Source organism: Spirosoma soli, assembly GCF_042684525.1.
Classification (GTDB): domain Bacteria; phylum Bacteroidota; class Bacteroidia; order Cytophagales; family Spirosomataceae; genus Spirosoma; species Spirosoma soli.
Genome location: NZ_JBHULN010000004.1, coordinates 1 through 57671 on the forward strand (window position 1 = coordinate 1; position 57671 = coordinate 57671).

Genomic DNA, 57671 nt, shown 5'->3' on the forward strand with positions numbered 1-57671 from the left:
CGGACTGGCCTCTGAATCGGCCCATGGGTCTGCAGCCCAGCCGAGCGATAGGATGTGCCAGTCCGTTTTACTTGCTGGCAAGCTACTCCATTCTTGGAATAATCTCACCCCACAAACCTAAAGGCCGGAGCGGGGATCTTAGGGTGGGGGTGAAAAACTTCCGGCTACCGAAGATCCCCGCTCCGGCGGCCCAGTCCTACGTTGGGATGACAAAAATCGCCTAGCTCTTACCACTTTTTCTAAATTCTAAACAGCTTAGCAGTAAGTGGATGAATGTATAATCCACTTACTGCTAAGCTGTAAAGTGCGGTTCCTGAGTATACGCCAATTCGATTATGAGGTTATTCGTTTGCCTTTTCTTTCTAGTCCAATCGTTGGCTGGCTTTTCGCAGGAAAAATCAGCTTTAACGCTTTGGTACAACAAACCTTCCGGTCAAACCTGGGAGAATGCGCTGCCCATTGGTAATGGTCGACTGGGAGCGATGGTGTATGGAAATGTACCTAAGGAAACGATCCAGCTTAATGAGCATACCGTTTGGAGCGGTGGCCCGAACCGAAATGATAATCCGGATGCGTTAGCCGCTCTGCCCGAAGTCCGAAAATTGATCTTCGACGGAAAGCAGAAAGAAGCCGAACAACTGGCCAACAAAGCGATCATCACCAAGAAGTCGCACGGGCAGATGTTTCAACCCGTCGGTAACCTGAACCTCACCTTCGACGGGCACGACACCTATACCAACTATTATCGTGATCTGGATATTGAACGAGCCGTAACTAAAACCTCGTACACGGTCGGCGACGTAACCTACACGCGGGAAATACTGGCCTCGTTTCCTGATAACGTCATTGCGATACAATTAACCGCCAGCAAACCGGGGAAACTATCGTTTTCTGCTTCTTTTTCCACCCAGCACAAGACGTCAGATACTAAGACGACACCTGCCAACGAGCTTACGCTTTCCGGCATTACATCGGACCACGAAGGGGTGAAAGGCATGGTGAAGTTCAAAAGCGTTGCCCGGATCAAAACAGAAGGGGGTACGCTTGCTGCCAGTGACACATCGCTTATCGTAAACAGGGCTAATGCGGCCACCATTTACATCGCTATTGCTACTAACTTCAACAACTATAAAGACATCAGCGGAGACGAGAACGCACGGGTGGCGGCTTACCTGAATAAAGCCTATCCCAAATCGTTTGCGGCTATGTTGAATACGCACGTTGCTGCCTATCAGAAATACTTCAACCGCGTCCGGTTTGACTTGGGTGTTACTGGGCCGCGTTCGGTAGAAGCCGCCCGACTACCTACTGATGAACGACTGAGTAACTTTCGGTCAGCCAATGACCCACAGCTGGTTACACTCTACTACCAATACGGCCGCTATTTGCTGATTTCTTCGTCGCAGCCCAGCCGCGACGGCGTACTGGGACAACCCGCCAACCTGCAGGGGATTTGGAACAATAAAATGCGCCCGCCCTGGGATAGCAAGTACACGATTAACATCAATGCCCAGATGAACTACTGGCCTGCCGAAAAAACGAATCTGGCCGAACTGCACGAGCCGTTTCTGAGAATGGTCAAAGAACTGTCGGAAACGGGCCAGGAGACCGCCAGAGTTATGTACGGAGCTGGTGGCTGGATGGCTCATCACAATACCGATATCTGGCGGATCAACGGGCCAGTGGATGGAGCTTTCTGGGGTATGTGGACGGCAGGAGGTGGGTGGACCAGTCAACATCTTTGGGAGCATTATCTCTATGGTGGCGATAAGGCGTATCTGGCGTCGGTCTATCCGATTTTGAAAGGAGCCGCCCAGTTTTACGCTGATTTCCTGGTCGAACATCCCACCAATCACTGGCTGGTGGTAAACCCTGGTACATCGCCCGAAAACGCGCCAAAGGCACACGGGGGCTCTTCGCTGGATGCTGGAACAACGATGGATAATCAGATTGTGTTCGACGTGTTCAGTACAGCAATACGCGCTGCCGAGATTCTGAAAAAAGATGCTGATTTCGTGGCTGTGCTGAAGCAGAAACGTCGCCAACTCCCGCCCATGCACATCGGACAGTACGGTCAGTTGCAGGAATGGCTCGACGATGTAGATGATCCCAACGATAAACATCGACACATTTCGCACCTGTACGGGTTGTTTCCGTCCAATCAAATTTCGGCGTACCGCACCCCTGACTTGTTTAATGCCGCCCACACCAGTCTGCTTCAACGGGGCGACGTATCGACGGGCTGGAGCATGGGCTGGAAAGTGAACTGGTGGGCCAAACTTCAGGATGGCAACCACGCTTATACGCTGATTCAGAACCAGCTTACTCCCTTAGGTGTCAACAAAGATGGGGGCGGAACGTATAACAACTTGTTCGACGCGCACCCGCCGTTCCAGATCGACGGAAATTTCGGCTGTACATCGGGAATTACTGAAATGCTCATGCAAAGCAGTGATGGGAGTCTTCATCTACTGCCTGCCCTGCCCGATGTCTGGCCGGTCGGCAGCATCAGCGGACTTCGGGCACGGGGTGGCTTTGAAGTTGTCAGCATGGAATGGAAAGACGGTAAGCTGACCAAAGTAGCCGTCAAGTCGAACCTGGGCGGTAACCTGCGACTGCGGGTGCCGAATGCGATGAGCATAAATGGTAAAACCTTGACCAAGGCATCAGGCCCGAACACGAACTCTTTTTACGCTGTCGAAGAAACGCCGTCAGCCATTGTCTCGCCGAAAGCCAACGTAACGGTCTCATCACTGAAAGAAACGCTACTGTACGACCTGCCGACGCAAGCTGGCAAATTATACACACTTATCGCTCAATAAAAATAAAATTGGCTACTAGCTAACGACGGATATTACCCTTACTACAGACATGATCAGGAACATTTTCAGCGTTGTGTTAATCGCATTGGGCTTTTCGATAAGCCATCTACTTTCTGCCCAAACGACCACTTTAGTTAATCCCATTCTGACCGGCTTTTATCCCGATCCAAGCATCGTGCGGGTGGGGGCTGATTATTATTCCGTGCATTCTACTTTTTCGTATTTCCCGGGTTTGCCGATCATGCACAGCCGTGACCTCAAAAATTGGAAGCAAATCGGTAATGTAATCAACCGTCCTTCGCAAATGGAGTTCATGGGCGAGCGGATGACACGCGGGCTGTTTGCCCCGGCCATCACTTATTACAAGGGGACGTACTACGTGACGTGTACGGACATTGACCATGATGGAAATTTTGTCGTGACGGCCAAAAATCCGGCGGGGCCTTACAGCAATCCGGTGAAAATTCCGCAGGTAAAAGGAATTGACCCCTCCATTTATTTCGATGAAGAGACCGACAAAGCCTACATCATTTACAACAGCGATGCACCTGACCGCAAACCGCTGTATCCGGGGCACCGCACCATCCGGATGTACGAGTTCGATTATAAGAATTTGACCGTGCTGGGCGAAGAAAAGCAACTGGTGAACGGTGGTGTAGATCTGTCTAAAAAACCTGTTTGGATTGAAGGGCCCCATATTTTGAAGCGTAACGGTTGGTACATCCTGTATGCGGCCGAAGGCGGAACCTCCGTCAATCACTCGCAGGTGGCACTTCGTAGCCGGGATGTTTGGGGCCCTTATGTACCGTTTGAAGGAAATCCGGTGCTGACGCAACGAGGCTTACCGGCTGACCGACCCAACCCGATCACATCGGCGGGACACGCTCAATTTATCGAGGGGCCCGATGGCAACTGGTATTCGATTTTTCTGGCGGTACGTCCCTACGAAGGCGATTTTTATAATACTGGCCGCGAAATGTTCATTGCTCCGCTGACGTGGGTAAACGATTGGCCGATGATCGAACACGGCGAAAAAGCCATTGAATACCAATACAAAACCAATATCAAAGAAGTAAAACAGAAAGGGGCTTTGCCCCAAAACGGCAACTTCGCGTATACGATGACCTTCGACAAAGAGCTTGACCTTTCGATGCTTTTTTTGAGAACGGTGGATAGCAGTTCGTTTAAAACATCAAAATCAAACGGGCTTACGCTTACCCTTAAACCGGAAACAATTTCAGAAGCCGGAAATCCTTCGTTTGTGGGTAAGCGTCAACAACATTTAACGAGTACCGCCGAAACCGAAGTGATCTTTTCGCCAAAAACGGACAATGAAAAGGCGGGTTTGGTGATTTTTCAGGACGAACGCCATTTTTACTTCGCAGCCAAATCAAAAAAGGATGGCAAAGACGTAATTCAGTTGTTCAAGAGCAAAGACAAAACCCTGGAATTGGTGACCGAAGTCCCTTTAAATTCATCTGCTGCCAGGGTGAATTTCAAAATACAGTCAGAAGGTGCTTTGTACAGCTTCTATTACTCGACCGATGGAAAAAACTGGAACTTGCTAAAAGACCAGATCGACGGCAAGTTTTTGAGCACAAAAGTGGCCAATAGCTTCATTGGCTGCGTGTATGGCCTGTATGCTACTTCATCAGGCGAGAAGTCCGAGAATTCAGCTTCGTTCAAGTACCTGAAATACAAAGGTGACGACCCGATGTATAAGAAATGATTTTGCCATCCCGACGACAGGAGGGATCTCAGCTAGTCGGCGGTTTTCCCTCTCACCCGGAGATCCCTCCTGTCGTCGGGATGACAAAAAAACAGCAATTTGCCTTGAAAACGACCCTTTCATATATCACGTTCGCCTGTCTGCTCAGCTTTTCAACCCTGGCGCAGATGCAGCCGTTCGCCTTGCAGGAAGTAAGGCTGACAAGTGGGCCGTTTAAAAATGCGCAGGACGTTGACCTGAAGTATATCCTGGCCCTTGATCCGGATAGACTCTTGGCTCCGTACTTGATCGATGCTGGTTTGCCCCTGAAAGCGCAACGCTACGGCAATTGGGAAAGCTCGGGGCTGGATGGCCATATTGGTGGGCATTACCTCTCGGCGTTGGCGATGATGTATGCGTCCACCGGCGAAGCTGAACTCAAAAAGCGGCTGGATTACATGGTGGCTGAACTGGCCCGTTGTCAGGCTAAAAACGGGAATGGTTATGTTGGTGGAATTCCGCAGGGGAAAGTATTCTGGGAGCGAATCCTTAAAGGTGATATCGACGGTAGTAGTTTCGGCTTAAATAATACCTGGGTGCCGCTTTACAACATCCACAAGCTTTTCGCGGGATTACGGGATGCCTACGAATACGCCGGAAACAAGCAAGCGAAAACTGTATTTGTTGGCTTGGGAGACTGGTTTATCGACCTAATTAAACCTCTTTCCGACGATCAGATTCAGCAGGTATTACGCACCGAACACGGGGGGATTAACGAAACCTTTGCCGATCTGTACATCCTGACCAAGAATAAAAAATACCTCGAAACGGCGCAGAAACTATCTCATCGTTCGCTGCTGTATCCGCTGCTGGAACAACAGGATAAACTAACGGGGCTTCATGCTAACACGCAAATTCCAAAAGTGATTGGTTATGAAAAGATAGCCATGCTTACGGATAAGGCCGACTGGTCGGATGCCGCTCAGTATTTCTGGCAAAACGTTTCTCAGACCCGTAGCGTCGCCTTTGGTGGGAATAGTGTTCGGGAGCATTTTAACCCGACAACGGATTTTCATCAGGTGATTCAGTCGAATCAGGGCCCCGAAACCTGTAATTCATTTAATATGCTGCGCCTGAGCAAAGCCCTGTTTTTGGATAAGAACGAGGTGAGCTATCTCGATTTCTACGAGCGAACGCTGTACAACCACATCCTGTCGAGTCAACACCCCGAAAAAGGCGGGTTTGTCTATTTTACGCCCATTCGGCCGAATCACTACCGGGTGTATTCGCAACCCGAAACCAGCATGTGGTGTTGCGTAGGGTCGGGCCTGGAAAACCATACCAAGTACGGCGAAGTAATTTACAGTCATTCGGTAAACGATCTGTTTGTCAATCTGTTCATCCCGTCTACAGTGAACTGGCAAGAAAAGGGCATCAAGCTTATTCAAAACACAGCATTTCCTTATAAAAATGAATCGGAGCTGGCGTTGCAACTGGCGAAGCCCCAGGTTTTCTCGGTCAATATTCGTTATCCGAAATGGGCCGAAAATCTAGAGATTCTAATTAATGGCAAGGCGCAAAAAATTGACGCCAAACCTGCTCAATATGTAGCCATAAACCGAAAATGGCAGAAAGGCGATAAGGTAACCGTTCGTTTTAAGACGTCGACACGCCTGGAGTACTTACCGGATGGATCTAACTGGGCTGCTTTTGTGCATGGCCCTATCGTCTTAGCCGCTAAAACCTCTGCAGACGACCTGGTGGGACTTTTCGCCGACGATAGCCGGATGGGGCACGAAACAAAAGGTAAACTATACCCGCTCACTAATGCCTATGCGCTCGTGGGCGACCCGGCAACGTACCTGTCTCAACTTAAACCTGTTGATAAGCTGCGATTCAGTCTGGACTCGCTGACGTTGCAACCGTTCTATGAGGTTCACGACGCCCGCTATCAGATGTACTTCCAGACGTTCACCAAAGCAGCTTTTACTGAGCAACAAGCCCGATTGAAGCAGCAGGAAGCCGAGACCCTTGCGCTTGAAGCCATGACCGTCGATAAGGTAAATTGTGGGGAACAACAGCCGGAAGTCGATCACGCATACAAAGGCGAAAAGAGTGATTCGGGGTATGATGACGAGCGCTTCTGGAGACGTACCCGTTCGTTTGTGTCGTATCAATTACAGAACAAAAATCGAGCAGGTAAACACATACAAATTAGGGCTTTGGATGCGATCACGGCTGATAATGTGCATGTCCTGCTCAATGAGCAACCCGCCGAGATAGTTTCAATAGAAGACAATATCGTCGTTTTGAAAGGTGATGCCAGCGAGGTGATTACGTTGAAACTTATGGCAAAAGATGGTAAGCCGACACCTCGGTTCCATCAAATCAGACTTCTAAAAAATTAAAACCATGTTGATTAAAGCGCTGAAGATGAAGACTAAATTGAATTGTGTTAAACTCATGCATGTGAGGTTAAGTGTTTTATTGATTGGTCTTGGTTTGTCAATGAACGGATATGCCCAATCTAACTTTAACAGTAAAGTAATTGGCATAGGAGTCGTGGTTGCTGACCTTGAACGCTCGCTGGATTTCTACGTCAACGGCATTGGCATGGTCAAAACGGGCAGCTTCACCATTAATGAAGAATTCTCAAAACGCTCTGGCCTGGCAAACGGGGCATCTGCCGCTGTAACGATACTGAAGCTGGAAAACAGCCCCGAGGCCACCGACTGGAAGCTAATGAGCTTTGGCAATAAAGCGTTGCATCCGAAGCCTAAGTTCATTCAGGACGATACCGGGATGCAGTACATCACCATTCAGGTGAAAGCCCTACAACCCATCATTGACCGACTCAAGCAGATGAAGGTACCGTTTCTAGGCAGCACGCCAACGCCCTTGAACGATAAAGCTCACTTTGTTCTGGTTCAGGACCCCGACGGGACGTTCATCGAACTGATTGGGCCGCTATAATAATTGGAAAAACCTAGTGCTTTCGTATACCCGCTCAACAGTATGTTATCCCGTGTTTTTGTCATCCCGACGTAGGAGGGATCTTCGATATAGAACATTATTTACAAGCATCCGAAGATCCCCCCTACGTCGGGATGACAAAATGTACAGCGAGAAAAAGCCTTCGTAAAATGCTTATAATTAAATTATTACGTAAAATGTCGCTTTCTCTATCTGGCTTGGCGATTGTATTGTTGCTGACGCAAATCCTGGCAACCGCCCAAATGGCTCGAAATCCCGTCATTTTTGCGGACGTTCCCGACATGGCTATGATTCGGGTTGGCGACACCTACTACATGAGCAGCACCACTATGCACATGAGTCCGGGGTTACCAATTATGAAGTCGAAAGATCTGGTGAACTGGCAGTTGGTTGGTTACGCCTACGATACGCTGGCTAATGTCGATGCCCTAAATCTAAACAACGGCAAAAGCACGTACGGGCGCGGTTCGTGGGCCAGTAGCCTACGTTTCCACAACGGCACCTACTACGTAACCACCTTCGCCCAGACGACCGGAAAGACGTATATCTATACGACGAAGAATATTGAGAAAGGCCCCTGGAAAGAGGTGTCTTTCAAGCCTTCGTACCATGACCATAGCTTATTTTTTGATGACGATGGCCGGGTTTATCTAATCTACGGTGCGGGTAAGCTCCGACTTGTGGAACTGACCGCCGATGCCGCAGGTGTGAAACCCGGCACCACTGAGCAGGTCCTGATTGAGAACGCCAGCACGCCATCGGGTACCGGTGGAGGACTACCCGCCGAAGGATCGCAACTGTTTAAAGTGAACGGTAAGTATTACCTGTTCAACATTACCTGGCCGAAAGGAGGTATGCGCACGGTGATCATTCATCGAGCCGACAAGCTAACCGGTCCCTGGGAAGGCCGGGTGGCGCTACAGGATTTGGGCGTCGCGCAGGGGGGGCTGATTGATACGCCCGACGGTCGATGGTTCGCCTACCTGTTCCGCGATTTTGGTGGAGTTGGTCGGATTCCGTATCTGGTGCCGGTGAAGTGGGAAGATGGCTGGCCCGTGCTGGGTGTTAATGGTAAAGTACCCGAAACCCTCGACCTTCCCGCCAACAAAGGTCTGATTCCGGGTATCGTCGCTTCGGATGAGTTTACCCGCAAAAAAGGGGGGCCTGCTTTGCCGCTGGTCTGGCAGTGGAACCACAACCCCGATAACAGCCTCTGGTCGGTGAGCGAGCGAAAAGGTTACCTGCGGCTGAAAACCGGCCGTACCGACACCTCGTTTGTCATGGCCAGAAACACGCTGACCCAGCGAACCATTGGTCCTGAAAGTACAGGCGCTACGTTGCTCGATGCATCGAACCTGAAGGACGGTGATTTTGCGGGGTTGAGCCTGCTGCAAAAGAACTACGGCCTGGTGGGCGTAAAAATGGAGAACGGTACCCGCTCAATTGTGATGGTCAGCGCGGCTACTGGGAAGCCGGTTGAGGTTCAGCGGGTGCCACTGAACCAGAAAACGGTCTATCTGAAAGCGGAATGTGATTTCCGCGACCGCAAAGACATCGCTCACTTCTTTTACAGCCTCGATGGTAAATCATGGCTCCCCATTGGCGAACCGTTGAAAATGCCGTATACCATCCCGCATTTTATGGGCTACCGCTTTGGCCTGTTCAACTACGCCACCGCTTCGGCGGTCCGACCAGAAACGGGTGGATTTGCTGATTTCGATTACTTCCGGATTGCCGACACGATTTCGCATGCAGTAACCAATTGACGTCCCGCTCAAGCTTTTCGATAACCTAGATTTTACCTACTCATGAAAAAGCGATTCTCTACCGGTACCCTTCTACTTAGCTTGCTGTTTTGGGGTCTGAGCGCTTCGGCCCAGGACAAAAATTTTTACATCTTCCTGTGTTTTGGGCAATCTAACATGGAGGGAAACGCTAAGATAGAGCCTCAGGATACGGTCAATGTCACTAGCCGGTTTCAAGTGATGGAAGCCGTTGATTGCCCGAATCTGAATCGAAAAATGGGCCAATGGTATACCGCTGTGCCGGTGTCGTACGGGTCTTACTCCCGCCGATTACTTTGGCCGCGAGTTGGTCGCCAATCTACCCGAAAAGGTAAGAGTAGGCGTCATTAATGTAGCCGTAGGTGGTTGTAAAATCGAGCTGTTCGACAAAGACCATTATGAGATCTACACCGCCAATGTGCCAGGCTGGATGAAAAATTTCATCAACGAATACGGCGGAAATCCATACGCCCGACTGGTCGAGATGGCGAAACTGGCGCAGAAAGATGGGGTCATAAAGGGTATTCTGCTGCATCAGGGTGAGTCGAATACCAACGACACGCTTTGGACGAAAAAGGTCAAGGTAGTTTACGACAATCTGATGAACGACCTGAATCTGAAACCCAAAAAAGTGCCTTTGCTGGCTGGCGAAACCGTGAATGCTGACCAGGGTGGCATTTGTGCCAGCATGAACAAGATCATTGCCACCCTTCCGCAAACGATCAAAAATGCGCACGTGATTTCGTCGGCTGGCTGTACCGACTCGGCCGACAACCTGCACTTCAATGCCGCTGGATATCGGGAACTGGGGAAACGCTATGCCGCTCAGATGCTGGCGTTGCTGGGGTATAAACCAACCATGACGAATTAGGAATGCCGTGAGCGGGAAGACGTTTACCGGCGGATAGAATGCTGGTAAATCCTTACTACTTACTCAGGCTAATTGACGTCGTAGCATTTCTAACTAAGTTTTTGTCATGCTGACGAAGGAAGCATCTTAAAGTAGCCTACCGAAGATGCTTCCTTCGTCAGCATGACAAAAACGCTGAATTACACTGACCTTTAACCCAGTACTCCTAACTCAATACCATGAAACGCTTTAATTTACGAACACAGACCGCCTGGAAGCGAAACATGGGCAGAAAAGTAACGGCCATGACCGCGTTGGTTGGCTGGCTACTAACTTCTCCGTTGGCCGCAATCGCGCAGGAAATCATGCCATTGTACCCAGCTGCGGTGCCAAATTCAAAAGCATCAGACGTACAGGAGTCGGGGGCGGAATCGGGTGTCCTGAAGGGAATCACCAAACCCACGCTGCAGTATTTCAAACCTGCGCCCGACAAGGCATCCGGGGCAGCTGTTGTTATCATTCCCGGTGGTGGCTACGGCGTAGTCGTGTACCAGGGCGAAGGCATCAGTACCGCTAAAGCCCTGGCCGAACAGGGTGTGGCGGCTTTCGTGCTTAAGTATCGTTTGCCCAGCGATGCCATTATGCCTGACAAGAAAATCGGACCACTGCAGGACGCCCAGCAAGCCTTTAAACTGGTTCGCGAGAATGCCGACAAGTGGGGTGTCGATAAAAATAAAGTCGGCATCATGGGCTTTTCGGCGGGTGGGCATTTGGCATCCACAGCCGCTACGCACTTCGAAAAATCGTATATCGATAACCCAGAAAATACCAGCCTGCGGCCCGATTTTCAAATTCTTATATATCCGGTCATCAGCATGCAGGATAGCCTGACGCATGGTGGATCTCATGATAATCTGCTCGGCAAGAATCCGTCGCTGAATGACATCGAGCTTTTTTCCAACGAGCTACAGGTGCGTGCCAACACGCCACCCACCTACCTGACCCATGCGGCTGACGATAAACTGGTCGATGTAGACAACAGCATCGTCTATTTCGAAAAATTAAGACATCTAAAAGTGCCCGTAGAAATGCACATCTACCCCAAAGGTGATCACGGGTTCATCTTCCGTCACCCCGGTTGGATGGACCCTTTGTTTGCCTGGATGAAACAAAATAACTGGCTCAAGAAATAAGGCGTCCTTACTCTACTGACTTTATTATTCCTAAACAACGATGACAATGACTAACCCTTTAACCGTCCGATTCTGGCTTGCCTGGCTACTAGTTGGCTTGAGCAATTTGGTGCTGGCTCAGCCGCCCCGTGGCCCGCTGGTGGTATCTCCACAGGTGAACGCCGATAAGTCTGTTACGTTTCGGTATCTGGCTCCCCAGGCCAATGAGGTGAAGCTGAGTGCGCAGTTTGAAAAAGCGCCAGTGGCCATGACCAAAGATGCGCAGGGCATCTGGAGCGTAACGGTGGGGCCGGTCAAGCCTGATATTTACCCATACAGCTTCCAGGCCGACGGCGTTACCGTGATGGACCCTGCCAACGTAGCGTTCTTTCCTAACGAACGCTTCAAAGCCAGCCTGGTCGACGTGCCCGGTGATACGCCCCTGATTCACGCCTTGCGCGATGTGCCCCACGGCTCGATCAACTACGAGTATTACCCATCAATAGAAGGAACAACGGGTTCGCTGGTGGTGTATACGCCACCGGGTTATGATCAGTCGCCGTCAAAAAAGTACCCTGTCTATTACCTCATCAGCGGCACGACCGATACCGAAGAAACCTTTTTCAAGGTTGGCAAGACAAACCTGATACTGGATAATCTGATCGCCGAAGGGAAAGCCAAGCCTATGATCATCGTGATGCCGTATGGCAACATGGCTGCACGGGTAGCTGAGCAAAAAGGAGGAGCTAAACCCGCTGATCCAACTGTTCGCGATGGGGCCGACGCGGTAAAACGGGCCAACGATTTCACGACCGATTTGGTCAGTAACGTCATTCCGTATGTCGAGAAAAATTACCGGGCTATTCCCGGCCGGGAGAACCGGGCCATCGGTGGCTTCTCGCGAGGGGGCGGGCAAACCCTTCGAACGGCGTTTAGCAACATGGACAAGTTTGCGTGGGTGTGTGCCTATAGTTCATACCTGTCGCCGGACGAGATGAACCGCAGCTATCCGTCCATTGTCAGTAATCCTCAACAGACCAATAAGCAGCTTAAACTGCTGTGGGTGAGCGTAGGTAGCGACGATTTTCTGTACAAGGGTACGGTGGAGTTTATGGACTACCTCAAGGCCAAAAACGTACAGTTTAAAAGCCTGGTTACTGACGGGGGGCACACCTGGATGAATGTAAAAACGTACGTTGCCGCCACTACGCCACTGCTGTTCCAACAATAAACGCCTTTTTCCATGAACCGCATTGTATATTTCCTAACCATCCTGACCGTAGCGTCGTTATCGGCTCGTGCGCAGCAGCGGCCACCCGCCATCAGCTCGCCCGAAGTGCATGCTGACCACAGCATTACGTTCCGGTATTTTTCAAAGAAAGCGAACCGGGTTATCGTGAGCGGTGAATTTCTTAAAGCGCCCGTTGCCATGACCAAAGACACGTCGGGTATCTGGAGTGTGACGGTACCACCTGTCAAACCCGACATCTACCCGTACAGCTTTACCGTCGATAGCGTCCAGCTAGCCGACCCGAACAATACATATATCTTCGCGAACGAACGCTTCAAACGCAGCATCGTCGACGTCCCTGGCGATCAGCCGCTGGTGCATTCGCTCCAGAACGTACCGCATGGCAAAATCAGCTACCGCTATTACAAATCAGGTACGTTGGGAACAACCCGACAGTTGCTGGTATACACTCCGCCCGGCTTTAACCCCAACGGTAAAACCAAATACCCGGTGCTATACCTGATTCACGGCGGCTCCGACACCGAAGAAACGTGGACGAAGGTCGGCCGCGCCAATCTGATTGCCGATAACCTTATCGCGCAGGGCAAAGCCAAACCGATGCTGATTGTGATGCCCTACGGCAATGTGCGTCCAGCCCCTATGCCTGATTTCACCAAAGACATGGTAAACGATATCGTGCCGTTCATTGAAGCTAACTACCCGGTCATCAAAGAAAGCAAAGGACGCGCCGTGGCTGGCTTTTCGGTCGGAGGTGGGCAAACGCTCAATATCGGGCTGACCAATCCCTCTACCTTTGCTTACGTGTGTTCGTACGCGCCCTACACGGCGACCGACGAGTTCAGGAAGAACTTCACCGATTGGTCGCCCAATGCTGACCAGATGAATAAACAGTTGAAGCTGTTTACCATCAGCGTCGGTACGGAAGACTTTCTGTTCGAGCCGGTGAAACAGAACATTGCCTTCTTCCAGGACAAAAAGCTTCCGGTGAAAAGCTACATCGTTCCCGGCGGCCATACCTGGATGAACTGCAAGCAATACCTGGCCACCACTTTACAGGAAATATTTAAGTAGAGATTTTTTGTCATGCCGACTCAGGAGAAATCTTCTGTAGCTGAATAGTTGTACGAGAGGATTCCTCCTGCGTCGGCATGACAAAAAAGGTTATAAATCCATTTGCAATTTAAACCCTTACCAACATGATTCGCAACACAATAGCGGCCTTGTTCGCCGTCGCTCTCACCAGTGCAGCCTGTTTGGCACAGGCTAGTCAACCTGCCATAGTAGAAGACTTTAAGCCCTCCACCCTGAATCAGCCGGGGCAGGAATATCCGCAGGTCAATTCACAGGGTTACGCCCGATTCCGTATTAAAGCGCCCCTTGCTGATAGTGTTCGGGTGAGCCTGGGCCTGGGTGGACGAGGAGGAACCATCCTCACGAAAGGGGAAGACGGCTTCTGGACCGGCACGACAGCAGGACCGATGGACGAAGGCTTCCATTATTACAACGTAACAATTGATGGCGGTAAGTTTAACGACCCCGGCGCTAAGAATTACTACGGCTCTGTCCGGTGGGAGAGTGGCATTGAGATTCCGGCTCACGATCAGGACTTTTACGCCCTGAAAGACGTACCCCATGGCAACGTCCAGCAGATACTTTTCCCGTCAAAGAGTACCGGCACACCGCGTCGGGCGTTTGTGTACACCCCACCGGGCTACGAGAAAGAGAAGTCGAAAAAATACCCAGTGCTGTACCTGCAACACGGCTGGGGCGAAGACGAAACGGCCTGGAGCAATCAGGGACATGCTAACCTGATTCTGGACAACCTGATCGCTGAAGGCAAAACCAAGCCCTTCCTCATTGTAATGACCTACGGCATGACCAATGAAGTGAAATTTGGCAAGATTCGAGAGTTCAAGATTGACCCCTTCCAAACGGTACTCGTCGATGAATTGATTCCGTATGTGGATGCTAATTTCCGCACACTGACCAACCGAGACAATCGGGCAATGGCGGGCCTGTCGATGGGCGGCATGGAAACCAAAATGATCACCCTCAATAAGCCTGATGTGTTTGGGTATTACGGTCTGCTTAGCGGGGGAGTCTACGCGCCTGAAGACCTCAACGGCAAAGCAAAACCGAAGCTTGTTTTTATTAGCTGCGGCAGCAAAGAACGGCCCGATGGCGTGAAGAAGTCTGCCACTGACCTGAAAGCCGCTGGCTACAATGCCGTTTCGTATGTATCTGAAAACACAGCTCACGAATTCCTGACCTGGCGTCGGAGCCTGCATGAGCTTGCCCCTTTGCTGTTTAAATAAGGGCGCATTTTCTGTCATGCACTTTTGTCATCCCGAGGAACGAGGGATCTTCGGGTGAGGCTAGTAAACCTCCGGCCACTGAAGATCCCTCGTTCCTCGGGATGACAAAAGACTTTAAAAACCTATGAACCATGAAGGCTAATTCATTTTTTAAAGGGGCGTATATGGCCCTTGCCGCTGCTACGATGGTGGGAGCAACGACCTTTTCACAGCCCATCGACAAAGAAGCGCCCAAGGGCTTTGATCAGGTTCGTAGCGGCATTGCTATGGGCAAACTTGATTCGGTGCAGTATGACTCAAAAACGGTAGGCACCAAACGTAAAGCGTTAGTCTACACCCCACCGGGTTATTCCAAAAAGAAAAAGTATCCGGTGCTTTATCTCTTACACGGCATCGGGGGTGACGAAAAAGAGTGGCTGAAAGGCGGGAGTCCGCAGGTTATTCTGGACAACCTGTATGCCGACAAGAAGCTGGAGCCCATGATCGTGGTGATGCCCAACGGCCGGGCGATGAAAGACGACCGCGCCATAGGCAACGTCTTCGACAAAGACAAGGTTGAAGCGTTTGCTACGTTCGAAAAAGATTTGCTTAACGATTTAATTCCGTTTGTTGAGAAAAAGTATTCTACCCTGACCGACCGCGAACACCGGGCTGTTGCCGGACTATCGATGGGGGGTGGGCAATCGCTGAATTTTGGGTTAGGCAATCTGGATAAATTCGCCTGGGTGGGCGGTTTCTCGTCGGCACCGAACACCAAACGCCCCGAAGAACTGGTGCCAAACCCCGAAGACGCGAAAAAGAAACTGAAACTTCTGTGGATCTCGTGCGGTGATGCTGATGGACTAATCCCATTCAGCAAGCGCACGCACGATTATCTCTACCAGAACGACGTGCCGCACATTTATTACGTGGAGCCGGGCGGCCACGATTTCAAGGTTTGGAAGAACGGGCTGTACATGTTCTCGCAGTTTCTATTTAAGCCTGTTGACACTGCGTCGCTGACCAAATACACCGTCCTGGGTACGCCAGCGGCAACCAATGCCCGCAACGCGAAATACCCACAGATTCTACCCGACAACCGCATCGTGTTTCGGGTGAAAGCCCCGCAAGCCCAAAAGGTGCAGATTGACCTGGGCAAAAAATACGACATGGAGAAAGATACGGCGGGCTTCTGGACCGTCACGACCGATTCCATCAGCCGGGGATTCCATTATTACTCGCTGCTGATCGACGGCCTGCCCGTAGCGGACCCGGCCAGTGAGACGTTCTATGGCATGGGGCGGATGGCCAGCGGCATTGAGATTCCGGACAAAGACGGGGCTTTCTATGCTATGAAAGACGTACCCCACGGCGACATCCGCATCAAACGTTACCTTTCAAAAGCCTCGAATACCTGGCGTGAGATGTACGTCTACACGCCACCCGGTTACGACAAATCGACGGAGAAATACCCGGTGCTGTACCTGCTGCACGGCGGGGGTGAAGACCAGCGCGGCTGGAGTACGCAGGGTAAAACGGATATGATCCTGGATAACCTGATTGCTGAAGGCAAAGCCAAACCCATGATTATTGCCATGCTCGATGGCAACATGAATATGCAGGGCGGACTGGCGGGTTTCAATGAAAACGTGTTGCGGGCCTTTGAACACGAATTGAAGCTGGGCGCTATACCCTTCGTGGAAAGCAACTTCCGGGTCGCAACCGACGCAAAAAATCGGGCATTGGCGGGCCTGTCGATGGGTGGGTTGCAGACGTTGTATGCGGGCATTAAAAATAACAACATGTTCTCGTCGCTGGGCGTGTTCAGCTCGGGCTGGTTCGCCAACAACCCTGCTCTGACCGACCCGCAGTATGCGTTCATGAAAACCAATGCGGATGCTATCAACGGCAACCTGAAACCGCTGTGGATTTCGATGGGGGGGAAGGAGGACATCGCTTACCAGAACTGCCAGGTCATGATGAAGAAATTCGACGAGATGGGAGTCAAATACAGCTATAGTGAATATGCTGGTGGGCATACCTGGCCGGTCTGGCGGCATGATTTGTTCCAGTATGCCCAGGTGCTGTTTAAGTAAATGAAAGAGAGGCTGTTTGAGTTTTTTGTCATTCCGACCGGTCCGCCGGTGCGGGAATCTTCGGGTAAGGTGATGAATACCTCCGGCTATATAAGATTCCTCGTTCCTCGGAATGACAAAAAACGCCTGTCCTATCAGGGGGAATTAATCAGCGGTACATCACGAACTAACTCAACTCAAAAACAATACATTTTATGTATCTGAAAAAATACACCTTTGCCATCAGCACGACTGCACTCTTACTGGCAAATCTGTCGCTACTGCCGGATCGTGCGTCGGCGCAAAATATTCCCTCGTTAAAAGATACCTTCAAAAAGGATTTCGGCATCGGAACGGCGCTGAATACCGCACAAATCGAGGAACGCGACCCGCAGATGACGGCCTTTATTGTTCGTCAGTTCAACATGGCCACGCCTGAAAACATCATGAAGTCGGCGCTGATTCATCCAAAGTGGGACACGTACAACTTTGAGATGGCGGATAAGCTGGTTGAGTTCGGAAAAAAGCACAACATCAAAATCAACGGACATACGCTCATCTGGCACAGTCAATTGCCGCCGTTTATCCGGGGAATCAAGAGTGCCGATTCGATTCGAACGTTCTTCAACGATCACATAAAAACGGTAGCCGGACGATACGACGGCAAGGTGCTTTCGTGGGATGTTGTCAATGAAGCACTCAATGAGGATGGGACGATGCGTAAATCGGTATTCCTGCAATACCTGGGCGATGATTTCGTCACGGAAGCGTTCCGGCTGGCGCAACAGGCCGCCCCCAAAACGGAGCTGTATTACAACGACTATAACAACGAACAACCTAAAAAGCGGGCAGGCTGTATTGAACTGGTGAAAAAGATCAAGGCCGCCGGGGTACGTATTGATGGGGTAGGTATTCAAGGCCACTGGCACGTGGGCAAAGTGCCGTTGAACGACATCGAAGAAAGTATTCTTCAATACGCAGCACTGGGCGTAAAGGTTATGTTTACCGAACTGGATATTGAAGTGCTGCCGCGCAATTTTCAGGGAGCCGATGTAGGGCAACGAATGACCGCCAACGAGCAGTCAAACCCCTACACCGCTGGCCTGCCCGACAGCGTTCAGCAGCAACTGGCCGCTGACTACGAAGCCCTGTTCAAGCTCTTCTTAAAGCATAAGGACAAAGTTACCCGCGTCACGTTCTGGGGTGTGAACGATGCCGATAGCTGGCTGAACAACTGGCCAATCCGGGGCCGAACGAGCTACCCCTTGCTGTTTGATCGGAAGAACCAGCCCAAGCCGGCTTTTGAGAAGGTCATTGCCTTAAAAAAGTAAAGGGTGAACTAAGTTCAAGATGAATATTCCTTACCCATCATTCCACAACAGCCATGAGTTTAGATTTTAGCCTGCTTGACTACAGCATTATCGGCGCCTATTTTTTGATTGTCTTTGCTATCGGTTACTATTTCTCCCGGCAGGAGCGTAGCAGTACCGAATACTTTCTGGCGGGTCGGCACGTCGGTTGGTTTGCCGTTGGGGCCTCGCTGTTTGCTTCCAATATTTCGACGGAACACTTTATCGGGCTGTCGGGTACGGGGTACATGTCGGGACTAGCCACGGGTAACTTCGAATGGTCCGCTTCAATCTGTCTGCTCATTCTGGGCTGGGTGTTCGTGCCCTTCTACCTCAAATCGGGGGTGTTCACCATGCCGGAGTTTTTGGAACGGCGCTATAGCTCGGCCAGCCGCTGGTATCTCAGTTCCGTCTCTATTATCGCTTACATCTTAACCAAGATTTCGGTTCATCTTTTTGCCGCTGGTATTCTGCTCAAGCAGGTGATGGGGTGGGATATTTACACGTCTTCCATCCTGCTCGTAGTTGTAACCGGCGTGTACACGATTGCCGGAGGAATGGCCGCCGTCATCTATACCGAACTGATTCAAACCTTTATTCTGCTGGCGGGAGCTATTGCCCTGACCTGGATTGGCCTCGACAAAGTAGGGGGATGGAATGAACTGGTGGCAAACGTACCCGCCGGTCATATGGATATGTTCCGCCCAATGTCGGATCCGGAGTTTCCCTGGACAGGTGTGATTCTAGGCCCTTACATTGTCGGCATCTGGTACTGGTGTACCGACCAAAGTATTGTCCAGCGCGTACTGGCGGCCAAGAATATCGACCATGCGAAGTCGGGCACGGTTATGGCGGGGTTTCTGAAAATTTTACCGGTCTTTATTCTGGTACTACCTGGTCTAATTGCATACGCCCTCCATCAGAAAGGACTCTTGTTGCCCGGTCAGGAACTCAGCCCAAATGATGTGTACCCGGTGATGGTCAAGGAACTGCTGCCGAGTGGTTTTCGCGGTCTGGTGGTCGCTTCATTACTGGCCGCTCTGATGGCGTCGCTGGCAGCTTGCTTTAACTCAGCGTCGACGCTGATGACCATTGATGTGTATCAGAAATTCCGGCCGCAGGCATCCGAGAAGCAACTGGTCAATTTCGGTCGAACGTCCACGATAGTTCTGGTGGCGGTGAGTTTGTTGTGGGTGCCGCTGGTCACGGTGTTGTCTGATCAGTTATATGTCTATCTGCAATCAGTGCAGAGCTACATCAGCCCGCCTATTGCCTGTATGTTTCTGGTCGGTCTGCTGTGGCCACGGGCCAATGCCATTGGCTCTAAGGTGGTCCTTTGGACAGGCTTAGCCCTCGGCATGTTACGGTTTATTCTGGAAGTGATTCATAAGAACTCGCCGTTCTCCAACCCATTTTTAAAGACCATGATCGAGATGAACTTCATGCACTTCGCTATTGTCCTGTTCGTCATCTCCATCCTGCTGCTCATCGTGGTTAGTCTGGCGACGCCCGCACCCGCTCAGGACAAGCTGGACGGCCTTACATTCCGGTTTGCTGGCCAAGTCAAGCTGGATGAAGAGTATAAAATTGAAAACCCGATCCGCCGTCGACAGAACATGGTAGCGTCTATCATTCTGCTGGTTATGCTGCTGGTGCTTTGGATTATTTTCTTTTAACCTTAAATGAATTAATAAATTATGAAACGCATATACAAGCCCCTTGCCTTGGCTGCCCTGATCGGAAGTTCACTAACCGCCCTCGCACAAACCAACGGCGGTAAAACACCGAAGGATAAGCCGCTCGTGTCGCACATCTACACGGCTGACCCCTCGGCCCATGTGTTTAATGGCAAAATTTATATCTACCCCTCACACGACATTGACGCTAAGGATGTCAAAGAGGATGACGAAGGCGGGCATTTTGCCATGCGCGACTACCACGTGCTGTCAATGGATAAGATTGGCGGTCCCGTCAAAGACAACGGCGTGGCGCTCGACATCAAAGACATTCCCTGGGCTGGTCGTCAGTTATGGGCGCCCGATGCCACGGTCAAAAACGGTACGTATTACCTCTACTTCCCGGTCAAAGACAAGGAGGATATTTTCCGCATCGGTGTGGCAACCAGTAAAAGCCCAACGGGACCGTTTAAAGCCGAACCGGAACCGATTAAGGGAAGCTACAGCATCGACCCCACCGTGTTTCAGGATGCCGATGGCAAGGCGTATCTCTACTTTGGAGGGATTTGGGGTGGGCAGCTACAGCGCTGGAGTGGCAATAAATATGACCCAAAAGGCGCGTTGAAACAAAAGAATGAGGTGGCTTACCTGCCCCGCATCGCTCGTTTAAGTGCCGACATGAAATCGTTTGCCGAGCCGGTTCGGGAAGTGCAAATCCTGGATGAGAACGGAAAACCCTTTCTGGAAAAAGACAGCGACAAGCGGTTTTTTGAAGCGGCCTGGCTGCATAAATACAACGGCAAGTACTACTTCTCATATTCGACGGGTGACACGCATAACCTGTGCTACGCCATCGGCGATAACCCTTATGGGCCATTTACGTACAAAGGCGTAGTGCTGAAGCCCGTCCTAGGCTGGACCAATCACCACTCCATTGTGCAGGTTGGTAATAAGTGTTACTTATTCTATCACGATGTTCAGCTCTCGGACAAGACGCACCTGCGTAATGTGAAAGTAACCGAGTTGACCTATAACCCCGACGGCACGATTAAGACGATTGACGCGTATAAATAAGCCCCTAAACTTTTTCATCATGCGTAAATTAGCTTCCTGCGCCCTGATTGCGTTATCGGTCGCCTTCGTGGCTCCTGAAAAAGGGCTGAAAGATTATTACAAAAACTATTTCCCGATTGGCGTGGCCGTCAACCCGCGTATGGTGCAGCCCGGCCCGGATGCCGAATTGATTAAAGCTCAATTCAACAGTATGACGCCCGAGAATGCCATGAAGATGGGGCCAATTCATCCAGAAGAAAACCAATACAACTGGAAAGATGCCGACGCCATCGCCGACTTTGCCAAACAAAATAATATCAGACTACGGGGCCACACGCTTTGCTGGCATAATCAGACACCCCGCTGGTTCTTCACGGATTCAACGGGAAAGACGGTGAGTCGGGAGGTATTGCTGACCCGCCTAAAGCGGCATATTACCGACGTAATGGGTCATTATAAAGGCAGAATCTACGCCTGGGACGTCGTGAACGAAGCGGTGCCTGATACGGGGACAAGCCTCTACCGCAAATCGAAATTTTACGAAATTATCGGGGAGGATTATATCGAGAAAGCGTTTCAGTACGCCCACGAAGCCGACCCCAATGCGCAGTTATTTTACAATGATTACAATACCGAAACAGCCTCTAAGCGGAACAAAATCTATCAATTGTTAAAGAAGCTGAAAGACAAAGGCGTACCCATCAACGGTGTGGGTTTGCAGGCGCACTGGTCCATCTACGAGCCTACCGCGCAGGAGCTCGAGGAGTCTATTAACAAGTTTGCCAGCCTGGGCCTGAAGATCCAGTTTACGGAGGTTGACGTATCTGTCTACCCAAAAGAACATGAACGCCGGGCTCGTCGCGATACCGACAAAAGCGAGTTTACACCAGAGATGAACGACAAACAGGCAGCCCATTACAAAATGCTGTTTGAGGTGTTTCGAAAGCACCGCGACAAGATCACGGGCGTTACGTTCTGGAACCTGACCGACAAATATTCCTGGCTGGATAACTTCCCCGTTCCCGGTCGTAAAGATTATCCCTTGCTGTTTGATCAGAACGGCCAGCCCAAGAAGGCGTATGAAAGCGTAGTGAAGTTTTAAGGATGGGTTGAGTGCAGTGATGTTCCTGCCCAAATGGGCCATTAGGATCGGAACACGGCAAGTGGAATCACCTGATGAGCCAGACGGATATTGTGCATGGTAAATCCGGGCGTTGTTCTGCAAAAGCTAGTAGTGGATTTTGGCGGTCAGGAAAAAAGCTATCTCGGACCAGAAGCAACATTGAACAAAAATGCAACGAACTAACCAAATGCAGTGCAGATTCATCCCCACCGTTGGTGCGTATGTTCTCAGCCTGCTGCTGATAATAAGTACGGGAGTACAAGCTCAGCTTCGTTTGCCCAAATTAATCAGCGATGGGATGGTGCTGCAACGGGACGCTGCGCTCAAGATTTGGGGGTGGGCCAACGCAGGCGAGAAAATCACGGTACGCTTCAATCGAAAGACCTATAAAACCATAACGGGGAGCAACGGCAAATGGCTGCTTACGTTGCCTCCCATGCCAGCGGGTGGCCCTTACAGCATGGACATTGTGGGCCATACTCAGCTTACTGTAAAGGATATTTTGATTGGCGATGTCTGGTTTTGCAGCGGACAAAGTAACATGGTTCACCAGCTAAATATTCACGACGTAACGTACGCCAAAGAAATTGCAGAGGCCAACTATCCGCAAATCCGACAGTTCTGGATACCGACCCTGACCAGTGTGCAAGGCCCACAAAGCGACCTCCCGAATGGTCAATGGAGAGCGGCTGTTGGCGAAGACGTCCGGCCTTTCTCGGCGGTGGCTTATTTCTTTGCCAAAAAGCTTCATTCAACATACAAAGTACCAATTGGCATTATCAACGCCAGCGTGGGTGGGACACCCATTGAAGCCTGGACGAGCGAAGAAGGACTAAACGATTTTTCGGCCCTACAGGCTACCATTGATAAAAACAAAGACACCACGTATGTCAATAGCCTAACACGGAGACTACCCTCTACGGCCAGCCGACCGGCCCCGCCCGTCGATTTGGGGATGGCGGAGGCTACCAAATGGTATCACATTTCGTACATTCCCAAAGGCTGGCACCCAATCAACGTGCCGGGTTATTGGGAAGATCAGGGCATTAAAGACCTGAATGGTGTGGTATGGTACCGGAAAGAAATCGACATTCCCGCTTCGATGACGGGTAAGACTGCCAGGGTTTTTCTGGGCCGAATTGTCGATGCTGATGAACTGTATATCAACGGCAAGCAGGTCGGAAAAACCACCTATATGTATCCCCAGCGTCGGTACAACATCGCTGCTGATGTATTGAAAGCAGGTAAGAATGTGTTTGTTGTACGGGTGACTAACAACGCTGGCAAAGGCGGCTTCGTACCCGACAAGCCATACTGTATTTTCGTCGGTGCCGATACCGTCGATCTGAAAGGAACTTGGCAGTACAAAGTGGGAACGGCTTATCGGCCTTTTGCAGCCGGGGGCAATCCAGCCGGGGGCAGTCCAGCCGGGGGCATCAATGCCCAGAATCAGCCAACGGCGTTGTACAATGCGATGGTCGCTCCCGAAATCAATTATGCAATCAAAGGCTTCTGCTGGTATCAGGGCGAAAGCAATGCCGGGAAGCCCCAGGAGTATAAAAAACTACAGGTAGCGTTGATTCAGGATTGGAGAAATCAATGGAAACAGGGACCGTTGCCCTTTCTGTACGTCCAGCTTCCCGGCTTTATGGACTACAACTACCAACCCTCAGAAAGTAATTGGGCCGTGCTGAGGGAAGCGCAACTCAAGGCGCTGTTGGTGCCCAACACGGCGATGGCCGTAGCGATTGACCTGGGTGAATGGAATGATATTCACCCCGATAACAAAAAAGATGTGGGCGAACGACTGGCATTGGCTGCGTTGAAAACGGCTTACAAAGAGAACCTGATTTCGTCGGGTCCGCTGTATCAATCGGCCACCGTTGAGGGCAACAAAATTGTGATCAGCTTTACGAATGTTGGCAGTGGATTGATCAGCAGCGACGGGGAAGACCTGGGCGAGTTTGCCATTGCGGGTGCTGACAAGAAATTCGTCTGGGCAAAGGCAAAAATAGAAAATGGGAAAGTAGTCGTGTCAAGTGACGAAGTGTCCAATCCCAAATACGTCCGGTATGCCTGGGCCGATAATCCCGTCAACCCGAACCTGTACAATAAGGAAGGACTACCGGCTTCCCCCTTCCGAACCGATCAATAAACTTGCTCCACTTAGCTAGTTATTAGGCTAATTTCAATTTGATAGGGCGGTTTGTTAGTTCACAACCAACGATTGATGAACTGCCCGAATACCTCTTTGCATTGATCGCTGACCCGAATAGTGGCCGAGCTGATCTGTACTGAATGGCGGGTAACAGCGTTGATCTGATCCAAAGCGACAATGAACGACACGATCGATGCACGCGTGTAAATTAAATTAGGCAACCGGTAGACGTTCTTCCAAGAATTTCAGGCTCGTTAAGGACAGTAGAGGCTTTGCTGGATCGCTCTGACGTTACACTTTTACGTAGTCTTTTAACCCTTCGATGTATAAAATATCATTGTAGGTCACTCGAACTAACTGGTACTCTACTTTCAGAAATAGGTAGTTGTGGGTTACTTCAATAGGGGCTACGGGGTCTAGTGCGATAGGCTGGCTTCCCGGAAAGGCTGGCCAACAAACGGGGACGCATTGGCCTGGCAGGTGAAAACTTCCTGGGTAACGGCGTAACGATGACTACCAAGTTAAACTCGCCTTTGCTCATCAGGTGAACGTCAATCACCTCTATAATTCCAACGTAAAGGTGACGTTCACGTACCGGGTTGGTAAAATGAGTTTTGACTAACCCCGGCGAAAAGGTCGCTCAGTAAACAACGACGGCGTGAAAGGCGGAGATGGGGGACACAGAGGCACGGCGTACAAAAAACATTAACATCTTCTGTGTAGCCGTACCTCTGTATTGAAATGATCCAGTTGATTCCTATTTGTCATCAGTCTCCACGTAGTTGAGGTCTTTACTGAATGTCTCTTCCATAAAACTTAGGGCTATCAAGGCTAAAGCTACTGTTAATAACCCTACCCCCAGGGCACTGTACAAAACGCCGATGTGCCCCTTACCTAACACAAAAAGGGACGTTAAAGGAATGACGGCTCCCCGCACGAAGTTGGGCACCGTGGTGGCAACCGTGGCCCGGAGATTTGTGCCGAACAACTCGGCGGCAATGGTCACGAACAAGGCCCAGTAGCCATTGGCGAAGCCCAGGAAAATGCAGACCAGATAAAACGTATCAATATCGCGCAGTGGGGCCAATAAATACACCAGCACAAACACGAACGACAGCAGGATAAAGCCCCCGATTGCCTTTTTGCGGCTTCCCAGACGCTGACTGAGCAGGCCGCTGGCTACATCGCCGAACACCTGCCCGGTGAACGAGAGCATGACCGCCTTACCAGCCACGACCGGGGCCGATAGGTTCATGGCCTGACCAAATTCCGGCGAGAACGTAATGAGGATACCGACCACAAACCAGATGGGTAGCCCTACCAGAATGCATTGCAGGTACTTGAGAAATCGGGTTTTATCGGTGAATAACATCAACAGGTCGCCCCGCTTAACTTGCCGCTCTTTTACAACCTGAAAGATGCGGGATTCAAACACATTCACCCGAAGAATGAGCAGTAGCAACCCTAAGCCACCGCCGATGAAATAGGCGTTACGCCATTCGAACAGGTCAGCGACGAAGTACGCCATGATCGCGCCCAGCACGCCCATCGTGGCCACGATCGTGGTGCCATAGCCCCGAATTTTTTTCGGCAGTACTTCAGTGACCAGCGTTACGCCCGCGCCTAACTCTCCGGCCAGCCCGACACCCGCCACAAACCGAAGGATAGCGTATTGATTCAGGGAGGTTATCAGGCCGTTGCCGATGTTCGCCAGCGAGTATATCAGGATAGAGCCAAACAGCACCGACAGCCGCCCTCGTTTGTCGCCCAATACTCCCCAAAAGATACCTCCGACCAGCATCCCGGCCATCTGCATGTTTAAGAGCATGATACCGTCGGGTAGGAGCCGGTCAGGGGCCGTGCCTAACGCTTTCAGACTGGGTACCCGCACGACGCTGAATAAAAATAGGTCATACATATCTACTAAGTAGCCCAGCGCAGCCACCAACACCGGAAGCTGCACCAATTGCTGGATAAGGCTACGTTGCTCGGTTTTGAGTTCTTCAACCATTGCTCTATTTGAAAAATACGTGTTTATATAGCGTAGTTGGGTGATACAACTGTTACACCGAGAGATGAAAGAACTACACGGAGACCTTTGTGTAGCTCATTTCACTCAGTGAAGCTCTGCGTAACAACCTTGTCATCCGATTACGTAAAAACAATGAGCTAGACTTGCTGCGGAACCGAGTAAGGCGCCCGATACTTGCGGGTGAGCATGGCATTCGCTTCGGCATCGCTGAGAAACTCTTCCTTTTTAGGGTCAAACTTCAGCGTGCGTCCCAGGCGGTACGCGATGTTACCGAGGTGGGCAATGCCCGACGATAGGTGAGCAGTTTCGACCGGTCCATTGAGTTTCGACTTGTCCCGTGCCCGAACGGCTTCAATAAAATTCAGGTAGTGATCGCCACCCGCATGGCCAGCCGGTCCGGGCGTTCGTTCTTTGCCCAGGAAGGTTTTGTAGTCGTTATAACCGTTGACCACCATGTAGCCTTTGTCGCCGTAGAAGAAGTTGCCAATTTCAACGCCGTCTTCCTTGTTAGTCATCCACGGTCGAACTTCAAACTGGATGACTTTGCCTTCTTTGGGATAATTATACGTCGACGTAAGTGTCTCCGGCGTTTCCTTGCAATCCTTCCAGAGATACTTGCCGCCCGCCGACGTAATTTCTTCGGGGAAGCCCACGTCTAGCCCCCACATGCACAAATCGGTTTCGTGAATACCCTGGTTGCCAATGTCACCATTGCCGTAATCCCAGAACCAGTGCCAGTTGTAATGCACGTAGTTTTTGCTGAACTGTTTAGCTTGGGCTGGGCCTTGCCAGAGGTCCCAGTTTAAGCCATCGGGTACGGGTGAGTTACCCTGATTACCAATGTCGGGCCGCCATTTATAAACAACGCCCCGCGCCATATACACTTTCCCGATAAGGCCGTCGCGCAGGTGCTTAATGGCTTCCTGAATGGCCGTTGAGCTGCGTAGTTGCACCCCATGCTGAACAATTCGTTTGTATTTAGCCGCGGCCTCGACCAGCTTCCGACCTTCGCGGAGGTTGTGCGAACCGGGCTTTTCGACGTACACATCTTTGCCTGCCTGACAAGCCCAGATAGCGGCCAGCGAATGCCAGTGATTGGGCGTTGCAATGCTAACGGCGTCGATGTTTTTATCGTCGTATACCTGGCGCAGGTCTTCCATCATCTGCACCTTACGGCCGTGTTTGGTCTCGAACTCACCGGCTCGTTTGGCCAAAATGTTTTTGTCTACGTCGCACAGAGTGGCAACCTCAACATTTGGCAGTTTCGAGAAACCGGCAATGTGGTCGGTGCCGCGTCCATTGACACCGATAACGGCCACACGAACCCGATCATTAGCCCCAAAGGCTCGGGCCGGAATAATGGTGGGCATGCCCAGCACGGCTAACGAGCCGGTGGCAGCGGTCTTGAGAAACTTCCTGCGGGAATCGGATTGGCTGTTCATACCTGGTCATGGGGTTTAGGAAAAAGGAGTAAAGAGATATTCAAAAATCTATAATCTCGGTAACGTCAATCCGCCGTCAATCGTGATGACCTGCCCGGTTGAATACGGGAAATCGCCACTAGCCAGCGAGGCTACGGCCCGGCCCACATCGTCGGGATACCCCCAACGCTTCTGGACGCAAAGCCCGTCGTTAATCAACTTATCATACTTACTCGTTACACCCGCCGTCATATCGGTACGGATGATGCCCGGCCTGACTTCATAAACTGGAATGTCGTATTCCCCCAACCGAGCGGCAAACAGCTGCGTTGCCATGCTCAATCCCGCCTTCGCTACGCAATACTCACCCCGATTGACAGAAGCGACCGTCGCCGAGATTGACGAGACGTTAACAATGCAGCCGGAAACCGCTGGCTGCTCTGCCTTCTGCTGAATCATCCAGTTGGCAGCGGCCTGCGTTAGAAAATAAGCGCCCTGCAAATTGGTTGTCAGGACGTGCTGAAAGCTTTCTTCGGTCGCTTCCAGAATGTCCCGCCGTTCTTTCGGGGCTACTCCCGCATTATTCACCAATACGTTCAACCGACCGAAATGCGCCCGAATCTTATCCAGCATCGCCGTTCGCGCTTCTATTGACGCAATGTCGCCCTGGCAGTAGATTACCTCTGTTCCTAAGGCTCGCAAATTTGCCAGCGCATCACTGGCGGCTTCTTCGGAACGTACGCCATTGATTGCCAGATCAAATCCGGCTTTTGCCAGATGTTCGGCAATGCCATAGCCAATACCTCGACTACCACCCGTGATGAATGCTACTTTTTTCAATGTCATTCGCTACGCTGTCATTGATAGTCAAATGTGGTCAATAATGGTTATTCACTTCGCTGTGTTAGCGCTTGATTATCATTGGCTATGCCTGACTATTAATAACAGCATAGCGAGTAGCAGTGAAACCAATAATTAAACTTTAAGTGCCTTCAACTGGTCGGCTTCCGGCATCTTTTTGTAATTCGGGTCCAGCGGGTAACAGCCCGAAATGAGTCCGTTACGGGGCGCTGTGGTACAGTCGGAAAAAGTACGGCAAAGTAAGTTTCGCGTTAACGAACGACCCGCCAGCATGTCGGCGGGCATGGTTGGGTAGGAGAGTACCATTCGACCGAAACCTACGCTATCCACCATACCCGTTCGGAGTACGTACTGCGCTACGTTAGGCAACCACTCCTGCAAATACGAGTAGCCTGAGCCAATAATAATCAATTCAGGAAAAGCCTTTTTCAATTCGTGCGTCACGTCGATTTGACGTTTGACACCCAGCAGCGGCTCTTCGGGAGGGAGGTAGCCGTCTGAGGGTGGGAACAGGGCAGGACGCATCAGGTGGGGGTTGTAGTAAGGGCTTCCACCGGTGATGCATACCAACTGAATGCCCAGCGACTCCACAAGCGCCAGAATCGCCTTGGTTTCGGTCAGGTCAACGCCGAGCCCATTGGTTTGCCCACCAAATGCAAACGGGTAATGATCGGCGGGCTCGGGAACGCCGACTTCGTCAGGCCCTTTTTTGAAGGGCAGAAAGTCGAACGCACTCAGGCGAATGCCCATTTCCAGCCCCGGCGCGGCCTGTCGTATACCGGCTACAATGTTTCGCAGGTAGCGCGTACGATTCTCAAAACTGCCGCCGTATTTGCCGGGCCGGTTGACGGCGCTCAGAAATTCGTGGCCGAGGTAGCCGTGGCAATGCTTAACATCGACAAAATCAAATCCTGCTTTTTGGGCCAGCACTGCTGCTTCCACGTAGTGTTCGATAATCTGGTCAATCTCGTCGTCGGTAAGCGTGGGGTAATCTGCCGACATGCCGAATCGTCCATTAAGGTACGGGTGAGCGTACAGGATTTTCGACTCAAAAGTCTTGTGGCTATTGGGCTTACAAAACCGTCCAGAATGAGTCAGTTGTAGTCCAATCAGCAGATCGTCGGTAGTGCCAAATTTCTCCTTGTGTTGCTCCAGGATTGATTGGCGCAATTCAACAAAGTCAGAAAACGTATCAGTGTTGAGCACCAGTTGATTAGGGTTGGCCTTGCCCGCATGGCAAACCGCTACGGCCTCACAACCGAATAGTAGCTTAGCTCCGCTAATGGCGAATTTTGTCCAGCGGTTGCGGGTCAAGACTGACGGGCGTCCATCGGTTGTACCGTCCCAGCCTTCCATTGGTAAAATACACAGGCTATTACCAATAGTCTTCCCTGCTTTAAGTTGGATGATATGGTTGAACGGGCTGTCGGAGGGAGGCAGCAACGCTTCGTCGAATGGCAGGTCTATCGCGTTGGTTTGCAGGTAATCACGTAAATCCTGAGCTGTCTTCAGCTGAGCTATTCGAGGGTAGCGGGGTTTGTTTTTCGCGCTCATGGCTGTAGGGGATGGCACACAGATGATACGGATTAAGCAAATCTGTCTGGATTTTATGTACGTTTTAAATCAGTGTTAATCCGTATCATCTGTGTGCCATTACTTCATAAACAATTGAAAAAGGCATAGTATGGCTCGTCTTTACTGATGCGCTGAAGATAAAGCGCTACCTCCCGGGCATGATAATCCCCCCACATACTCGACTCGCCATTCGGAATCGTACTGCCTTGTGGTACATAGTCCCAACCATTCGGGCGGTGATAAATGGAATGCAGAATCAACCCCTGATGATTCGGGTTGGTACTTAAATACGGTTCATTGAACAAAGAGTGCAACACCGTTAAACCGGCCTGCCAATACCGCTGACCGGCTTCAGCGTCTCCTTTGGCGGATAGGTAGTTTCCAAGACGTAGCAGCCCCTGAGCACCGATGGCTGCAGCCGAGCTGTCGACTGGCTCAAAGTCGTTGTATGGATCAGCCGGGCGGTCGAGGTAATTACCTAATTTATAAAGATTAGGAGCGCCGGTATCCCAGTAGGGAATGCCGTTGACGGGCGTGTGTTCAATGTAAAAATCGCAGGTGGCACGGGCGGCTTTAAGCAGGAGGGCTTCGATGGTTCCGCGTCCGCCAAGCGGTTCGAGTTCACTATCATTGAGGGTCGCCAGGTATTCCAGTTCTTCGGGAAAGCCGCACATGGCCCAGGCCAGACCGCGTGTCCAGGTAGTAAAGCCAGAATAGCCTTGTTGCGAGTTGGGACATCGGAAATTGCCGTCTTTGACGTTGAACACACTTTCGTGCGCCGTGCGGCCCCAGAGGTCATACGTATCGCGACCGTCGCCATAAAAGACGGAGTAGTCGGCGGTGGCCTTCATGTGCAGAATGGCCCGCTCCAGCAGATTGACTTTTACATCGCCTTCTGCCTGAAACACGTGGCCCAGACTATGACTAAGCACCAGCGCCCGACAGGACCGGATGGTATCGACAAACAGCGAGTGCGGCCCGTTGAAGGAATGGATAAAGCCAGCTGGTGTTCCTGCTCCGTTCCGGATTGTTGTCCAGCGGCTGGCCTGAACGGCTCCCGAAATCTTTAAAGCCAGTTCGTAAAAGTTTCGCTCGTGCTCATTAAACGGTAATTTACCTTCCTGCATGAGCCGGAGCAGATTACCATACGTACTGACATTGTTGAAACCATGATCATGAACGCCAATGTGGCTGACATGCGGGGCCATCATCTCGATGGTTTTGCTGCGGCCCATGTTTAAAAAATACGGGTCGCCGGTGGCGTCGTATTGGAGAATCGCTGAGCCGTATTGAAACCCCTGCGTCCATTCTGTCCAGCCGCGGGTGGTGTATTCACCCCCAGCTGTGAAAACGGGAGACCCTTTTGCGGTGTCGTACCGCTCGTCGATCAGGCGAATCTTTTGGGCAGAAAGCTCCCAGAACTGGGCTAGTTTTGCTGAAAAGTCGGTGGGTTTGAGGTTGTAGTCAATTTGAATCATTGTCGGGTAAAGAAGGAATACTCCGACAAAAGGAAAAGGCGTTCATAACTTACTACGTCCTCTTAGGTTGTGGAGTTTGTTAGCACATAATACACAAGAACGTACGTGTTGCTATCGTGTTCAGGCAGAATAAAGGCAAGGGTTCTCATTCAAGCTTGCCATAATTTGACTTTTTCGGGAAGAAGCTAAACCAATATTTTAGGAAAGGCTATTAAACTTAGTCTGGCTGAACGGAGTTAGGGTATTTTTTTTACTTTTATAACTATGCAATCTATTACACCGATAGTAACCGAGTTTAAGCATAAGTTGCGGCAGTTGTATGGTGATCAACTCGCTGAACTGGTTTTGTTTGGCTCTTACGCCCGAGGAGATAGTCATGACGAATCGGACGTAGATTTCGCCGTTGTTTTGGAAAACTCGGATATAAGCTCTACTGATGAGGTTGTCCGACTTGTGCCGATCAGTACAGCCTTAAGTCTTAAATACGGGGTTGTCGTGTCGATTTTACCGGTCTCCAAACAAAAGCTGAGTACGTCAATGCAAGGCGTCTATCAAGAAATAAGACGGGAAGGTATTCGCCTATGAGCCGATTACATGAAGCGCAGCAGGCACTGGAACGAGCTGAGGAAACGCTTGAAGAGTCGGCTTACAATTTAGAAGGGGGGTTTACAATCGCCACCGTTAACCGAGCATATTATGCTATATTTTATTGCTTAACTGCCTTACTTCATACCGAAGACATATATACGAAACGGCATTCGGGAGCGCATGGTAAATTCCATGAATTATTTATTCGAACTAGTCGATTCCCGGCGGAGACAGCACAGTGGGCACAGTATGATTTTCAACTTCGGCAGGCAGGCGATTATGACCTTGATACCGATATTACAGAAGAGCAAGCGCAGCAGGCATTAACATACGCCCGTTAATTTCATGCATTGACTCAAACATATATTAACGGCTTGATAAAGGGGCAGTCCTTGTCCTGAAAAATTTGACTTAAGCTATCCTAAACAAGATGGGTTCCTCAGTTCGGCACGTAAGGACCACCCGTTTCGCCCCAGCCCCAGGCTGGCATTGGCGCGTTCTCCTGAACAGGATTCTCGCTTACGTTTGAATTAAGCACCGCCAGGCGGCTACCCCATTCCAAATAGCCAACTAAAGCCGAGCGAAACTCCGGGTCGTCGGGCAAGCCGATTTCGTCGGCGCTATCCAGCAGTAAGCCTAACCAACGGCGACGTTGCGTTTCGGTCAGGTGTTTGCCGACGTGGTGTTCAACCATCCGTGCATGACTACCGCCATCCGTTTGGGTGTACAGGGCAGGTCCGCCAAAAACTTCGCCAATGAAATGCGCAACGTGCTGCGCATGGTCTGGAGACATGCTGCGGAATACAGGCGCTAGTAGTACGTCCTCGTTTACTTTTTTGTAAAACAAGTTTGTCAATTGCTCCAGGCGATCGTTTTCGCCCGCCCAAGTGTAGAGTGTAGGTATAAGAGGTGCGTTCATAAATGAGTAGTCGTGTTTGCGGGACGAATATTGTAAAATGAACGCTGAATAGAGTCTGATTACTTAATAATTCGATCTCATTCGAGTCAATAGCGGGCGGTTTAAACCGCCCGCTATTAAAAATTATTGCATCTCTGGCTCTGTGCCTCTGAAGGCGTCTTTTTTGTTTACAGCCGTTAGCTTTACCGGTCGGCCCTCGCGCGCTGACTGGTAGATAGCTTCCATAATTTTATGATCCTGTAGGCCTTCTTCTCCGGGTGTAAACGGCGTTTTGTTCTGCGTAACGCATTCCGAAAAGTGGTCAATCTCGGAAGCAAATTGATTTTTCTCGCTGATTTTGGGCTGCTCTTTGTGTTCTACTTTTCCTTCGGCGTACGATACTTGTGGCTGTAAGCCGCTATAGGCAAAAGCGGGGTCTAAGCCCATCCAACCCCGTTCGGCCATAGCGCGATAACGCCGGGTTTCGTGCACACCGTAATTCGTACCGCAGTTGGCGATAACGCCACTTGGGAAGCGCATCTGCCAGCTCACCATTTCTTCCACTTCCTTAAAGCGCGGGTCGCCTGGTGTGCTATATTGGTAACCAAACACTTCGTTGGGTTCTTCGCCCAGCAGATAACGTACCGTGTTGAGGCAATACAACCCAATATCAGGCAGCGCCCCACCGCCGGCCAGAGCCTTTATGTGTCGCCAGTGCTGCGGATTTGCCGAATTCTGTACGTTAAAGGCTTCAATGAACTTGGTTGCTCCAAACCGCTTAGATTGGATCATATCGCGGATCATGCGGTTATTGGGTTCATACTGAATTCGGTAGGCTACCATCAGCTTCCGGTCGGCTTTGCGGCAGGCGTCAATCATGGCCTGGCACTCGGCCGAGGTATTGGCCATTGGTTTTTCGCACAGAATGTGTTTACCCGCCTGTGCCCCACGAATGGTGTATTCGGCGTGCATACCGTTGGGCAATACGATATAAATGGCTTGTACTTCTGGGTTGTCTTTCAGCCGGTCATATTGATCGTAGGTGTAGCAACTCTGCTCTTTAATGCCGTATTGCTTCGCCACTTTCTGCATTTTCTCGCGGCTACCACTTACCAGGGCCACAATCTTCGATTTCTTGCATTCACCAAACGCGGGCAGAAGCTCATCGAGGGTTAAGTGTCCCAGGCCAACAATAGCGTAGCCAACCCGCTGATCGGGTGGTGTTGGCGAAGGCGTTGGGCCTGACTCAACCTCGGTTTTAGCTTTCCAGGCTTCGAGCTTGATAGGCTCGTCTACTTTTTGCGGAATCTTTGCCGGGGGCGATTCGGCCGGTAGCTTCGGTACGTTTGCGCTACCTGACGAGCTGTATGTACCTCCTGATGAGGACATGGTATTTTGGCCCGTTTTGCACGAGGCCGCAAGCCCACCTGCTACGCCTACTGCCAGGCTTCGCCCGGCGAAGGATAGGAATTCTTTTCTCGATACGCCTGCTTCCGATGGCGTATCGAGCATGAGTTTAACCAAATGATCAATCTGTTTCATAACGTTGTAGTTTTGATGAAAACTTCATTAATTAACCCTTTGTTGAGAAAACCAATCTACTAGCTTTCATGCGTCCAACCGTTGATGAACTCCATCATTCTGACCGTTATGTACTAATTGAGTCGTTTAGCATTGATGAGATGAACCAGTTCATTTTTCGAGAGCTAGGCATGACGCCCCCGTCTGCTGATAATCCTCCCAGGCGCACCTGGAAAACGTGGTTGGGGCTATTGATTATACTTCTCTTGGGAGGGGGTGTCGGTTACTTCGTCGGTTCACTGCTGGGTGGTCAGGTGAAGCACGGGAACGGGATGTCGCTGGTTTGGCAGCTTGTTGGTGGATTAGTAGGGTTGCTTATTCTGTTACCTATCCATGAACTCATTCACGGATTAGCGTTCAAATACATTGGCGCCCCTCATATTGGATATGGTTACTCGCTCAGGAGCCTGATTGTGTATGCGTACAGTCAACTCTTTCCGACAACAATGCGCGAAGTAGCTTTTGTGGCAGTGATGCCGTTTATTATCATCACAACGAGCCTGTTGATCGGCTGGGCGATCTGGCCGGTTTATAAAGTGTTTTGGCTTATTTTGTTGATAATACACACCAGCGCCTGCATTGGCGATTTTGCATTGATCCGTTATTACTACAAAAACCGCCAGCGCACAATCTACACCTACGATGACGTTGAAGGTGAACGGCGGTCTTACTTCTTTGAGAAGGTTTGATTAGTTCTCTGTCGAAGTAGTTCAGCGTAATACAGTTCGTTTTCTATAGTCTCCAATACAAACTGGGTCGCTTTAAGCCTTTAATCGTTGTAAATTAGCTTAAAGAAAAGAATATCCATGCATTTTAAAACCTGCTTACAATCAAACCTGAACCATCTTACAAATTCACATTTACACAGCGAGCCCTGCTTTACTTAACTCGTACGAAAGCAAAATGACAACCTTCGTAACACAAGGGAGTTAGGCGAAGCGTGTCACTTTTGAGCTCTACCCCCTGGCGTATTTTCATACCTTGTCCCTGGTTGGCTCGCTTATCCCAATAGCTAAAACTGTATAAGTTGGCTGCGTTTTCTACCTTATCAATTTTGTAAGTACGTATTGGGCCATACAAGCTGATAAAGGATGGGTCGTACCCCCTGGCTTTGAATCGGCCTCTGGAAGAGAAGGTTATAGTTTGAGCTGGATTTGTTTCGACAGATTTGATTACATATTTATCACCTTCGGGAGCATCGCCTGACTCATATAAACGCCACGTTCCTGATACTGCTTCGTAAGCCTTATCTTTAGGCATGCTAGTTGAACATGAGGTAATTAGGCTTAAAAGAAAGAATATAACCATAAAGTACTTCATATCTTCAGTGGCTTAAACAGCTTCTAAAAATGCGACTCAAGCTGGTGAAAGTTTAACTAAATTAAGCTTTGAACCATAAAAAACCGCAAACAGAGCCAATTTTAGCTTCTGCCTGCGGTTTAGACGTCAACAGGTACTGAACTACTTCATCGGCGAGTAATCCGTTGGCTTCATGTAGATAGACTCTACTTTGGTTGTCAAGGGGCCGCCTTTTTCAGACTCTTCTTTGGCCTTTACCCATTTCGGATCTTTACGGAACTCCTCAAAATGCTGTTTCCCCTCAGCTTCGCTTGGGTGAGCCAAAATATAGACCAACTTAGGCTGTGCTGCCTCATCTTTTTCCTGCGTGATCCAGTACCCGACGTTGGTCATGCCGTGCTGGCTGAAGAGCTTCATGGTATGATCGCGGAAGCGGGTGAGCAGATTCTCTAGCTTACCCGGAGTGGCCGTGTAGGTACGTAGTTCAAAAGTCCGGGCGGGCGACGACTGCTTTATCTTAATTTCGGGCGATAGATCCGATTCCATCATGAATATCTGATCGACATGATCGACCAACTTACCATTCGCTTCGGTTTTGGCCACCACGGATTTCCATTCGGGATCATTACCAAAGGCCTTCCAGGAGGCATCGCGGGCTTCGCGGCTAGGGTAGGCCAAGATGTAAATTAACTCTTTGCGGGATGTATCGGTAGGGGTCCAGTACCCGATGTTCTCCATGCCGTGTTTCTCGAAGATCTTGGTCGTGTACTGCCGGAAGCGGTCCACAATTTCGGCGTACTTACCCGGCGTTGGGTAATAAATCCTGACCTCATACAGTTTCGAGCCGGGTTTTGTGGGCGTAGGTCCAGCGACAAGTGCGGTAGTAAGCAGCAGGCCGAACGCGAGTAGATAATACAGTTTATTCATACAGGGTTTGTGATTTAACAGGTGGCAAATTAATCTAATTTTTAGCGAATGCTTTGTCACGAAGCCGCACAAAAACGAAAGGGCTTGTAAAATAAGAGCCAAGCTTTATTTTTGTTAGTCTCCCACAGTAATAAACTAACTCATTCCCTTATGCTGAGCCGCGTTGCCAATTCTGTTTACTGGATGCACCGCTACATTGAACGGGCCGAAAACTATGCCCGCTTTATGAGCGTTAATTTTAACCTGGCTCTCGATTTACCCCCCAATGTAGATCAGCAGTGGGAACCGTTGCTAATCGCCACGGCCGATAATTATTTGTTTTACCGGCATTATGCCGAGCCAACCCGCGAGAATGTCATTCATTTCATGGCGTTCGATAAGCGGAATCCCAACTCCATTGTTACGTGTCTGAGCAACGCCCGCGAGAACGCCCGGACCATTCGCGAGGCCATTTCGAAGGAGATGTGGGAACACCTGAACCAGTTTTACCTGATGGTTCGGGATACGGCTCCTAAACAGCAATGGGGAGAAAGCCAGACGCAGAACTTCCTGACCGAAATTCGCAACGGTACTCAACTTTTCTACGGCATCATTGACGCTACAATCACGCGTAACGAAGCGTGGCATTTCGGACGGATGGGCCGGTTCCTGGAACGAGCTGATAAGACCTCGCGCTTCCTGGACGTGAAGTACTTTACGCTGCTGCCCGAAGTTGACTCTGTAGGGTCTACGCTGGATTTAATGATCTGGTCGGCGGTGCTGAAATCGGTTAGCGCTTACAATATGCACCGGCAGCAATATCGTTCGCTGACACCATCGAGCATTGTCGAGTTCCTGATTCTGGACAAGATGTTTCCGCGTTCGGCGGCTCATTGCATCCGGCAGGCCGAATTGTCGCTGTATGAAGTGTCGGGTAACAACATCACCCATGGCTTTGGCAACCCCGCCGAACGAACGCTGTCTAAACTCCGGGCTGAACTAGAGTTTACCGAAACCGCTGACATTTTTAAAGCCGGCCTGCACCAATATCTCGATCACTTTCAAACCCGGGCGAACGAAGCGGCAACGGCTATTTTTGAGACCTATTTCGATCTGAAGCCGGTAGAAGCGTAAGGCTCACCAGGCAGGGTCGAGCCAAATGGAACGCTGATCTTTATGATGATTATGATTTATCTTAACTAGCCTAAATATCAGCGTTCTATCATTGATTTGTTAAGCTTGTCTAGCTGTTTCCCGTGGGACCATGAACTGGCAGGTAAATGGTGAACGTAGCGCCCTGATTGGGTTGACTTTGGGCAATGATGACTCCATTATGGTTGTCAACAATTTTTTTGCAAATCGCCAGACCAATGCCCGTTCCGCTATACGATTTGCCATTACTCAACCGCTGAAAGAGCGCGAAGATCTGGTTGGCGTACTGTTGCTCAAAGCCGATACCGTTGTCGCGAACGGCTAACCAGATGTACGAAAGAGCCGGGTTTAAGCCCATTTGTTGAGCCGTTTGCTCTGCAGAGAGTATACCCGAAGAAATCTGAATCAGCGGGTTACTGTTCGTAAATTTCAGGGCGTTGCCAATCAGGTTTGTGAAAAGCTGATTCAGCTGCAACGGAATGCCGACAACCATTGGCAAGGGGCTGTACTCGATGACGGCTTCTTTCTGCTCAATGAGTAGATCAAAGTCACTCAATACGTTTTGCAGAATTTGATTCAGGTCCGTTGGTTCAAGCTGATCGTCAATTTTGGCCAGCCGAGAGTAATTAAGAACGGCTTTAATTAAAGCCGACATGCGTTGCGCTGACTTGATTATTTTGCTCAAGTATAGATTACCTAGCTGGTCGTCATCCTGATTCTCCTGCAACAAGGACGCAAAGCTTTGGATCTTACGGAGAGGCTCCTGAAGGTCGTGGCTGGCAATGTAAGCGAATTGTTCTAACTCGTGATTTGTGCGAACCAGCGCCTGATTGGCAGCTGTGAGCTCTTGAGTGCGCTCCTGTACCTGGCGTTCCAACCGTTGTTGAGCCATTCGCTCTGGGGTAACATCCAACGTAATGCCCACCATTTGTAGGGGTTTCCCATTGTCGTCATAGACCCCACGGCCCCACGCCCGTATCCAATGCAAAGAGCCATCCGGCCATATAACCCGGTACTCGGCGTTGTAGACGGATCTGTTGATTACCGCGTCGTTTACTAACCCCTGAACCCGTTGCTGATCCTCGGGAACCATAACTCGTATTAAATCTGGAATATCAAATGTAATATCGGCTGGCAAGCCATAGTTGGCTTTACATTGAGCAGTGCAAGTAATACGTCCTGTTGCTAGTTCTAGTTCATAAGAGCCCAAACGACCTGCTTCCAGCGCCATTTCGAGCCGTTGATTAACTTGCTGCAGAATGGCTTCGCTATTGACCAGCTCTTTCCTGAAAGCCAGTTCAGGCCGTAGGTCGCGGAGCGTAGCGCCACGACCAATCTGCTGACCCGTTGTTGGGTCGTTGATTTTGACGTAACTCGCATTGCACGGAATGACCTCGCCGGTTTTAAAATGTTTTAGGTAAACGACGTTGGCTTGCTCGTCGCTGTTAAGCAGTGACGACAACCGATAGGCCCGAACACGACGAGCGTGTTCGGGCACGTAAAACTCATGCCTGTATAAGTGCGTAATGCTTTGGTCAGGGTCCAGACCAGTCAGCTCACGTCCTGCCCGGTTGAGGTAGATCTGACGTCCTTCAACATCCGATACAGCCATATAATCGTGGCTGTTTTCTACTAACGAAAGGAGCTTTTTCTGCTCGGCTCGGGCCTCCACTTCGGCAGTGATATCCTGAGCAATCCCCGCAAAATGGGCATACGCTCCAGTCGAGTCAGATAAGTAAGTGCCCAGTACTCGTAACCAATGCACCGAGCCATCATTCCAGACCGTTCGGGCTTCGTAGCGTAACTTACCCGTTTGGGCTGCCTGCTGGTAGGCCTTTTCGCGAATAAGACGGTCTTCGGGGACAATATACGTGAGCAGTAAGTCGCGTGTTAGTCCCGTAGACTCAACGCCGGTAAAAATTCGGGAGAGCGTTGGCGAATACGTAAGGTTGTTATCAGCCAGATCAATGTAAAAGCTACCAGCCCCGGCACCTTCAAGGGCCAGCTTCGCCAGTTGTTCAGCCCTTTCCATTTGCTGACGAGCCAGCAATTGCTCTGTCGTATCCTGCGCTGTACCCGCAAATCGGTAGGCTACACCTAACTCGTTGAAATAAGCTTTGCCTTTGGCCCGAACCGTTCGCTTCTGGCCGGTTATTAGGTTGGCAATTGTGTAAGTTACGTCGTATTGCCCGCCCGAAGCCGGTTTTAAGGCGTTCCAGATAGCCTGCGACACCTCTTGTTGGTCGGCACCCACAATGGCCTCTAAGGCCAGCGAGAGTTCGAATTCTGAATTAGAGGGTAGCCCGAACCAATCTTTTAGCCGATCGTTTGCCGTAAATCGATGGGTAATCAGATTTAGGTCCCAGGTGCCTAATTCGGCTGCATCAATCGCGAAAAAAAACTGATCCCTGCTTTCGTCAGGATGATGAAGCACTTCCTCAGGTTTAGTGGTTTCTGTGCAGGTAATCAATACACCGTAGGGTTGGCCTGCCTCATTGCTTACCGGACTGTAGCAAACAGTCCAATAAGCAGTTTCGGCTTTTCCATTATGGTAGACAGGCGTTAGCTGAGCCTCTTTCTGAATGACCGGACCACCTGCTAAAAGCTGATCAATGATTGGCTTGACATCAGCCCATTTTTCAGCCCAGGCATTTTCGGCCCGCTGGCCCAGAACACGAGTATCCTTAAAGCAGGGTTGATAAGCGTCGTTATAAAAACAAATCAGCTCAGGGCCCCAGAACAAGCACATGGGAAGCCTGGAGTTAAGCACAACAGTAAGCAGAGTTTGTAAGCTTTGCGGCCACGTATCGGGATCTCCTAACGAACTCTTCGACCAGGCCGTCGAACGCATCAGCTTACCCATTTCACCGCCTGACAGAAATGGATAAACCGGCTTACTTAGGCTATTTGCTTCCATACGTAGCGATGCTCAAGAGTCCTGTCGATTCAGAATCAGCTCGGCCAACTGATTTGATAGGGCCGACACGAGCGCGGGTTTTGTGATGAATCCGCTGGCCCCAAGTTGTTGGGTCTCCTGTACATCCTTTGATTCGGAAGACGTTGAATAGATAATGATTGGGGTATGCTGTAATCGGTTTATCTTCTTCAGCTCAGATAAACATTGCTTGCCATTCATGCCGGGCATGTTCAGATCCAGGAAGATGTATTGGGGCGTAAACGTCTCGTCTTGCTGAAGTTTCCGTAAGGCATCCGTTCCATCGTCGGCAAAACTACAGGCGATGGATGAACTTACTTTTTTTAACGCTAACGCAAAAATCTCCTGATCGTCTTCGTCATCGTCGATCAGGAAGCAGGTAATCGGTGGGTTCATGAAATGATGCGTACGCTAAAAAAGTTAATTATTTATCAAGCGAATATACAATAAGTACTCTACATGTATAAATACTTACTTATTAATAATGACAAAGTCACATTAAAATTCTATAAATGTTGACGCTTCCGCCTACATTGTAATAAATAGCCCCAAAGAAAAATTAGTGAAAAATAGCTATCGAAAAATAAACAGCCTCTCGAACGGTACTACTTATACGAAATGAGTTAATAATGCAGCCTCAGTATAAGGTAATCAATAAAAAATGGGCAGCGTTATCGTCAGAAAGGCCATGCCCGCTCGATTACGGAAGCGGTTATTGTCAGCAATAACATCGCGGTTTTCAACCTTGGTTTCGCTGGTAAGCCACGAATATCCCAGTTTAACGGCCACACGTTGGTTGATACGAACCCGAGCGTATACTTCAGTAGACAACGTACCGATATCATTGTCGCCGAGAAGTCGTAGATTCAAGCGGCTGGGGGAGGCCTGTTGGAACGTATTAGCCCCCTGAAAAAACACATTAATAGAATCGCTGCCTGTTGACCCCTTTATTGTGTACTGACCCGTCGACGATCGATACCGACCGATACGCCGTTTTCCGAAGGTTAAGCCTAACAAGTCTGCGCTGGCTCCCAACTCCACCCACCCCAAGTTAAGTTGCGCCCGAACGCCAGCGTTGAGTGATGTCATCGTTACGTAGTCGTAGCGGACTGTATCGACATTGTCAATGACAAGTGGTTTGCCCAATGAGCCTAATCCCGACTGACCACGTGTCAGGCGAGCCGGAGCTGTATAATAATTAATGTTATCACCGTAGAAGGCTCCCAACCGCACGGTCCAGCCAAACGCCAGTAGTTTACGTTCCCCAACGTTTATAAGCTGATAGTAAGCAAGCGATGGATTGTAGTTATTCTTGGAATAAGCCATGCCCAGGTCGAAACCGCTACTAATACGAGTTGCCACTGGCGATTGAGCAAAGCTGGAGACAGAAAATAAAGTCAATAACGTGATAAGTACTTTCTTCATGCAGGAGATCTGAGTGTTCAAGCGCGCAAAGATAGAGCGAATGCTGTAAGAGTTAAGTACGTGCAGGAGCGATTACAGATATAATTCACTCACTGCACATACTCCGTTTAATCAATAATTGCTCTTCTTTAAGACCACAGCGCCCAGTGGCGGTACGTTCAAACGAATTGACTGGGGGCGACCATGCCACTTTTCTTCCAGACTCTGCAGGGCGTTGGGATTGCTGATGCCGCCACCATAAAACTCTTTGGCGTCGCTATTAAAAATTTCCTGATATGAGCCCGCCGATGGGACTCCAACTCGGTAATCGGCCCGCGGAACGGGGGTCATGTTCAGCACGATAAGCAGCGTATCTTCGGGTCGGTTGCCTTTCCGAGCGTAAGTAACGATACTGTTTTCGCGGTCCATCGTGTCAATCCACTCAAAGCCGTCGGCCGTAAAATTGCGTTCGTACAAGGCTGGCTCGGTCCGGTACAGCGTGTTCAATGCTTTCACGCAGGCGGCCATGCCTTTGTGAGGGGCAAACTCCAACAGATGCCAGTCCAGACTAGCATCAAACTTCCATTCGGACGTCTGGCCAAATTCACCACCCATGAAAAGGAGTTTGGTACCCGAGTGGGTGAACATGTACGAAAACAGCAACCGCAGGTTGGCAAATCGTTGCCATTCATCACCGGGCATTTTGTTAATCAGTGAGTTTTTACCATAAACGACTTCATCGTGCGACAAGGGCAGCATGAAGTTTTCGGTAAAGGCATACACCGTACTAAAAGTTAGGTTATCCTGGTGGAACTTACGGAAGGCCGGATCGCGCTCGAAATAGCGAAGGGTGTCGTTCATCCAGCCCATCATCCACTTCATGCCAAAGCCGAGTCCGCCCGTGTATACCGGCCGCGATACGCCGGGGAAAGCCGTCGACTCTTCGGCAATGGTCTGTACGTCGGGATACTCCTTGTAAATGGCCTGGTTGAGCTCTTTAAAGAGTGAAATAGCCTCTAGGTTCTCGCGACCGCCAAAAATGTTAGGTTCCCACTCTCCGACGTTTCGGGAGTAATCCAGGTACAACATCGACGCCACGGCATCAACGCGCAGACCATCCACATGGCAGCGATCTAACCAGAATAAGGCATTGCTGAGCAAAAATGAGCGCACTTCGGGTCGGCTGTAGTTGAAAATATAGCTCTTCCAATCGGGATGGTAGCCCCTCCGCCGATCGGGGTGTTCGTACAGGTGCGAGCCGTCGAATTCATACAAGCCATGCGCATCGCCGGGGAAGTGCGAAGGCACCCAGTCCAGCAAAACCCCAATGCCCGCCTGGTGGAGCTTCTCGATTAGGCGCATGAAGTCCTGCGGGGTACCAAATCGGCTGCTTGGGGCGTAATATCCCGTAATCTGGTAGCCCCACGATGGCGCGTATGGATATTGCATGACCGGCATGAACTCGACGTGAGTAAAGCCCATGTCCTGCACATACGGAACCAGCGCGTCGGCAATTTCACCGTAGCTCAACTCGCGTTCGGGATTGCTCGGGTCGCGTCGCCAGGAGGACAAATGCACTTCGTAGACCGAAATCGGCGCATCAAGCGCGTTTTTGGTTCCTCGGCCGGTCATCCATTCCTGGTCCTGCCATTCGTAGTACGTATCCCAGACAATGGAAGCCGTTTGCGGGGGAATTTCCCACCAGTGGGCATAGGGGTCCCCCTTTTCCAGCTCACGACCGCTTTCGTGGACGATAAAATACTTGTAAGCTTCACCCCGGCCGGTATGCGGAATGAATATTTCCCAAATGCCCGATGAATCCCACCGGACGTTCATGGGGTGGCTGCCCTTGTTCCAGCCGTTGAAATTGCCGATTACGGACACGTAACGGGCCGACGGAGCCCACACGGCGAAGTAAGTGCCGATGACCCCGTTATGCTCAACGACGTGCGAACCAAACTTTTCGTAGAGTTTATAATGAGTGCCGCTCCGGAACAGATGAATATCAAAGTCGGTGAAGCGTGAATAGGTGCCTGACGGACCGGTCTGAGCTGGTTCATCGGTAACTGCTTGTGGTACGGTAGGTTGTACCAGCTGCTCGGTTTGAACCGATGCTGTGTTATTTGCTGACGTCGTCGTGTTGCGTTTTGCCATTGGTTAACGTATCGAGTTACGATGTTGAACGCGATCAAGGCCGGAAAGTTAGAAAAAAACTCACCCTTCGGTGCTAAACGTCGTCTCAATCCGTCTGTACATCATTTTTACATAGGCCGTTGGAAAGAGTCGTGTCAATCGATCAATCAACCGAGCATCGGCACCAATCAGGATGCGGGCCTTGTTTTGCCCAATGCCTTTCCAGATCTGGCGAGCCGCTTCGTCGGCCGTTGTTCGGGCTGCTTTTTCAAAGCTCATAGCGCTCTGGTTACGTATGGCTTCGGTGACTGCGCTGCCTTTGCCAACGCGAGCATTAACCGCAATGTTAGTTTTTATACCGCCGGGATGAACACAGGTTATGCCAATGGCAGTGTTTAGCAGTTCCATGCGTAATACATCGCTAAAGCCTCGAACGCCAAACTTAGCCGTACAATAGGCCGATTGATGAATGACGCCGGCCAGGCCAAATACGCTCGATAGATTAACGATATGGCCTTCGTTACGTTCGAGCATATAGGGTAGGAACGCCTTCGTCATCCGGACAACACCCCAAAGGTTGATGTTCATGAGCCACTCAAAGTCAGCTAAGTCAGTGGTTGCCAATGGGCCACTTCCCAAAGCCACCCCGGCGTTGTTGACAAGAATGAGCTTTCGGTTTGCTAACGTTGGCAGGGTGTGAGCCGCAAAGGCCGTAATAGCGGCTGCGTCGGCAACGTCTAAATGAGCGGTAGTGACCTTGCCCGACGACAAAGCTTTGGTTTCGGCCAGGCTTGCTTCATTGATGTCAGTCGCGAGGACAAAGGCCCCTTGCGCTGCCGCCTGAATGGTAAGCTGGCGGCCAATGCCGGAACCGGCACCTGTTATGATGACAGCCGCATTCTGAAAAAGAGTCATAAGGCAGGGAAAGGATAATTAGCGAATGACGTATCTACTTTTCGCCGGAAACGGTTCGTTTGAAAGACTCGTAGATTAACGAGAAATAGGGATTGTCATAACGTGAGACGAACTCGGCTGAGTATTGAACCCCAGCGGCATCATCAACTGCCAGCGGTACGTTGAGCTTAACGATACGCTGACCTTTAAGGCGATTGTACCAGCGGTCGAAAAGTTTTCGGGATGTAGATTACTACGCGCTCATGCGTTTCAAAGAAATCGGCCAAAATTCGGGCAATTGTAGTCGACAGTAGGGCATCGACCGGAGGCAGTTTGGGAGCGTACGGATTGTAAGCCAAAACAATGACTAGCTCAAAAATGAAATCCTCATAAGCAGGGTTGTCGACCAGTTCCGGGCTAGGCTTGAACTTAATTTAGTAAGTAGCTCCAAAGCGACTTTCGAAAATGTATGCATGTTGGAGATCACCAACGAAAGTAAAATTATAACTCGACGATTGGTGTTCCACGTTCCTGATTACGGCGTTTCAAATCTTCATAAGCGGCAATGATTAATGGATCAGTCTGAAACGAATCAATCATTTCCTGCTGCTCCTGCCGTTTCCGCTTCATCCACTCGCGGGCAAGTTCCAGCCGGCGCTGATGTCGGCGCTTTTCGGCTTCTTCCTCAGGCGTAAGTGCGTTGGTTATCATGACGTTTATTAATTTGTTCCTTAAAATTAACCATTTTTTCGGAAGGCGGTTCGGCCCGAAAAACCTGTGGCAAGCGCCCAAAGAAAGCCCTCTTACTTTGGGCGCTTGCCTACAAAACACGTTTATACACTTCTGGTCTGTAGCAATCCCGTTTGCAGCATCGGTACATCGGGTATGGTATTTCCATCGCTTAGCCGAATTTTTTCAATATCGCGGATTACATCAATGATTCCTTTAAGCGGGATCTTCACCCACGACGGCCGGTAGCTGATCTCGTAGCCCAGCTCATACACTGCTTTTTCGAGCAAATAAATCAACAGCAGAAAATTGACTTCGCTACTGTCCTTGAATAATGGATGAGGAGTGCCAAAAGTATCCATGTAGGCGTTCAGGAACGTGTCGCGGATGAGATAGAACCAACGGTCAGACACCCGCTGCAAGTGGTCTGGGTCGAGCCCTTCGGTTTCGGCTGAGTTGAACAGTTTGGCCGAAACCGCATAATGATACGACCGGATCATACCGGCTACGTCTTTCAACGGCGAGTGCTTGATTTTACGCTCGGTGATGCTGCTTTCGGGTTCTCCCTCAAAGTCAATAATAACGAAGTCGTTGTTCATGCCCTGCGATACGGCCAGCACTTGTCCTAAGTGGTAATCGCCGTGAATGCGGATGCGCAACGAATCGAAGGGGCGGGTGCGGAAATCAGCAATGAATGTATCGATCATTTCTTTAGCTTCCATGAACACCCATGCCAATCGCTGCGCCTGTATATCTAGCTTGGTATAATTATCAATCAGGAGTGCATATCGACGGTCGAGCAGGTCTTCAAAGCGTTTAATCAGAAACTCGCGGTACTCAGTCGTAAAGGATTCAGGAGCAAAGGCCGCGTCGGCATTGGGTTTATAGAGCGCACAGTGCATTTCGCCGGTCCGTTTGCCCAGCAACTCCACTCGGTCGAACACGTCTTCCCGAATCGCGAACAATCGCTGCGGCACGGCATAGAGGAAATCGTTGAGGTAATCGCCAGTCTGTGCCCACGAGTCTTTGTCATTGGGCACCATCCGCTGCACCATGCCTAGGGTTACGTCCGGGGTGTCGTCCCGTTTCCAGACAATACTACCCCCGAAGGCCGGAATGTTCGCGAAATTGCTTTCGTCCGTCAGAAACGCGACCATGTCTACCTCGGGGTTGGTTTCCCGGAATAGTTTGCGATACAGTTTCATGAAGTACTTATCGCCAAATGTCATGGCTGAATTACTCGAATCGACGGGCAGCACCTGAGAAGGTAACGCATCATCGCCCTCATCTAGCCCCTTACCCCGGTGAAAAGTCAGTTGCCCGTTGGGCTGCGGTACTGTCTGATTTTGATAGATGGCTGTGAATAAAGTTCGGCGAAATCGCTCGTCGTAAATAGCATCAATCAGAACGCCTGGCTGCTCCCCCAACGTAGCTTCACCAATACGGCCTTTATCTGGAATATCGGCAAGCCGGAAGGGGAGAGAATTAGCTGCATGATCGGTTATAAAGGATATGGGCAGCAGGTAATTCTCAGGAACACCATCGGCATAGGCTGCTTCCAGAATTAGCAGGTAAGCTACGTCGCCATCGGGCAATGAGATTGTATGAACTGTCCGGACTGCAAAGCCGGTTTGTTGCCGGGCTTTCCCTGCAAACCAGCGGCAGGTATTCACGTAAGGCGGTAACAGCCCTTGCGCCAATGTTGACCAGAAATTAGTGTCTGGAGCGGCATCGGCCCAGGTAAGGTTAGCGGTAATAGGAGATAAAGTTGCCATGAAAAGTAGTCGGCTGTGCACTAATTTACTGTAATTCAGCTACGCGCTGATTCCCTCCGTTGGTAGTTCAGAAGAGCTCCTATACATAACAAATGGTGGCCCTTGATGTTGGACGTAGCTTATGTGATGGGCTTATACAAGCAAAACGCCGGTTCCAATTATCTGGAACCGGCGTTTCTAAACGTGTGTATTATTAGGGCTTTGGCGGCTTTCGAACTTTCGGACGAGTAGTCGGAATGGCGTACTGGGTTTCCTTTTTAACCGTCCAATCGGGCAGTTTACGGGCTAGCTCATAGATAACTTCATCTTCGTTTACCTCTACTAATAGGGTCTTCCGACTGGCATCTACCAGATTCGCCTTTGATTTAATCAGCCGCATATCCTCGGCAGGCAGGGGCGGACTACCCTTAAAATTCAATATATACCGGTCTTGCGCCATAGCCTTGATTGTCATTTGGTTACGAATCGTTTGCATAGTTAGCCAACAATTCTCAGACAAACAACATTCCAGTACCCTCAAAGGTTGGCCCAAAGCCGAGGGTTTTAACCTTCGTTGCCAGAAAACGTACCATAGCTTCGGCACGGGCGGCATTGCGCGGCATACTTAGGATAGATTTTTCGACTGATAATAAACGAGCGGCAACACCCGTTGCCATTGGGCACGCCATTGAGGTACCACTTAGAGGAGCATACCCACCTGGCACCGACGACACAATGCCCACCCCCGGTGCAATAAAATCAACATCGGGGCCAATGTTTGAAAAAGCGGCAACGAAGTTTTTTTTGTCGGTGCCGTACGGAGCCGCTACGTTAGGAGCATCAGTGGTGTTGGCGGGAAAGGTACCCTTGCGCCCCATGGCGCCGACCGCTAAGGAGAGCGAGAACGAAGCCGGGAAACTGACGGGTTGCCGCCCATCGTTGCCGGTTGCTACAAAGCAGATGGTACCGTTGTCGTGGGCAAAGCTGATGGCGTCTTCGGTAGCATCGTCGGAAGGGCCACCACCCAAACTCATGTTAATGATGTCGCAACCGTCGGCTACCGCCTGTTCAATGGCTTTGATGATGGCGAAGTTTGAGGCCCCCGGATTGTTTTTGCCGAATACCCGATAGGCATACAGCTCAACCTCCGGGGCAGCTCCGCGAACGCCAGTTGGCGGAATGCCCCGGGCAGCTACAATACCTGATACGTGCGTACCGTGCTCGTCCACATCCGAAAAGTCGGTGGGATCATCGCCCGTTACGGTGCAGGCCCCTCCGGCGATGTTTAAATCGGGATGAGGACCGGCTCCGGTGTCAATTACAGCAACTTTGACGCCCCGCCCGGCGGGTTGGCCCTCAGCCGCTGCGGAATAAAAGAAATTTTTAGCGTCCTGATAATCGAGTTTAACGGGCTGTATGGTAAAAGTGTCGTTATCTTTTATGGTTAGCTTCTGCTTCCAGAAGCTCCAGTAGCCGACTTTTGGGTAGATGTACAACTGATCGATAGGGCGATTACCAATGCTTTTGAAGCGTACCACCCCTTGCGCATCAGACGTTGCCTGCTCACCTTCGCGTTCGTCAAAGTTGGTAAAAGCAACCACAACCGCTCCAACAACCGGTTTTCCTGATTTCGCTTCTTTCAGAACAATTTTAACCCCCGTGCGCACCTGTCCCTGCAATGGACCAGGCTTACGCTGAACCTCGCGCTGCCAGCGTTGCGGATAGTAAAATACCTCGGGGACAATGCGTAGCCCAGGCAATTGGGCACGCAGGTCGGCCAGTTCCGATTCGGGTAGTCGAACAAGTTTGGCACCCCGCTGGCCCGTTGAGTCGAGTACTACCGCCTGGTCCGTAAGGTTACCGTCCAGCACATCGTCCAGCTGGGTGTTCGGCTTGAGTCTGGCTAAGGTTTGCTGGGTATCTGACCCGGGCGCATTGTCCGGAAAACGAACCCCAAATTTAGGTAGCAGAATGTAATTGTGATACACAGGTTTGGACATGGTTGAGTAAGGAAATGGCGAACTAATGGACCTTAGTTACTTATTTAATACGATCAACGCAATTAAGGTATAAATCGGTATCAAAATTGAGCCGAGCAATCGAATTACGGCCTCGTCGAGACCGAAATGGGCAAATGGACCGCCCAGACTAACAACATAAATGACAAACGCGCCCGCCGATAAGCTGATTTGGCGCTGGTCTTTTACTTTGGTTACGTGCCGGAGATACAGCGGATTAACAATTGCCAGCGTAACGAAAACACCCCATAGCAATCCTACATACAAGCCTGGGCTGTCCTGTGGTAATACACTTCCTCGGAGTAAACCGTCGATGGTAATGTAGGCGCTGATGACCTCAACCGGAACCAATTTCAGAAACTGAGCCTGGTAACTATCCACTTTTTCGGGTAGTGCCGGTGCTTCTGAGTTTGGTTGAATAGTAGACCTGCGGACGTTCTGGCGCGTAATGATAGTACGTTCCATGCAATAATAGGGGAGTAGTTGATCGTCGAAACTAGCCGTTTTTCGGGTAATACGCCAATAAAAAAGCCGGACCGATTAATCGGTCCGGCGGGTAAACAAGTGGCTTCGTAGGGTTAGTTACTTGCAACAGTGTTCATAGCGATGGTTCGCTCCGGAAGAGCTGGCTGTTTGGTAGATAGAGTGATCGTTTGACGGGTTACTTCTACGCCGTTAGTAATTTCAACTTGGTATACCCCATCCTCCAGATCGTTTAGATTCAGTCGGGTCCGGCACATACGTTCGTTTTTCCCAAGGTGTTTGCTGTATAGTACAGTACCATTATTGCTTCTGAGTCGAATATCAACCGTGCCACCAGTTTGCTTGTCAAGGGCAATATTCAGTTTGCCGGTTCTGGTTGCGTAGATACCTGTTTTGTAGGTAGCTACAGCCTTCGAGCGACCGATGGGGTTTGCTTCGCTAAAAGAAGTAACAGATGTAACAAAGCCTAACGTTAAGGCGAAAAGTAGAGGTTTGATGAGCGTTTTCATGGCTGTCTTGTTTTTAGTTGTTTTTCTGTTGGAGTTGTGTCGTTTGTGAAACAAAGATATAGGCGTTAGTTAGTACTATGTAATACAAACTACCGGAGCGGTTTATAAACGGGATGAGTGGTTAGAAACTCATAGACCTGCTGAAATGGCTATTAGGACGAATTCAGTTTAAGCCGCAACTTTGTAAACTAATCCGTACACCCATGCCAACACATTCTGTAGATTTGAAGGCCCCTTACCGTATCCCCGCCTTGTTTTCTAGGTTCAGCAACCTCATCGTGGCTGAAAGCACACGACATGGAGGAGTGAGCCCAGCCCCGTTTGCCTCGCTTAATCTAGGCATTAACACTACAGATGATGCCGCTAACGTAGACGAAAATCGACGCCGGTTCTTCGAAGCAATTGGAGCTTCGGCCAGTCAATTTGCCTCGTCACATCAGGTTCATGGAACTGACATTCTATATACCACTGAACCTGGTCGTTTTGAGGGATATGACGCACTGATTACGGATAAACCGGGGCTCTTAATTGGTGTTACCGTCGCTGATTGTGTTCCCATTTTAATCTATGATAGTAAAAACCAAGTGGTGGCAGCGGTTCACGCCGGCTGGAGAGGCACGGTTGGGGGCATTGTGGCTAAAACGCTTGCCAGGATGCAGGAACAATTTGGAACAAGAGCCAAGTATTGCTACGCTTATATTGGAACATGTATTGACGAAGCATCATTTGAAGTGGGCTCGGAAGTGGCAGAGCAATTTGCGCCTGATTTTATTCGGGTCGACCCTTATACGCAAAAAACTTGCGCCAATTTAAAATCGGCTAACACCAGGATATTCATTGATTTTGGTGTCCCATCGGCGCAGATTGGGATATCGGCTTTCTCGACCGTATTGAATAACGATGATTACTTTTCCTACCGGGCCGAGGGGGGGAAAACCGGGCGTATGTTAGCCGTTGTTGGCATTAAAGGTTAAACAAAATACGAATGGGGGGCGTTATATATTCGTTTCAACATAATTTCACTCAACGTATAAAAGTCATGGGAATCTTAGTGTCAATCTTAGTAGGTGCTGTAGCCGGATGGCTGGCTGACCTTGTTTTCAAACGGTTTTCCTTTTCATTATTCGCCGAAATTCTGCTTGGTATTGCCGGTGGATTCGTTGGCGGATGGATTTTTGGCCGCGATGGCGGTGTGATTGATCAAATCTTGACCGCGTTCGTCGGTGCTGTTATCATTCTAGGCATTGCGGCCCTTATCAAAGGGTCGCGCCGGACGGTGTAACGCAATATAGCTCAAACAGGAACGGCCTCATTCTCGAAAGAGTGAGGCCGTTTCCGTTTGTTACTGCATGTCGTACGTTATTTAAGAATCTGCCGCGAAATCACCACTTTCTGGATTTCGCTGGTGCCTTCGCCGATGGTGCAAAGCTTAGCGTCCCGATAAAACTTTTCGACCGGATAATCTTTCGTATAGCCATAACCGCCAAAGATCTGCACAGCTTCATTGGCAACCCGAACCGCGGCTTCTGATGCGTACAGCTTGGCCATGGCCGACTCTTTGGTGACGGGCTTCCCGGCATCTTTTAAATCGGCGGCCTGGTACGTTAGTAACTTGGCCGCTTCGATATCTGTGGCCATGTCGGCTAGTTTGAAGCTGATGGCCTGAAACTTGGCAATCGATTGGCCGAACTGCTCCCGCTCCTGCGCATACCCCAGAGCAGCATCATACGCTCCGTAGGCAATGCCCAAACTTAGCGCAGCAATAGAAATACGACCCCCGTCGAGCACTTTCAGGGATTGTACGAATCCATCGCCGACCTCGCCAAGCCGCTGGGTATCGGGAATGCGGCAATCCTGAAAGAGCATCTCAGCCGTTTCCGAAGCCCGCATGCCGAGTTTGTCTTCTTTACGTCCACCTATAAAACCTTGCGTGCCTCGTTCAACCACAAAGGCGGTGGCATTTCGGGGTGTGTTGGGTTCGCCGGTACGAGCAATCACAACCGCTACATTGCCACTCTTACCATGCGTGATAAAGTTCTTGGCGCCGTTTAACACCCAGCTGTCGCCATCCCGAAGGGCGGTTGTGCGCATATTCCCGGCATCAGACCCGGTATTAGGTTCGGTAAGCCCCCAGGCGCCAATCCATTCGCCCGTGGCGAGCCGTGGAAGATACAGTTGCTTTTGGGTATCGTTTCCAAATAGCAGAATGTGGTTGGTGCATAGTGAGTTATGGGCAGCCATCGATAAGCCGATAGAACCATCTACTCGAGAGAGTTCAACGATAGCGGCAACGTATTCGCGGTAGCCTAGACCCGACCCGCCATATTCAACCGGTACGAGCATACCCATCAACCCCTGTTCGCCTAATTGGCGGAATAAATCGGCTGGGAAATACTGTTCGTCGTCCCATTGCCTAATATTAGGTCGAATGAATCGTTCGCTTATGTCCCGAACTGATTCAACGATCAGCTGCGATAGGGCTGAGCGATCGGACGGGTTTACTTGGTTTTCTACAATTTCACTGACCATAGATGCAGTTATTCCCTAAGTTGATTTGTTAATGAAGCTGATATAGTAACGGACAAGTACAATATCTTCTTATCTAACCACAACAAAGACAAAATGGATACCAACTTGTCTAAATAAAATACAGAAAAGAGCAGAAATAGGCTAATTGCGAGAAAATCAGTTGGTTGTCTTGTGGAATAAGTGTCACAAACACAATTAACGCCGTTGATTTCTAATTGATCCAAGGAATGTGACCGGTAAGTCAGTATCACTGTCCAAAACTGGTAGGGTATTAAAAAACTCCTATTTTTGCGTAAGTCGGATATGGAGTCGACACTTAAGTATTAATTACAAATAGAAACTTATAGAACGTTTAATCTATGAAATTAGCAGTTGTAGGAACCGGATACGTGGGTCTAGTCACAGGCACGTGCTTTGCTGAGACTGGCAACCAGGTTACGTGCGTTGACATTGACGAACGAAAAGTTGAAAAATTAAATAATGGTATCGTTCCCATTTATGAGCCGGGCCTTGAGACGCTGTTTCATCGGAACGTAGAAGAAGGTAGATTATCGTTTACGACAGATCTGGAAGAAGGCATTAAAGGGGCCGAGGTGATCTTCCTGGCGTTACCCACTCCTCCGGGCGAAGATGGTTCCGCCGATCTGAAATATATTCTGAAAGTGGCCAGCGATCTTGGCCCTATCCTCAATCAGTACGCCGTTATCGTCGACAAAAGTACAGTGCCCGTTGGAACCGCCGAGAAAGTACATGCCCACATTGCCGACAACGCGAAGGTTGATTTCGACGTTGTATCGAATCCGGAGTTCCTGCGCGAAGGCGTTGCCGTCGAAGACTTTATGAAACCCGACCGTGTCGTGATCGGCACAAAGTCCGACCGGGCTAAAGCGGTAATGAATCGGCTTTATGCACCGCTAGTTCGGCAGGGTAACCCCGTTATCTTCATGGACGAGCGCTCGGCTGAAATGACCAAATATGCCGCTAATGCTTTCCTGGCGACGAAGATTACATTCATGAACGAGATTGCTAACCTGTGCGAGCGGGCGGGTGCTAACGTAGACGATATTCGTCGGGGCATCGGTACAGATAGCCGTATTGGAAAGCGCTTCTTGTTCGCCGGTATTGGTTACGGCGGTAGCTGCTTCCCCAAAGACGTTCAGGCGCTGGCTAAAACTGCCGAAGATTTCGATTACGATTTCAAAGTATTGAAGTCGGTTATGGATGTCAACTACAAGCAGAAAACCAAACTGATGCCCCTCATTCGGGAGCACTTCGGAGGTGATCTGCGTGGCAAAACCATCGCTGTGTGGGGACTCGCCTTCAAACCGTACACCGATGACATTCGCGAAGCGCCCGCTTTGGATAACATCCGGGCTTTGCTTGAAGCCGGTGCAAAAGTGACCGTGTACGACCCTGAAGCGATGGAGAATGTACGGAACGTATTGGGCAATACGTCAATCGTGTATGCGCACACGCAATATGCCGCTTTAGACGATGCTGATGCCTTAGTTATCATCACCGAATGGCCGTTGTTCCGCACGCCTGATTTTGACAAGATGAACTTGCTCATGAAGAGTAAAACCATCTTCGACGGACGCAATGTCTATGAACTCGACCAGATGCGTGAACTGGGCTATACCTATTACAGCATTGGCCGTGAAGCCATCCTGGCCCCAGTTGAGCAGAAAGTGTAAAATTGGTTAACACAGAGGAACGGAGGTTCACACGGAGAACACAGAGACGATCTGATAATCTCTGCGACCTCCGTATGAACCTCCGTTCCTCTGTGTTTAAATTTTTTAAACGTATATGAAACGTGTACTCATTACCGGGGGAGCCGGTTTTTTAGGATCGCACCTGTGCGACCGATTCATCAAAGAGGGTTATCACGTCATTGCGATGGACAACCTGATCACAGGTGACATCCGTAATATCGAGCATCTTTTTCACCTGCCTAATTTCGAATTTTATCACCACGATGTTTCCAAGTTCATCCACGTACCGGGTGAGTTAGATTACATTCTGCATTTTGCATCGCCCGCCAGCCCAATCGACTACCTCAAAATTCCGATTCAGACGTTGAAGGTTGGTTCGTTAGGCATTCACAATTGTTTGGGACTGGCGCGGGTGAAAGGGGCACGCGTCCTGATCGCTTCGACATCGGAGGTCTACGGTGATCCGACGGTTCACCCGCAGAACGAAGAGTACTGGGGCAATGTCAACCCCGTTGGACCCCGTGGCGTTTACGACGAAGCCAAGCGGTTCCAGGAGGCTATGACCATGGCGTACCACACCTATCACGGGCTGGAGACGCGCATCGTTCGGATTTTCAATACGTATGGTCCTCGCATGCGCCTGAACGACGGTCGGGTGTTGCCAGCGTTCATTGGGCAGGCGTTGCGGGGCGAAGATCTCACCGTGTTTGGCGACGGTAGCCAGACCCGCTCGTTCTGCTATGTAGATGATCTGGTGGAAGGTATTTATCGCCTGTTACTAAGCGATCATCCGTATCCGGTCAACATTGGTAATCCGTCGGAGATTACTATTAAAGAGTTCGGCGAAGAAATCATCAAACTGACAGGTACGTCGCAGCAGCTTATCTTTAAAGATTTACCTAAAGATGATCCGAAGCAGCGGCAGCCTGATATCACAAAGGCAAAAGCCATACTAGGCTGGGAGCCACAGGTGTCGCGTGCCGAAGGGTTACGAATTACGTACGAATATTTTAAAAGCCTGCCCGAGGAGGAATTGTACCGGGCGGCTTATCACCGTGAATTTGTCAAGCAATAACTCCAACAAAGTTGCGGTTCAGAAAATCTTCGTAAATTTACATTCGTTACTGCCTTGTGCAGTACACCTTTAGCTGTCTGACAGAAACCTGCGAACTATATTGTACGCAGGTTTTTTGTTTATAAGGGCCAAGGGCGTGGGGGTAGGGGCTTAGGGTAATAAAGTGCGTTCCTGAACCCTTTGCCCCTAGCCCTACGCCCTTAACTTAGCCGGTCTTTAAAGCTTTCGTAACCGTAGGTTCTGACTAGCTGGAAGGTTTCGTCTTTTTTCCAGATCCCGATACTGGGCAGGTTTACCCCATTGAAGGTTGTCGTCTTCACCATTGTGTAGTGGATCATATCGTCGAACACGATCTTATCGCCAACGGCCAAAGGTTGATCAAAGGAATAATCGCCCATAAAATCGCCCGCCAGACAGGTCATACCCCCTAAACGATACGTTGGTTTACCCGCGACGGGCTCATGATACGCCCCAATGATACGCGGTTTGTAAGGCATTTCGAGCGTATCGGGCATGTGGGCCGCAAACGAGGTGTCGAGAATAGCTACGTCAATACCCTGGCTGTTCAGCACATCGAGTACCGTCGAGACCAGCACACCGGTTTGCCAGGCAATAGCCGAGCCAGGCTCCATAATGACATCGACATTGTACTTCTGCCGGAAGGCCGTTAGCAGGTTAATCAGGTGATTGGTGTCGTAACCTTCACGCGTCATTAAATGGCCTCCACCCAGGTTTACCCACTTGGCCTGGTGCAATAGGTCGCCGAAGCGGCTTTCCAAGGCTTCCAGGGTTCGTTCTAACGTGAACGAATCGTTTTCGCAAAGCGTGTGGAAGTGAATGCCTTCCAAACCTTCGGGCAACTGGTCCGGCAGTTGGTCGCGGGTGGCTCCAAGCCGCGAACCGGGCACGCAAGGGTTATACATGTCCGTCGCTACTTCCGAATATTGCGGATTGACGCGGATGCCGCAGGAGACGCCTTTGCCTGCCACCCGATCTTTGAACCGCTCCCATTGGCTCCAGGAGTTGAACGTTAGATGACTACTACGTTCGACAACCTCATCGAATTCGTCGTCACGATAGGCTGGAATGTACGAATGCGCTTTCACCCCCATGTAGTCATTGACTAGCTTGATCTCGTTAAGCGAGCTGGCTGTTGCCCCGCTCAGGTATTCGCGCACCAGCGGAAAGGCACTGAACATCGAGAAGCCTTTCAGGGCCAGAATGATGGTGACGCCAGCGGCTTTTTGGACGGAATCAATCAGTTCAAGGTTTCTGCGAAGTTTGGCTTCTTCCAGCACGAAGCAGGGCGAAGGAATGGTTGTATGTATGTGTTGCTCTAAGGTCGTATTCATACCACAAAGGTACGAAACTAACGGCCTTTGGCATGCGGAT

Annotated in this window: 48 protein-coding genes and 1 pseudogene (1 of these 49 running past the window's edge); 26 read left to right on the plus strand and 23 right to left on the minus strand. The window is 50.2% G+C overall.

Annotated features, from left to right (window positions below):
• From ACFSUS_RS07860 to ACFSUS_RS07945, 18 genes and pseudogenes are all read left to right on the plus strand, one after another.
• Positions 1-224 (plus strand): hypothetical protein (locus ACFSUS_RS07860; protein WP_381521313.1); only part of this gene is annotated, 224 nt, incomplete at its 5' end.
• 111 nt (positions 225-335) lie between these two features.
• Positions 336-2822, plus strand: coding sequence for a glycoside hydrolase family 95 protein (locus ACFSUS_RS07865; protein WP_381521315.1), 2487 nt, complete (start codon positions 336-338; stop codon positions 2820-2822).
• Positions 2823-2871: 49 nt separating this feature from the next.
• On the plus strand, positions 2872-4551 hold the full coding sequence (locus tag ACFSUS_RS07870; protein ID WP_381521317.1) for a glycoside hydrolase family 43 protein: 1680 nt from the start codon (positions 2872-2874) through the stop codon (positions 4549-4551).
• A gap of 104 nt (positions 4552-4655) precedes the next feature.
• Entirely contained in the window at positions 4656-6938 is a 2283-nt protein-coding gene (locus ACFSUS_RS07875) for a glycoside hydrolase family 127 protein (protein ID WP_381521319.1), read from the plus strand.
• Positions 6939-6993: 55 nt separating this feature from the next.
• On the plus strand, positions 6994-7503 hold the full coding sequence (locus tag ACFSUS_RS07880; RefSeq protein ID WP_381521320.1) for a VOC family protein: 510 nt from the start codon (positions 6994-6996) through the stop codon (positions 7501-7503).
• Between the two features lie 197 nt (positions 7504-7700).
• Entirely contained in the window at positions 7701-9290 is a 1590-nt protein-coding gene (locus ACFSUS_RS07885; RefSeq protein ID WP_381521322.1) for a glycoside hydrolase family 43 protein, read from the plus strand.
• 42 nt (positions 9291-9332) lie between these two features.
• Positions 9333-10179 (plus strand): annotated as a pseudogene (locus tag ACFSUS_RS07890) (sialate O-acetylesterase).
• A 218-nt stretch (positions 10180-10397) separates the two neighbouring features.
• Complete coding sequence (locus tag ACFSUS_RS07895; RefSeq protein WP_381521324.1) at positions 10398-11351, plus strand: alpha/beta hydrolase; 954 nt, start codon at positions 10398-10400, stop codon at positions 11349-11351.
• 46 nt (positions 11352-11397) lie between these two features.
• Positions 11398-12561 carry an alpha/beta hydrolase-fold protein gene (locus tag ACFSUS_RS07900; RefSeq protein ID WP_381521326.1) on the plus strand — a complete coding sequence of 388 codons (1164 nt, stop codon included), beginning with the start codon at positions 11398-11400 and terminating at the stop codon, positions 12559-12561.
• Between the two features lie 12 nt (positions 12562-12573).
• Positions 12574-13653 (plus strand): alpha/beta hydrolase, encoded by a 1080-nt coding sequence (locus ACFSUS_RS07905; protein ID WP_381521327.1) that lies wholly within the window; start codon positions 12574-12576, stop codon positions 13651-13653.
• Between the two features lie 125 nt (positions 13654-13778).
• Positions 13779-14897 carry an alpha/beta hydrolase-fold protein gene (locus ACFSUS_RS07910; protein ID WP_381521329.1) on the plus strand — a complete coding sequence of 373 codons (1119 nt, stop codon included), beginning with the start codon at positions 13779-13781 and terminating at the stop codon, positions 14895-14897.
• A 164-nt stretch (positions 14898-15061) separates the two neighbouring features.
• Positions 15062-16972, plus strand: a complete 1911-nt coding sequence (locus ACFSUS_RS07915) for an alpha/beta hydrolase-fold protein (protein WP_381521905.1) — start codon at positions 15062-15064, stop codon at positions 16970-16972.
• A 194-nt stretch (positions 16973-17166) separates the two neighbouring features.
• Positions 17167-18282 carry an endo-1,4-beta-xylanase gene (locus tag ACFSUS_RS07920; RefSeq protein WP_381521331.1) on the plus strand — a complete coding sequence of 372 codons (1116 nt, stop codon included), beginning with the start codon at positions 17167-17169 and terminating at the stop codon, positions 18280-18282.
• Positions 18283-18335: 53 nt separating this feature from the next.
• Positions 18336-19976, plus strand: coding sequence for a sodium:solute symporter (locus tag ACFSUS_RS07925; RefSeq protein ID WP_381521333.1), 1641 nt, complete (start codon positions 18336-18338; stop codon positions 19974-19976).
• A 21-nt stretch (positions 19977-19997) separates the two neighbouring features.
• Complete coding sequence (locus tag ACFSUS_RS07930; RefSeq protein ID WP_381521334.1) at positions 19998-21050, plus strand: glycoside hydrolase family 43 protein; 1053 nt, start codon at positions 19998-20000, stop codon at positions 21048-21050.
• Between the two features lie 19 nt (positions 21051-21069).
• On the plus strand, positions 21070-22131 hold the full coding sequence (locus ACFSUS_RS07935; protein ID WP_381521336.1) for an endo-1,4-beta-xylanase: 1062 nt from the start codon (positions 21070-21072) through the stop codon (positions 22129-22131).
• Positions 22132-22227: 96 nt separating this feature from the next.
• Positions 22228-22335: a hypothetical protein gene (locus tag ACFSUS_RS07940; protein ID WP_381521338.1), complete on the plus strand. Its 108-nt coding sequence runs from the start codon at positions 22228-22230 to the stop codon at positions 22333-22335.
• Between the two features lie 4 nt (positions 22336-22339).
• Positions 22340-24307 carry a sialate O-acetylesterase gene (locus tag ACFSUS_RS07945; RefSeq protein ID WP_381521340.1) on the plus strand — a complete coding sequence of 656 codons (1968 nt, stop codon included), beginning with the start codon at positions 22340-22342 and terminating at the stop codon, positions 24305-24307.
• A gap of 760 nt (positions 24308-25067) precedes the next feature.
• Here the strand turns inward: ACFSUS_RS07945 and ACFSUS_RS07950 are convergent.
• The 5 genes from ACFSUS_RS07950 to ACFSUS_RS07970 form a co-directional block, all read right to left on the minus strand.
• On the minus strand, positions 25068-26321 hold the full coding sequence (locus ACFSUS_RS07950; RefSeq protein ID WP_381521342.1) for an MFS transporter: 1254 nt from the start codon (positions 26319-26321) through the stop codon (positions 25068-25070).
• 158 nt (positions 26322-26479) lie between these two features.
• Entirely contained in the window at positions 26480-27784 is a 1305-nt protein-coding gene (locus tag ACFSUS_RS07955; protein ID WP_381521344.1) for a Gfo/Idh/MocA family oxidoreductase, read from the minus strand.
• Between the two features lie 48 nt (positions 27785-27832).
• Positions 27833-28609, minus strand: a complete 777-nt coding sequence (locus ACFSUS_RS07960) for a 3-ketoacyl-ACP reductase (RefSeq protein WP_381521346.1) — start codon at positions 28607-28609, stop codon at positions 27833-27835.
• Positions 28610-28738: 129 nt separating this feature from the next.
• The gene (locus ACFSUS_RS07965) at positions 28739-30178 is read right to left on the minus strand and encodes an oxidoreductase (protein ID WP_381521348.1); all 1440 of its coding nucleotides are present in this window, start codon (positions 30176-30178) and stop codon (positions 28739-28741) included.
• A gap of 104 nt (positions 30179-30282) precedes the next feature.
• Positions 30283-31677, minus strand: a complete 1395-nt coding sequence (locus ACFSUS_RS07970; protein WP_381521349.1) for a glycosyl hydrolase — start codon at positions 31675-31677, stop codon at positions 30283-30285.
• 264 nt (positions 31678-31941) lie between these two features.
• Between ACFSUS_RS07970 and ACFSUS_RS07975 the strand changes: the two genes are divergently transcribed.
• On the plus strand, positions 31942-32262 hold the full coding sequence (locus ACFSUS_RS07975) for a nucleotidyltransferase family protein (RefSeq protein ID WP_381521351.1): 321 nt from the start codon (positions 31942-31944) through the stop codon (positions 32260-32262).
• Positions 32259-32606, plus strand: a complete 348-nt coding sequence (locus ACFSUS_RS07980; protein ID WP_381521353.1) for a HEPN domain-containing protein — start codon at positions 32259-32261, stop codon at positions 32604-32606. Before ACFSUS_RS07975 ends, ACFSUS_RS07980 begins: the two co-directional genes overlap by 4 nt.
• A gap of 98 nt (positions 32607-32704) precedes the next feature.
• On the opposite strand, the gene ACFSUS_RS07985 is transcribed toward ACFSUS_RS07980, so the two are convergent.
• Together ACFSUS_RS07985 and ACFSUS_RS07990 are read right to left on the minus strand one after the other, a co-directional pair.
• On the minus strand, positions 32705-33184 hold the full coding sequence (locus ACFSUS_RS07985) for a group II truncated hemoglobin (RefSeq protein ID WP_381521355.1): 480 nt from the start codon (positions 33182-33184) through the stop codon (positions 32705-32707).
• Positions 33185-33307: 123 nt separating this feature from the next.
• The gene (locus tag ACFSUS_RS07990; protein ID WP_381521357.1) at positions 33308-34705 is read right to left on the minus strand and encodes a Gfo/Idh/MocA family protein; all 1398 of its coding nucleotides are present in this window, start codon (positions 34703-34705) and stop codon (positions 33308-33310) included.
• Between the two features lie 68 nt (positions 34706-34773).
• Here ACFSUS_RS07990 and ACFSUS_RS07995 point away from each other — a divergent pair, with 68 nt between their 5' ends.
• Positions 34774-35433: a DUF3267 domain-containing protein gene (locus tag ACFSUS_RS07995; protein WP_381521359.1), complete on the plus strand. Its 660-nt coding sequence runs from the start codon at positions 34774-34776 to the stop codon at positions 35431-35433.
• A 190-nt stretch (positions 35434-35623) separates the two neighbouring features.
• On the opposite strand, the gene ACFSUS_RS08000 is transcribed toward ACFSUS_RS07995, so the two are convergent.
• Both ACFSUS_RS08000 and ACFSUS_RS08005 read right to left on the minus strand, forming a co-directional pair.
• A complete protein-coding gene (locus tag ACFSUS_RS08000) occupies positions 35624-36004 on the minus strand; it encodes a hypothetical protein (protein ID WP_381521361.1) in 381 nt (126 codons plus the stop codon).
• 201 nt (positions 36005-36205) lie between these two features.
• Positions 36206-36970 carry an NIPSNAP family protein gene (locus ACFSUS_RS08005; RefSeq protein ID WP_381521362.1) on the minus strand — a complete coding sequence of 255 codons (765 nt, stop codon included), beginning with the start codon at positions 36968-36970 and terminating at the stop codon, positions 36206-36208.
• Positions 36971-37120: 150 nt separating this feature from the next.
• Here ACFSUS_RS08005 and ACFSUS_RS08010 point away from each other — a divergent pair, with 150 nt between their 5' ends.
• The gene (locus tag ACFSUS_RS08010) at positions 37121-38083 is read left to right on the plus strand and encodes an alpha-E domain-containing protein (protein WP_381521364.1); all 963 of its coding nucleotides are present in this window, start codon (positions 37121-37123) and stop codon (positions 38081-38083) included.
• Positions 38084-38192: 109 nt separating this feature from the next.
• On the opposite strand, the gene ACFSUS_RS08015 is transcribed toward ACFSUS_RS08010, so the two are convergent.
• The 11 genes from ACFSUS_RS08015 to ACFSUS_RS08065 all read right to left on the minus strand — a co-directional run bounded on the left by ACFSUS_RS08015 (position 38193) and on the right by ACFSUS_RS08065 (position 50960).
• Positions 38193-41018, minus strand: a complete 2826-nt coding sequence (locus ACFSUS_RS08015; RefSeq protein WP_381521365.1) for a PAS domain-containing protein — start codon at positions 41016-41018, stop codon at positions 38193-38195.
• A gap of 12 nt (positions 41019-41030) precedes the next feature.
• A complete protein-coding gene (locus tag ACFSUS_RS08020) occupies positions 41031-41432 on the minus strand; it encodes a response regulator (RefSeq protein WP_381521367.1) in 402 nt (133 codons plus the stop codon).
• 255 nt (positions 41433-41687) lie between these two features.
• The gene (locus ACFSUS_RS08025) at positions 41688-42461 is read right to left on the minus strand and encodes a hypothetical protein (protein ID WP_381521369.1); all 774 of its coding nucleotides are present in this window, start codon (positions 42459-42461) and stop codon (positions 41688-41690) included.
• A 111-nt stretch (positions 42462-42572) separates the two neighbouring features.
• Entirely contained in the window at positions 42573-44594 is a 2022-nt protein-coding gene (gene glgB / locus ACFSUS_RS08030; RefSeq protein WP_381521370.1) for a 1,4-alpha-glucan branching protein GlgB, read from the minus strand.
• Positions 44595-44654: 60 nt separating this feature from the next.
• Positions 44655-45488 carry an SDR family NAD(P)-dependent oxidoreductase gene (locus ACFSUS_RS08035; protein ID WP_381521372.1) on the minus strand — a complete coding sequence of 278 codons (834 nt, stop codon included), beginning with the start codon at positions 45486-45488 and terminating at the stop codon, positions 44655-44657.
• 480 nt (positions 45489-45968) lie between these two features.
• Positions 45969-46178 carry a hypothetical protein gene (locus tag ACFSUS_RS08040; RefSeq protein ID WP_381521374.1) on the minus strand — a complete coding sequence of 70 codons (210 nt, stop codon included), beginning with the start codon at positions 46176-46178 and terminating at the stop codon, positions 45969-45971.
• Positions 46179-46300: 122 nt separating this feature from the next.
• Positions 46301-47971: a putative maltokinase gene (locus tag ACFSUS_RS08045; RefSeq protein ID WP_381521375.1), complete on the minus strand. Its 1671-nt coding sequence runs from the start codon at positions 47969-47971 to the stop codon at positions 46301-46303.
• Between the two features lie 193 nt (positions 47972-48164).
• Positions 48165-48446 (minus strand): hypothetical protein, encoded by a 282-nt coding sequence (locus ACFSUS_RS08050; protein ID WP_381521376.1) that lies wholly within the window; start codon positions 48444-48446, stop codon positions 48165-48167.
• Between the two features lie 16 nt (positions 48447-48462).
• Positions 48463-49950, minus strand: coding sequence for a S8 family serine peptidase (locus ACFSUS_RS08055; protein ID WP_381521379.1), 1488 nt, complete (start codon positions 49948-49950; stop codon positions 48463-48465).
• Positions 49951-49986: 36 nt separating this feature from the next.
• Positions 49987-50433, minus strand: coding sequence for a hypothetical protein (locus ACFSUS_RS08060; RefSeq protein ID WP_381521381.1), 447 nt, complete (start codon positions 50431-50433; stop codon positions 49987-49989).
• A 113-nt stretch (positions 50434-50546) separates the two neighbouring features.
• Entirely contained in the window at positions 50547-50960 is a 414-nt protein-coding gene (locus ACFSUS_RS08065) for a hypothetical protein (protein ID WP_381521383.1), read from the minus strand.
• Positions 50961-51163: 203 nt separating this feature from the next.
• Between ACFSUS_RS08065 and pgeF the strand changes: the two genes are divergently transcribed.
• Entirely contained in the window at positions 51164-51934 is a 771-nt protein-coding gene (gene pgeF / locus ACFSUS_RS08070; protein ID WP_381521385.1) for a peptidoglycan editing factor PgeF, read from the plus strand.
• Positions 51935-51999: 65 nt separating this feature from the next.
• Positions 52000-52242: a GlsB/YeaQ/YmgE family stress response membrane protein gene (locus ACFSUS_RS08075; protein ID WP_381521387.1), complete on the plus strand. Its 243-nt coding sequence runs from the start codon at positions 52000-52002 to the stop codon at positions 52240-52242.
• A 77-nt stretch (positions 52243-52319) separates the two neighbouring features.
• Here ACFSUS_RS08075 and ACFSUS_RS08080 read toward each other — a convergent pair whose 3' ends face one another.
• Positions 52320-53489 (minus strand): acyl-CoA dehydrogenase family protein, encoded by a 1170-nt coding sequence (locus ACFSUS_RS08080; protein WP_381521389.1) that lies wholly within the window; start codon positions 53487-53489, stop codon positions 52320-52322.
• 359 nt (positions 53490-53848) lie between these two features.
• On the opposite strand from ACFSUS_RS08080, the gene ACFSUS_RS08085 reads away from it, so the two are divergent.
• On the plus strand, positions 53849-55183 hold the full coding sequence (locus tag ACFSUS_RS08085) for a UDP-glucose dehydrogenase family protein (RefSeq protein ID WP_381521391.1): 1335 nt from the start codon (positions 53849-53851) through the stop codon (positions 55181-55183).
• A gap of 115 nt (positions 55184-55298) precedes the next feature.
• Entirely contained in the window at positions 55299-56279 is a 981-nt protein-coding gene (locus ACFSUS_RS08090; protein WP_381521392.1) for a UDP-glucuronic acid decarboxylase family protein, read from the plus strand.
• A gap of 200 nt (positions 56280-56479) precedes the next feature.
• Here the strand turns inward: ACFSUS_RS08090 and nspC are convergent, their stop codons facing one another.
• On the minus strand, positions 56480-57631 hold the full coding sequence (gene nspC / locus ACFSUS_RS08095) for a carboxynorspermidine decarboxylase (protein ID WP_381521394.1): 1152 nt from the start codon (positions 57629-57631) through the stop codon (positions 56480-56482).
• A 17-nt stretch (positions 57632-57648) separates the two neighbouring features.
• A protein-coding gene (locus tag ACFSUS_RS08100; RefSeq protein ID WP_381521396.1) for an energy transducer TonB crosses the window boundary here: on the minus strand, positions 57649-57671 show its 3' end. It continues 424 nt past the right edge of the window; only the last 23 of its 447 coding nucleotides appear in the window; its start codon lies beyond the right edge, outside the window — the gene reads right to left on this strand; its stop codon occupies positions 57649-57651.

Excerpts from the sequence above, each read along its gene's own strand:
- ACFSUS_RS07865 (WP_381521315.1), top strand. The coding sequence starts at position 336 with ATGAGGTTATTCGTTTGCCTTTTCTTTCTAGTCCAATCGTTGGCTGGC.
- ACFSUS_RS07965 (WP_381521348.1), bottom strand. The coding sequence starts at position 30,178 with ATGAGCGCGAAAAACAAACCCCGCTACCCTCGAATAGCTCAGCTGAAG.
- ACFSUS_RS07985 (WP_381521355.1), bottom strand. The coding sequence starts at position 33,184 with ATGAACGCACCTCTTATACCTACACTCTACACTTGGGCGGGCGAAAAC.
- ACFSUS_RS07930 (WP_381521334.1), top strand. The coding sequence starts at position 19,998 with ATGAAACGCATATACAAGCCCCTTGCCTTGGCTGCCCTGATCGGAAGT.
- ACFSUS_RS07995 (WP_381521359.1), top strand. The coding sequence starts at position 34,774 with ATGCGTCCAACCGTTGATGAACTCCATCATTCTGACCGTTATGTACTA.
- ACFSUS_RS07900 (WP_381521326.1), top strand. The coding sequence starts at position 11,398 with ATGACTAACCCTTTAACCGTCCGATTCTGGCTTGCCTGGCTACTAGTT.
- ACFSUS_RS08035 (WP_381521372.1), bottom strand. The coding sequence starts at position 45,488 with ATGACTCTTTTTCAGAATGCGGCTGTCATCATAACAGGTGCCGGTTCC.
- ACFSUS_RS08040 (WP_381521374.1), bottom strand. The coding sequence starts at position 46,178 with ATGATAACCAACGCACTTACGCCTGAGGAAGAAGCCGAAAAGCGCCGA.
- ACFSUS_RS07970 (WP_381521349.1), bottom strand. The coding sequence starts at position 31,677 with ATGATTCAAATTGACTACAACCTCAAACCCACCGACTTTTCAGCAAAA.
- ACFSUS_RS07955 (WP_381521344.1), bottom strand. The coding sequence starts at position 27,784 with ATGAACAGCCAATCCGATTCCCGCAGGAAGTTTCTCAAGACCGCTGCC.
- ACFSUS_RS08055 (WP_381521379.1), bottom strand. The coding sequence starts at position 49,950 with ATGTCCAAACCTGTGTATCACAATTACATTCTGCTACCTAAATTTGGG.
- ACFSUS_RS07980 (WP_381521353.1), top strand. The coding sequence starts at position 32,259 with ATGAGCCGATTACATGAAGCGCAGCAGGCACTGGAACGAGCTGAGGAA.
- ACFSUS_RS07960 (WP_381521346.1), bottom strand. The coding sequence starts at position 28,609 with ATGACATTGAAAAAAGTAGCATTCATCACGGGTGGTAGTCGAGGTATT.
- ACFSUS_RS08025 (WP_381521369.1), bottom strand. The coding sequence starts at position 42,461 with ATGAAGAAAGTACTTATCACGTTATTGACTTTATTTTCTGTCTCCAGC.
- ACFSUS_RS07940 (WP_381521338.1), top strand. The coding sequence starts at position 22,228 with ATGGTAAATCCGGGCGTTGTTCTGCAAAAGCTAGTAGTGGATTTTGGC.
- ACFSUS_RS08010 (WP_381521364.1), top strand. The coding sequence starts at position 37,121 with ATGCTGAGCCGCGTTGCCAATTCTGTTTACTGGATGCACCGCTACATT.
- ACFSUS_RS07935 (WP_381521336.1), top strand. The coding sequence starts at position 21,070 with ATGCGTAAATTAGCTTCCTGCGCCCTGATTGCGTTATCGGTCGCCTTC.
- ACFSUS_RS08085 (WP_381521391.1), top strand. The coding sequence starts at position 53,849 with ATGAAATTAGCAGTTGTAGGAACCGGATACGTGGGTCTAGTCACAGGC.
- ACFSUS_RS07925 (WP_381521333.1), top strand. The coding sequence starts at position 18,336 with ATGAGTTTAGATTTTAGCCTGCTTGACTACAGCATTATCGGCGCCTAT.
- nspC (WP_381521394.1), bottom strand. The coding sequence starts at position 57,631 with ATGAATACGACCTTAGAGCAACACATACATACAACCATTCCTTCGCCC.
- glgB (WP_381521370.1), bottom strand. The coding sequence starts at position 44,594 with ATGGCAAAACGCAACACGACGACGTCAGCAAATAACACAGCATCGGTT.
- ACFSUS_RS08000 (WP_381521361.1), bottom strand. The coding sequence starts at position 36,004 with ATGCCTAAAGATAAGGCTTACGAAGCAGTATCAGGAACGTGGCGTTTA.
- ACFSUS_RS08045 (WP_381521375.1), bottom strand. The coding sequence starts at position 47,971 with ATGGCAACTTTATCTCCTATTACCGCTAACCTTACCTGGGCCGATGCC.
- ACFSUS_RS07950 (WP_381521342.1), bottom strand. The coding sequence starts at position 26,321 with ATGGTTGAAGAACTCAAAACCGAGCAACGTAGCCTTATCCAGCAATTG.
- ACFSUS_RS08005 (WP_381521362.1), bottom strand. The coding sequence starts at position 36,970 with ATGAATAAACTGTATTATCTACTCGCGTTCGGCCTGCTGCTTACTACC.
- ACFSUS_RS07975 (WP_381521351.1), top strand. The coding sequence starts at position 31,942 with ATGCAATCTATTACACCGATAGTAACCGAGTTTAAGCATAAGTTGCGG.
- ACFSUS_RS08065 (WP_381521383.1), bottom strand. The coding sequence starts at position 50,960 with ATGAAAACGCTCATCAAACCTCTACTTTTCGCCTTAACGTTAGGCTTT.
- ACFSUS_RS07870 (WP_381521317.1), top strand. The coding sequence starts at position 2,872 with ATGATCAGGAACATTTTCAGCGTTGTGTTAATCGCATTGGGCTTTTCG.
- ACFSUS_RS07945 (WP_381521340.1), top strand. The coding sequence starts at position 22,340 with ATGCAGTGCAGATTCATCCCCACCGTTGGTGCGTATGTTCTCAGCCTG.
- ACFSUS_RS08015 (WP_381521365.1), bottom strand. The coding sequence starts at position 41,018 with ATGGAAGCAAATAGCCTAAGTAAGCCGGTTTATCCATTTCTGTCAGGC.
- ACFSUS_RS07895 (WP_381521324.1), top strand. The coding sequence starts at position 10,398 with ATGAAACGCTTTAATTTACGAACACAGACCGCCTGGAAGCGAAACATG.
- ACFSUS_RS08090 (WP_381521392.1), top strand. The coding sequence starts at position 55,299 with ATGAAACGTGTACTCATTACCGGGGGAGCCGGTTTTTTAGGATCGCAC.
- ACFSUS_RS08020 (WP_381521367.1), bottom strand. The coding sequence starts at position 41,432 with ATGAACCCACCGATTACCTGCTTCCTGATCGACGATGACGAAGACGAT.
- ACFSUS_RS07880 (WP_381521320.1), top strand. The coding sequence starts at position 6,994 with ATGCATGTGAGGTTAAGTGTTTTATTGATTGGTCTTGGTTTGTCAATG.
- ACFSUS_RS07990 (WP_381521357.1), bottom strand. The coding sequence starts at position 34,705 with ATGAAACAGATTGATCATTTGGTTAAACTCATGCTCGATACGCCATCG.
- ACFSUS_RS08075 (WP_381521387.1), top strand. The coding sequence starts at position 52,000 with ATGGGAATCTTAGTGTCAATCTTAGTAGGTGCTGTAGCCGGATGGCTG.
- ACFSUS_RS07915 (WP_381521905.1), top strand. The coding sequence starts at position 15,062 with ATGGCCCTTGCCGCTGCTACGATGGTGGGAGCAACGACCTTTTCACAG.
- ACFSUS_RS08080 (WP_381521389.1), bottom strand. The coding sequence starts at position 53,489 with ATGGTCAGTGAAATTGTAGAAAACCAAGTAAACCCGTCCGATCGCTCA.
- ACFSUS_RS07910 (WP_381521329.1), top strand. The coding sequence starts at position 13,779 with ATGATTCGCAACACAATAGCGGCCTTGTTCGCCGTCGCTCTCACCAGT.
- ACFSUS_RS08050 (WP_381521376.1), bottom strand. The coding sequence starts at position 48,446 with ATGCAAACGATTCGTAACCAAATGACAATCAAGGCTATGGCGCAAGAC.
- ACFSUS_RS07905 (WP_381521327.1), top strand. The coding sequence starts at position 12,574 with ATGAACCGCATTGTATATTTCCTAACCATCCTGACCGTAGCGTCGTTA.
- ACFSUS_RS07885 (WP_381521322.1), top strand. The coding sequence starts at position 7,701 with ATGTCGCTTTCTCTATCTGGCTTGGCGATTGTATTGTTGCTGACGCAA.
- ACFSUS_RS08060 (WP_381521381.1), bottom strand. The coding sequence starts at position 50,433 with ATGGAACGTACTATCATTACGCGCCAGAACGTCCGCAGGTCTACTATT.
- pgeF (WP_381521385.1), top strand. The coding sequence starts at position 51,164 with ATGCCAACACATTCTGTAGATTTGAAGGCCCCTTACCGTATCCCCGCC.
- ACFSUS_RS07920 (WP_381521331.1), top strand. The coding sequence starts at position 17,167 with ATGTATCTGAAAAAATACACCTTTGCCATCAGCACGACTGCACTCTTA.